The organism is Rhodococcus sp. 14C212, from assembly GCF_011058195.1.
GTDB lineage: Bacteria > Actinomycetota > Actinomycetes > Mycobacteriales > Mycobacteriaceae > Rhodococcus > Rhodococcus aetherivorans.
Window position 1 is genome coordinate 1 of record NZ_JAALEH010000018.1, and the last position, 56,084, is coordinate 56,084.

Annotated in this window: 56 protein-coding genes and 3 pseudogenes (1 of these 59 running past the window's edge); 30 read left to right on the forward strand and 29 right to left on the reverse strand. The window is 70.0% G+C overall.

The annotated features are described in order from the left end of the window. A partial coding sequence (locus G6038_RS10860; protein ID WP_240918425.1) for a VanW family protein occupies positions 1-2,207 on the forward strand: 2,207 nt, incomplete at its 5' end. Between the two features lie 162 nt (positions 2,208-2,369). Here the strand turns inward: G6038_RS10860 and G6038_RS10865 are convergent. The 3 genes from G6038_RS10865 to G6038_RS10875 form a co-directional block, all read right to left on the reverse strand. After that, positions 2,370-4,205, reverse strand: coding sequence for an acyl-CoA dehydrogenase (locus G6038_RS10865; protein WP_165037665.1), 1,836 nt, complete (start codon positions 4,203-4,205; stop codon positions 2,370-2,372). Positions 4,206-4,306: 101 nt separating this feature from the next. Beyond that, positions 4,307-4,915, reverse strand: a complete 609-nt coding sequence (locus G6038_RS10870; RefSeq protein WP_165037666.1) for a class I SAM-dependent methyltransferase — start codon at positions 4,913-4,915, stop codon at positions 4,307-4,309. Between the two features lie 30 nt (positions 4,916-4,945). Further along, positions 4,946-6,004 (reverse strand): DUF4185 domain-containing protein, encoded by a 1,059-nt coding sequence (locus tag G6038_RS10875; RefSeq protein WP_206024568.1) that lies wholly within the window; start codon positions 6,002-6,004, stop codon positions 4,946-4,948. Positions 6,005-6,266: 262 nt separating this feature from the next. On the opposite strand from G6038_RS10875, the gene G6038_RS10880 reads away from it, so the two are divergent. Beyond that, the gene (locus tag G6038_RS10880) at positions 6,267-7,286 is read left to right on the forward strand and encodes a beta-ketoacyl-ACP synthase III (protein WP_165037668.1); all 1,020 of its coding nucleotides are present in this window, start codon (positions 6,267-6,269) and stop codon (positions 7,284-7,286) included. Next, a complete protein-coding gene (locus tag G6038_RS10885; protein WP_165037669.1) occupies positions 7,286-8,017 on the forward strand; it encodes an HNH endonuclease family protein in 732 nt (243 codons plus the stop codon). Before G6038_RS10880 ends, G6038_RS10885 begins: the two co-directional genes overlap by 1 nt. Positions 8,018-8,027: 10 nt before the next feature. On the opposite strand, the gene G6038_RS10890 is transcribed toward G6038_RS10885, so the two are convergent. After that, positions 8,028-9,002, reverse strand: coding sequence for a hypothetical protein (locus tag G6038_RS10890; RefSeq protein WP_165037670.1), 975 nt, complete (start codon positions 9,000-9,002; stop codon positions 8,028-8,030). Between the two features lie 133 nt (positions 9,003-9,135). Between G6038_RS10890 and G6038_RS10895 the strand changes: the two genes are divergently transcribed. Together G6038_RS10895 and G6038_RS10900 are read left to right on the forward strand one after the other, a co-directional pair. Next, on the forward strand, positions 9,136-11,253 hold the full coding sequence (locus tag G6038_RS10895; protein WP_206024557.1) for a thiamine pyrophosphate-dependent enzyme: 2,118 nt from the start codon (positions 9,136-9,138) through the stop codon (positions 11,251-11,253). Positions 11,254-11,495: 242 nt separating this feature from the next. Then, on the forward strand, positions 11,496-12,713 hold the full coding sequence (locus tag G6038_RS10900) for an FAD/NAD(P)-binding oxidoreductase (RefSeq protein ID WP_165037672.1): 1,218 nt from the start codon (positions 11,496-11,498) through the stop codon (positions 12,711-12,713). Position 12,714: 1 nt separating this feature from the next. Here G6038_RS10900 and G6038_RS10905 read toward each other — a convergent pair whose 3' ends face one another. Continuing rightward, positions 12,715-14,064 carry a cytochrome P450 gene (locus G6038_RS10905; RefSeq protein ID WP_165037673.1) on the reverse strand — a complete coding sequence of 450 codons (1,350 nt, stop codon included), beginning with the start codon at positions 14,062-14,064 and terminating at the stop codon, positions 12,715-12,717. A 92-nt stretch (positions 14,065-14,156) separates the two neighbouring features. On the opposite strand from G6038_RS10905, the gene G6038_RS10910 reads away from it, so the two are divergent. Beyond that, the gene (locus G6038_RS10910; RefSeq protein WP_165037674.1) at positions 14,157-14,774 is read left to right on the forward strand and encodes a TetR family transcriptional regulator; all 618 of its coding nucleotides are present in this window, start codon (positions 14,157-14,159) and stop codon (positions 14,772-14,774) included. Here G6038_RS10910 and G6038_RS10915 read toward each other — a convergent pair. Together G6038_RS10915 and G6038_RS10920 are read right to left on the reverse strand one after the other, a co-directional pair. Next, positions 14,758-15,822: a TerC family protein gene (locus G6038_RS10915; protein WP_165037675.1), complete on the reverse strand. Its 1,065-nt coding sequence runs from the start codon at positions 15,820-15,822 to the stop codon at positions 14,758-14,760. The two genes, G6038_RS10910 and G6038_RS10915, sit on opposite strands and share 17 nt — an antisense overlap. Before the next feature lie 163 nt (positions 15,823-15,985). After that, positions 15,986-16,369, reverse strand: coding sequence for a VOC family protein (locus tag G6038_RS10920; RefSeq protein WP_165037676.1), 384 nt, complete (start codon positions 16,367-16,369; stop codon positions 15,986-15,988). 265 nt (positions 16,370-16,634) lie between these two features. Here G6038_RS10920 and G6038_RS10925 point away from each other — a divergent pair, with 265 nt between their 5' ends. The 3 genes from G6038_RS10925 (at position 16,635) to G6038_RS10935 (ending at position 18,759) form a co-directional block, all read left to right on the forward strand. After that, positions 16,635-16,955, forward strand: coding sequence for a winged helix-turn-helix domain-containing protein (locus tag G6038_RS10925; RefSeq protein WP_165037677.1), 321 nt, complete (start codon positions 16,635-16,637; stop codon positions 16,953-16,955). 76 nt (positions 16,956-17,031) lie between these two features. After that, positions 17,032-17,952, forward strand: coding sequence for an alpha/beta hydrolase (locus G6038_RS10930; RefSeq protein ID WP_165037678.1), 921 nt, complete (start codon positions 17,032-17,034; stop codon positions 17,950-17,952). A gap of 102 nt (positions 17,953-18,054) precedes the next feature. Further along, a complete protein-coding gene (locus G6038_RS10935; RefSeq protein ID WP_206024558.1) occupies positions 18,055-18,759 on the forward strand; it encodes a hypothetical protein in 705 nt (234 codons plus the stop codon). Between the two features lie 15 nt (positions 18,760-18,774). Here G6038_RS10935 and G6038_RS10940 read toward each other — a convergent pair whose 3' ends face one another. Further along, entirely contained in the window at positions 18,775-19,098 is a 324-nt protein-coding gene (locus G6038_RS10940) for a hypothetical protein (protein WP_165037679.1), read from the reverse strand. Between the two features lie 95 nt (positions 19,099-19,193). Between G6038_RS10940 and G6038_RS10945 the strand changes: the two genes are divergently transcribed. Beyond that, positions 19,194-20,804 (forward strand): hypothetical protein, encoded by a 1,611-nt coding sequence (locus G6038_RS10945; RefSeq protein WP_165037680.1) that lies wholly within the window; start codon positions 19,194-19,196, stop codon positions 20,802-20,804. On the opposite strand, the gene G6038_RS10950 is transcribed toward G6038_RS10945, so the two are convergent. The 5 genes from G6038_RS10950 to G6038_RS10970 all read right to left on the reverse strand — a co-directional run bounded on the left by G6038_RS10950 (position 20,805) and on the right by G6038_RS10970 (position 23,995). Beyond that, the gene (locus G6038_RS10950; RefSeq protein WP_165037681.1) at positions 20,805-21,101 is read right to left on the reverse strand and encodes an ANTAR domain-containing protein; all 297 of its coding nucleotides are present in this window, start codon (positions 21,099-21,101) and stop codon (positions 20,805-20,807) included. 250 nt (positions 21,102-21,351) lie between these two features. Continuing rightward, positions 21,352-22,023: an alpha/beta hydrolase gene (locus G6038_RS10955; protein WP_165037682.1), complete on the reverse strand. Its 672-nt coding sequence runs from the start codon at positions 22,021-22,023 to the stop codon at positions 21,352-21,354. A 10-nt stretch (positions 22,024-22,033) separates the two neighbouring features. Further along, positions 22,034-22,414, reverse strand: a complete 381-nt coding sequence (locus G6038_RS10960) for a hypothetical protein (RefSeq protein WP_206024559.1) — start codon at positions 22,412-22,414, stop codon at positions 22,034-22,036. A 73-nt stretch (positions 22,415-22,487) separates the two neighbouring features. After that, entirely contained in the window at positions 22,488-23,234 is a 747-nt protein-coding gene (locus G6038_RS10965) for a pentapeptide repeat-containing protein (protein ID WP_165037683.1), read from the reverse strand. 125 nt (positions 23,235-23,359) lie between these two features. Beyond that, the gene (locus G6038_RS10970; protein ID WP_165037684.1) at positions 23,360-23,995 is read right to left on the reverse strand and encodes a TIGR03086 family metal-binding protein; all 636 of its coding nucleotides are present in this window, start codon (positions 23,993-23,995) and stop codon (positions 23,360-23,362) included. Between the two features lie 453 nt (positions 23,996-24,448). Between G6038_RS10970 and G6038_RS10975 the strand changes: the two genes are divergently transcribed. Next, entirely contained in the window at positions 24,449-24,763 is a 315-nt protein-coding gene (locus tag G6038_RS10975) for a helix-turn-helix domain-containing protein (RefSeq protein WP_165037685.1), read from the forward strand. 408 nt (positions 24,764-25,171) lie between these two features. Then, positions 25,172-26,110, forward strand: coding sequence for a ScbA/BarX family gamma-butyrolactone biosynthesis protein (locus G6038_RS10980; protein ID WP_165037686.1), 939 nt, complete (start codon positions 25,172-25,174; stop codon positions 26,108-26,110). A 17-nt stretch (positions 26,111-26,127) separates the two neighbouring features. On the opposite strand, the gene G6038_RS10985 is transcribed toward G6038_RS10980, so the two are convergent. After that, positions 26,128-26,769, reverse strand: coding sequence for a ScbR family autoregulator-binding transcription factor (locus tag G6038_RS10985; RefSeq protein ID WP_206024560.1), 642 nt, complete (start codon positions 26,767-26,769; stop codon positions 26,128-26,130). Positions 26,770-26,864: 95 nt separating this feature from the next. Here G6038_RS10985 and G6038_RS10990 point away from each other — a divergent pair, with 95 nt between their 5' ends. From G6038_RS10990 to G6038_RS11000, 3 genes are all read left to right on the forward strand, one after another. Beyond that, positions 26,865-27,782 (forward strand): NAD(P)-dependent oxidoreductase, encoded by a 918-nt coding sequence (locus G6038_RS10990; protein WP_165037687.1) that lies wholly within the window; start codon positions 26,865-26,867, stop codon positions 27,780-27,782. 76 nt (positions 27,783-27,858) lie between these two features. Continuing rightward, positions 27,859-28,680, forward strand: coding sequence for an SDR family NAD(P)-dependent oxidoreductase (locus G6038_RS10995; RefSeq protein WP_165037688.1), 822 nt, complete (start codon positions 27,859-27,861; stop codon positions 28,678-28,680). Positions 28,681-28,710: 30 nt separating this feature from the next. After that, positions 28,711-29,631, forward strand: a complete 921-nt coding sequence (locus tag G6038_RS11000; protein WP_165037689.1) for a TIGR03619 family F420-dependent LLM class oxidoreductase — start codon at positions 28,711-28,713, stop codon at positions 29,629-29,631. Here the strand turns inward: G6038_RS11000 and G6038_RS11005 are convergent. Continuing rightward, positions 29,628-30,467: a class I SAM-dependent methyltransferase gene (locus G6038_RS11005; RefSeq protein ID WP_206024561.1), complete on the reverse strand. Its 840-nt coding sequence runs from the start codon at positions 30,465-30,467 to the stop codon at positions 29,628-29,630. The genes G6038_RS11000 and G6038_RS11005 overlap by 4 nt on opposite strands. 49 nt (positions 30,468-30,516) lie before the next feature. Here G6038_RS11005 and G6038_RS11010 point away from each other — a divergent pair, with 49 nt between their 5' ends. Beyond that, entirely contained in the window at positions 30,517-31,107 is a 591-nt protein-coding gene (locus G6038_RS11010; protein WP_165037691.1) for a helix-turn-helix transcriptional regulator, read from the forward strand. Positions 31,108-31,116: 9 nt separating this feature from the next. Here G6038_RS11010 and G6038_RS11015 read toward each other — a convergent pair whose 3' ends face one another. From G6038_RS11015 to G6038_RS11040, 6 genes are all read right to left on the reverse strand, one after another. Next, positions 31,117-31,641, reverse strand: coding sequence for a nuclear transport factor 2 family protein (locus tag G6038_RS11015; protein ID WP_165037692.1), 525 nt, complete (start codon positions 31,639-31,641; stop codon positions 31,117-31,119). 12 nt (positions 31,642-31,653) lie between these two features. Then, positions 31,654-32,118, reverse strand: coding sequence for a nuclear transport factor 2 family protein (locus G6038_RS11020; protein ID WP_165037693.1), 465 nt, complete (start codon positions 32,116-32,118; stop codon positions 31,654-31,656). Continuing rightward, on the reverse strand, positions 32,115-32,993 hold the full coding sequence (locus tag G6038_RS11025; RefSeq protein WP_010593470.1) for a coniferyl-aldehyde dehydrogenase: 879 nt from the start codon (positions 32,991-32,993) through the stop codon (positions 32,115-32,117). Before G6038_RS11025 ends, G6038_RS11020 begins: the two co-directional genes overlap by 4 nt. A gap of 42 nt (positions 32,994-33,035) precedes the next feature. Then, entirely contained in the window at positions 33,036-34,175 is a 1,140-nt protein-coding gene (locus G6038_RS11030) for a 12-oxophytodienoate reductase (RefSeq protein WP_165037694.1), read from the reverse strand. Positions 34,176-34,389: 214 nt separating this feature from the next. Then, positions 34,390-35,142 carry an SDR family NAD(P)-dependent oxidoreductase gene (locus G6038_RS11035; RefSeq protein ID WP_165037695.1) on the reverse strand — a complete coding sequence of 251 codons (753 nt, stop codon included), beginning with the start codon at positions 35,140-35,142 and terminating at the stop codon, positions 34,390-34,392. Between the two features lie 17 nt (positions 35,143-35,159). Beyond that, positions 35,160-36,098: a 3-oxoacyl-ACP reductase gene (locus G6038_RS11040; RefSeq protein ID WP_165037696.1), complete on the reverse strand. Its 939-nt coding sequence runs from the start codon at positions 36,096-36,098 to the stop codon at positions 35,160-35,162. A 277-nt stretch (positions 36,099-36,375) separates the two neighbouring features. On the opposite strand from G6038_RS11040, the gene G6038_RS11045 reads away from it, so the two are divergent. Beyond that, a complete protein-coding gene (locus G6038_RS11045) occupies positions 36,376-37,998 on the forward strand; it encodes an acyl-CoA synthetase (RefSeq protein ID WP_165037697.1) in 1,623 nt (540 codons plus the stop codon). A 65-nt stretch (positions 37,999-38,063) separates the two neighbouring features. Here G6038_RS11045 and G6038_RS11050 read toward each other — a convergent pair whose 3' ends face one another. Both G6038_RS11050 and G6038_RS11055 read right to left on the reverse strand, forming a co-directional pair. Then, positions 38,064-38,558, reverse strand: a complete 495-nt coding sequence (locus G6038_RS11050; RefSeq protein WP_165037698.1) for a nuclear transport factor 2 family protein — start codon at positions 38,556-38,558, stop codon at positions 38,064-38,066. Continuing rightward, positions 38,555-39,454: an LLM class F420-dependent oxidoreductase gene (locus G6038_RS11055; RefSeq protein WP_165037699.1), complete on the reverse strand. Its 900-nt coding sequence runs from the start codon at positions 39,452-39,454 to the stop codon at positions 38,555-38,557. Before G6038_RS11055 ends, G6038_RS11050 begins: the two co-directional genes overlap by 4 nt. Before the next feature lie 249 nt (positions 39,455-39,703). Between G6038_RS11055 and G6038_RS11060 the strand changes: the two genes are divergently transcribed. The 3 genes from G6038_RS11060 to G6038_RS11070 all read left to right on the forward strand — a co-directional run bounded on the left by G6038_RS11060 (position 39,704) and on the right by G6038_RS11070 (position 41,412). Further along, complete coding sequence (locus tag G6038_RS11060) at positions 39,704-40,597, forward strand: IclR family transcriptional regulator (protein WP_165037700.1); 894 nt, start codon at positions 39,704-39,706, stop codon at positions 40,595-40,597. Positions 40,598-40,826: 229 nt separating this feature from the next. After that, entirely contained in the window at positions 40,827-41,126 is a 300-nt protein-coding gene (locus G6038_RS11065) for a hypothetical protein (RefSeq protein ID WP_165037701.1), read from the forward strand. 76 nt (positions 41,127-41,202) lie between these two features. Next, positions 41,203-41,412, forward strand: a complete 210-nt coding sequence (locus G6038_RS11070; protein ID WP_165037702.1) for a hypothetical protein — start codon at positions 41,203-41,205, stop codon at positions 41,410-41,412. Positions 41,413-42,276: 864 nt separating this feature from the next. On the opposite strand, the gene G6038_RS11075 is transcribed toward G6038_RS11070, so the two are convergent. Genes G6038_RS11075 through G6038_RS11085 form a run of 3 tightly spaced genes read right to left on the reverse strand, consistent with a single transcriptional unit; the run spans position 42,277 to position 45,015 of the window. Then, the gene (locus G6038_RS11075; protein WP_165037703.1) at positions 42,277-43,299 is read right to left on the reverse strand and encodes an NADP-dependent oxidoreductase; all 1,023 of its coding nucleotides are present in this window, start codon (positions 43,297-43,299) and stop codon (positions 42,277-42,279) included. Then, on the reverse strand, positions 43,296-44,156 hold the full coding sequence (locus tag G6038_RS11080) for an alpha/beta hydrolase (RefSeq protein WP_165037704.1): 861 nt from the start codon (positions 44,154-44,156) through the stop codon (positions 43,296-43,298). The genes G6038_RS11075 and G6038_RS11080 overlap by 4 nt, the downstream gene beginning before the upstream one ends. A 16-nt stretch (positions 44,157-44,172) precedes the next feature. Then, positions 44,173-45,015 (reverse strand): alpha/beta hydrolase, encoded by an 843-nt coding sequence (locus G6038_RS11085; protein WP_165037705.1) that lies wholly within the window; start codon positions 45,013-45,015, stop codon positions 44,173-44,175. Positions 45,016-45,178: 163 nt separating this feature from the next. Here G6038_RS11085 and G6038_RS11090 point away from each other — a divergent pair, with 163 nt between their 5' ends. Further along, a complete protein-coding gene (locus tag G6038_RS11090; protein WP_165037706.1) occupies positions 45,179-45,787 on the forward strand; it encodes a TetR/AcrR family transcriptional regulator in 609 nt (202 codons plus the stop codon). 224 nt (positions 45,788-46,011) lie between these two features. Here G6038_RS11090 and G6038_RS31270 read toward each other — a convergent pair. Together G6038_RS31270 and G6038_RS11095 are read right to left on the reverse strand one after the other, a co-directional pair. After that, positions 46,012-46,281, reverse strand: a pseudogene (locus tag G6038_RS31270) (exoribonuclease II); the annotation flags it as partial. Positions 46,282-46,368: 87 nt separating this feature from the next. Further along, on the reverse strand, positions 46,369-46,896 hold the full coding sequence (locus tag G6038_RS11095) for a flavin reductase family protein (RefSeq protein ID WP_165037707.1): 528 nt from the start codon (positions 46,894-46,896) through the stop codon (positions 46,369-46,371). A 247-nt stretch (positions 46,897-47,143) separates the two neighbouring features. On the opposite strand from G6038_RS11095, the gene G6038_RS11100 reads away from it, so the two are divergent. The 7 genes and pseudogenes from G6038_RS11100 to G6038_RS11130 form a co-directional block, all read left to right on the forward strand. Further along, positions 47,144-48,010: an alpha/beta fold hydrolase gene (locus tag G6038_RS11100; RefSeq protein ID WP_165037708.1), complete on the forward strand. Its 867-nt coding sequence runs from the start codon at positions 47,144-47,146 to the stop codon at positions 48,008-48,010. 116 nt (positions 48,011-48,126) lie between these two features. Further along, positions 48,127-48,912 (forward strand): 2-keto-4-pentenoate hydratase, encoded by a 786-nt coding sequence (locus G6038_RS11105; protein ID WP_165037709.1) that lies wholly within the window; start codon positions 48,127-48,129, stop codon positions 48,910-48,912. Between the two features lie 11 nt (positions 48,913-48,923). After that, on the forward strand, positions 48,924-49,826 hold the full coding sequence (locus G6038_RS11110; protein ID WP_165037710.1) for an acetaldehyde dehydrogenase (acetylating): 903 nt from the start codon (positions 48,924-48,926) through the stop codon (positions 49,824-49,826). 39 nt (positions 49,827-49,865) lie between these two features. Then, positions 49,866-50,888 carry a 4-hydroxy-2-oxovalerate aldolase gene (dmpG, locus tag G6038_RS11115; RefSeq protein WP_119700044.1) on the forward strand — a complete coding sequence of 341 codons (1,023 nt, stop codon included), beginning with the start codon at positions 49,866-49,868 and terminating at the stop codon, positions 50,886-50,888. Positions 50,889-50,919: 31 nt separating this feature from the next. After that, on the forward strand, positions 50,920-52,098 hold the full coding sequence (locus G6038_RS11120) for an acyl-CoA dehydrogenase family protein (protein WP_165037711.1): 1,179 nt from the start codon (positions 50,920-50,922) through the stop codon (positions 52,096-52,098). 34 nt (positions 52,099-52,132) lie between these two features. Further along, complete coding sequence (gene bphC / locus G6038_RS11125; RefSeq protein ID WP_165037712.1) at positions 52,133-53,044, forward strand: biphenyl-2,3-diol 1,2-dioxygenase; 912 nt, start codon at positions 52,133-52,135, stop codon at positions 53,042-53,044. Positions 53,045-53,332: 288 nt separating this feature from the next. Next, positions 53,333-53,536: pseudogene (locus G6038_RS11130) on the forward strand (phosphatidylinositol mannoside acyltransferase); the annotation flags it as partial. Here G6038_RS11130 and G6038_RS31275 read toward each other — a convergent pair. Continuing rightward, a pseudogene (locus tag G6038_RS31275) lies at positions 53,536-53,813 on the reverse strand (deaminase); the annotation flags it as partial. The pseudogenes G6038_RS11130 and G6038_RS31275 sit on opposite strands and share 1 nt — an antisense overlap. 324 nt (positions 53,814-54,137) lie before the next feature. Here G6038_RS31275 and G6038_RS11140 point away from each other — a divergent pair. Together G6038_RS11140 and G6038_RS11145 are read left to right on the forward strand one after the other, a co-directional pair. After that, positions 54,138-55,304 carry a tyrosine-type recombinase/integrase gene (locus G6038_RS11140; RefSeq protein WP_165037714.1) on the forward strand — a complete coding sequence of 389 codons (1,167 nt, stop codon included), beginning with the start codon at positions 54,138-54,140 and terminating at the stop codon, positions 55,302-55,304. Positions 55,305-55,309: 5 nt separating this feature from the next. After that, positions 55,310-56,084, forward strand: the 5' portion of a protein-coding gene (locus tag G6038_RS11145) for a hypothetical protein (protein ID WP_165037715.1). 242 nt of this gene lie beyond the right edge of the window; 775 of the gene's 1,017 nt are visible here — the first part of the coding sequence; its start codon is at positions 55,310-55,312; its stop codon lies off the right edge, out of view.

Consider the following 56,084-nt stretch of genomic DNA (forward strand, 5'->3'; position numbering starts at 1 on the left):
CGGCCGGCGCGCCCGAGCAGGCCCCGGACGCCGAGCCGGAACCGCCGGCGGACGCCGACGTGCCGCCCTGGGAGGCGCCCACGGCCGTGCTGCCCGTCGTCGAGCCGGCGTCCGGCCGCACCGACGCCGACGTCGAGACCGAGGTCATCCCCACCCTGTCGGAGGGCGCCTCCCGGGAGCCGGCCGCCGAGCCGGAAGCGGCCCCTCGGCCGGCGACCGCACCCCCCGAGTCCGGCACCCCGGCCGGACCGCCCCCGGCCGAGCCACCACCGCCCGGACCGCCACCGGCCGAGCCGGCACCGGCCGGACCCGGACGCGACGACGGTCCGCCCTGGCGTCGCATCGCACTGATCACCGGCGGGGCAGCCGCCGTGCTCGCCGCCCTCTACGTCGGCGACCTCGCCGTCTCGTCGGGCAACGTGCCGCGCGGCGTCACCGTCGCCGGCATCGAGATCGGCGGACGGTCGGTCCCGGAGGCGGAACAGATCCTGCGGACCGAACTCGGGCCGCGCGTCGAGGAGCCCGTGACCGTCACGGCGGGCGACGTGAGCGCACAGATCGTGCCGGCACAGGCGGGTCTGGACGTCGACTGGGAGCACACCCTCGACCGCATCGGATCGCAGCCGCTCGATCCGATCACCCGCGTGACGTCGTTCTTCGGCGGCGGCAACGAGATCGGCGTCGTGTCGACGCGCGACGACGCCGCGCTGGCGGCGGCGATCGGCGGCGTCCGCGCGGTCGCCGACCGCCCGCCACGGGAGGGCAACCTCGTGTTCGACGGGGCCACCCCGGTGCCCGTGCCGCCGCTACCCGGGCAGACCCTCGATGCGGAGGCCTCCGCAGACCTGTTCGCCGAGCGCTGGGCGTTCGGCGACGTCGCGTTCCCCGTCGAGACGGTCGAGGTGTCGGTCACGCCCGAGGGACTCGAACGCGCGCTGCGAGACGTCGCGGACCCCGCCGTCGCAGCCGACGTGACGGTGCGCGGTCGGGACGGGGTTGTCGCCACCCTGCCCAGCGACCGTGTCGGCGCCGTGCTGACCTTCGTGCCCGACGGCAACGGGGGACTGACCCCGCAGTACGGGATCGAGGCCGCGACCGAGATCCTCCGGCCGCAACTGGCCCCGACCGAGGTGGAGCCGAAGGACGCCCGGATCGTGATCGAGGGCGGCGGCCCGACGGTGATCCCGTCGGTCGACGGCGAGCTCGTCGACTGGGCGGTCAGCCTCGAATCGCTGCCGCAGCTGCTGGCCGCGCCGGGCGAGCGGGTGACCGACGCCGTGTACAAGCCGGCCGATCCCGAGCTGACCACGGAGGCCGCCGAGAAGCTGGGCATCCGTGAGGTGATCGGCGAGTTCACCACCGGGGGCTTCGAGTACGCCTCGGGCGTGAACATCCGCCTCGCGGCCTCGGAGATCAACGGTGCGCTGGTCGAGCCGGGGGAGACGTTCTCGCTCAACGGCTACACCGGCCCGCGCGGCTCGGCACAGGGGTACGTCGAGTCCGGCATCATCAACAACGGGCGGCCGTCCAAGGCGGTGGGCGGCGGCATCAGCCAGCTCGCGACCACCCTGTACAACGCGACGTACTTCGCGGGCATGGAGGACGTCGAGCACACCGAGCACAGCTACTACATCTCGCGGTACCCGGCGGCCCGGGAGGCCACGGTCTTCGAGGGCGCGATCGACGTGAAGTTCCGCAATCCGTTCGACACCGGGGTGCTGATCCAGACGATCGGCACGTCGTCGGACATCACGGTGCGGATCTGGGGCACCAAGACCGTGGACGTCGAATCCGTGACCGGTCCCCGCACCAACTTCACGGCGCCGAACACGATCACGCTGCCGGCCGGGCCGGGGTGCATCCCGTCGAGCGGCGCGCAGGGCTTCACCGTGAGCGATACCCGCATCATCACCGACGCGGCCACCGGCCGGCAGATCTCGCGTACCACCCGCACGGTCCGCTACGACCCGGTGCCCGTGGTGCGCTGCGTCAGCGCGGAGCCGGAGCCCGCGCCGGAGGCGGCACCGGCCGCGCCGACGCCGCCGGCGGCCGGGGAGGCGGAGACGCCCGGCGGTGGCGCGGAGGAACCCGCCGGCGCGCGTCCGGCCGTGACGACGACCCCGCAGCCCGCGCCGAGCGCCCCGGACGAATCCGGGGATGCGCCCGCCGCGGCCCCGGCGGGAACCTCGCAGACCGACACGCCGTAGCGGCGGAACCCGCCTGCACACGACTGTGCCCTCCCGTTGCGAAACGGGAGGGCACAGTCGTTCGTGTGGGGGTCCGGTCCGGGACCGAGCGAATGTATCGTTCAGCTCGTCAGCGGTAGCGGACGATACATTCGCTCACCTGCCACGGCCACCTGCCACGGCTCAGAAGGCCGCTTCGTCGAGCTCCATGATGTCGAGGTCGACGTTGGCGACGATGCCGCGCACGGCGGTCAGCTCGGGCAGGACGTTCTTGGCGAAGAAGCCGGCGATGGCGACCTTGCCTTCGTAGAACGCCTTGTCCTTGACATCCGGGCCGGCGTCGAGGGCCGCGAGGGCGATCTCGGCCTGCTCGAGCAGGCGCCAGCCGATGAGCAGGTCACCGAAGGCGAGCAGGAACCGCACCGAGCCCAGACCCACCTTGTACAGCTCGGTGGGCTGTTCCTGGGCGCCCATGAGGTAGCCGGTCAGGGTGGCGGTCATGGCCTGGACGTCCTCGAGTGCCGTGGCGAGCAGGGCCCGCTCGGGCTTGAGGCGCTCGTCGGCGCGATCGGAGGCGAGGAACTTCTGGATCTGGCCGGCGACGTGGGCGAGGGCGACGCCGCGGTCGCGGGCGATCTTGCGGAAGAAGAAGTCCTGCGCCTGGATGGCGGTGGTGCCCTCGTAGAGGGAGTCGATCTTCGCGTCGCGGATGTACTGCTCGATCGGGTAGTCCTGCAGGAAGCCGGAGCCACCGAGGGTCTGCAGCGAGTCGGTCAGGTACTGGTAGGCGCGCTCGGAGCCGACGCCCTTGACGATGGGCAGCAGCAGGTCGTTGACGCGGTGCGCCAGTTCGTGGTCGGCGCCGGAGACCTGCTCGGCGACGACGTCGTCCTGGTGGGCGGCGGTGTAGAGGTAGACCGCGCGCAGGCCCTCGGCGTAGGCCTTCTGCATGGCCAGGGCGCGCCGCACGTCCGGATGGTGGGTGATGGTGACCCGGGGCGCGGTCTTGTCGGTCATCTGGGTCAGGTCGGCGCCCTGGACGCGTTCCTTGGCGTAGGCCAGGGCGTTGAGGTAGCCGGTGGAGAGGGTTGCGATGGCCTTGGTGCCCACCATCATGCGGGCGTGCTCGATGACGTCGAACATCTGGGCGATGCCGTCGTGGACCTCGCCGACGAGCCAGCCCTGGGCAGGCACGCCGTGGCCGCCGAAGGTGACCTCACAGGTGGCGGACGCCTTCAGGCCCATCTTGTGCTCGACGTTGGTGACGAACACGCCGTTGCGCTCGCCCATCTCGTTCGTCTCGAAGTCGAAGTGGAACTTCGGGACGAAGAACAGCGACAGGCCCTTGGTACCGGGGCCGGCGCCTTCGGGGCGGGCGAGGACGAGGTGGAAGATGTTCTCGAACAGATCGTCGGAGTCGGCGGAGGTGATGAACCGCTTGACGCCCTCGATGTGCCAGGAGCCGTCGTCCTGCTTGATCGCCTTGGTGCGGCCGGCGCCGACGTCGGATCCGGCGTCGGGCTCGGTCAGCACCATGGTGGCGCCCCAGCCGCGTTCGACGATGGTCGCGGCCCACTTCTTCTGCTCGTCGGTGCCGTTGGCGTGGAGCACGCCGGCGAAGGACGGACCGGCGGCGTACATGAAGGCGGCCGGCTGGGCGCCGAGCATCATCTCGTTGACGGCCCAGCTCAGGGCGCGCGGTGCCGGCGTTCCGCCGATCTCCTCCTCGAGGCCCATGGACCAGTAGCCGGCCTCGTACCAGGAGTTGAACGCCTTCTTGAAGCCTTCGGGCAGCGAGACCGAGTGGGTCTCGGGATCGAAGACCGGCGGGGTGCGGTCGGTTTCGGCGAACGACTCCGCCGCGGGGCCCTCGGTGAGGGTCTTCACCTCGGCCAGGATGCCACGAGAGGTCTCCTCGTCGAGGTCACCGAACTTTCCGGCCTCGAGGAGCGTCTGAATCTTCAGCACCTCGAAGAGGTTGAACTCCAGATCCCGGAGGTTGCTCTTGTAATGGCCCATGTCTGCGCTACTCCCAGTGAGATGGTGCGGTCAAGCAGTGTTCGAGTACCGCCCAAGTTATTACTCGTCGGTAACATCCGTCTATGTTACCCGCCGGGCAACTAACTGCCAAGGGTTGGTTTGCGTGCCACGACCAACGCGTCGATCGCCATTCCTGCGTCCGTTTCTCGCATTCTCCGCTCGGCGGTCCGGATATCCAGACGATCACGCATTTCCTCGACGAGATCTGTTGGCGTGTAGAGGATCTCAGGATCGCGCGGACCGCCGACGCCTGCGGTGGGATTGGTCGAATCGTGCCCCAGAAATATGAGGATTCCATCAGGTTTCAGGGCCGCGATCGCATTGTCGATCAATGCTCGTCGCTGTGGCGGAGGGAAATGGAGATAGGCGGAGAGAACGAGATCATATTCGGCGTCGAAAGTGACGCCGGTCACGTCGGCGCACGCGTACGTCAGGCGCTCGCGCACCCGCCTCGGCGCCTGCGCCGCGATCGCCCGTGCCTTGTCCACCGCCACCCGGGAGAAGTCGACGCCGGTCACCTCCCAGCCGCGCGTGGCCAGCCAGAGCGAGTGCCGGCCCTCGCCGCACCCCAGATCCAGTGCCCGGCCGTGCGGCAGCGACGTCGCGAACTCGACGACCACCGGGTTCGGCGGCGATCCCCACACCGTCTCGCTCTCCGCATACCGCGCATCCCACTCCTGTGCGTCCATGGACGCACGGTAGCCCGGACGCCGCGCCGGTCAGGGGTGGAGCGTGGTGCGCAGCAGCAGCACGTTGTAGTTCTGGTGCACGGTCGTGAGGAAGTACAGGTCCGGACCCGACGACCACGGGTGGATGTACGCGCCGTAGGCCGTGGGCAGCTCCCGGGTGTCGACGACGACCTCCGGCGCGCTCCACGGGCCGGTGGGCGACGGGGCGCGGCGGAGCACCACGGAGTTGTGGCCGTCGGTGGTCAGCAGCACGAACTGCCCGAGGTAGTCGTTCCACTGCACCGACAGCTCGGCCGCGCCGCCCGCCATCACCGGGCGGGCCGCGTTCACGTCGCGCACCCACGCGCCGCCGTCCCAGTACTCGTACGCCGCGAGATCGAGCATCTGCGGTTCCGGTACGCGCGCCAGGTGCACCAGGCCGCCGCGACCGGGCGGCGTTCCGTACTGGTAGACGAACCCGCCGTGCCGGACGAAGGCGCCCATCTGGAAGTTCCGGTTCCCGCCGACGTTCGGCCGCTCGGTCTGCGGCGCCACCGTCCAGTTCTCCCCGTTGTCGTGGGAGAAGGCCAGCCCCGAGAAGTTGGTCTCCCACGAGCCGGCCTGCCCCCAGTTCTTCACCGACATCAGGCTCAGGAACTGGGTGTCGCCGACGGCGATCCCCGCGGTGGGGATCCGGCTGATCTCCACGAACGGGATCTTCGGGCTCGGCACGAGTTCCTTCGCCTGACCGAAGAAGTCACGGGCCGCGCTGTCGAACGTCATCCCGTCCGTGAGGTTGCGGTCCGAGCTGCGGAACAGCGAGCTGCTGCGCCAGGCCCAGATGCTGCCCGAGAGAAGGTTGGGCAGCCCGAGGCCCGCCGTGTCGCCGAACGCGGTCAGCACCTGGCCGCGGCCGTTGTCCCACATGACGCCGAGGTCGGTGCCGAGCACGTTCATGTCCTGCGTGCGATTGGTGCTGAGCATCCCGGTCTGCTGCGCCACCACCTGGGTGCGGCCGCGCAACTCCGGCAGGCCGTTGACCCCGTTGAGCCCCGGGATCGGATTGATCGCGTTCGGGTTCGCTGCACCGGTACTCGCAAACGGAACCATCGTCACGGCGGCACAGGTCAGCACAATGACTCCGAGGCGGACGGAAGCACGTCGGTAACCCCCATTACGTGTGTGCACGGCCACAGACGGTAACAGGAGGTGCCAACAGCCACGCGTGGTCCCGCGCCCGTCGGCGTGTCCCGGCGGCCCGTGCCCAAGAGCCGTGGCCGACGGGTCGGCTCCGCTACGATTCGCGCGCGCGTTACCGTGTCAGGAACGCGATGCACTGACCGCCGGTGCACGAAGAAGAGGAGTTCGCCTGATGGGTGCACAGATCGCCGGTCCCGCCCCGTTGCGGAACACCGCACTGCTCGGGCTGGGCGTGCACCGCCCCGAGCGGGTCGTGACCAACCACGAGATCTGTCAGCAGATCGACTCGAGCGACGAGTGGATCCAGTCCCGTTCCGGCATCAAGGAACGGCGATTCGCGGAGGACACCGGCGAGACCGTCCTCGACATGGCGATCTCCGCGGGCCGCAAGGCGCTCGAGGCCGCCGGCATCACCGGCGACCGGCTCGGCGCCGTCATCGTGGCGACCTCGACCTACCCGTACCAGACCCCGCAGTCCGCTGCGCTGGTCGCCGACACCCTCGGCACCGGCGGCGCCGCCGCCCTCGACATCTCCGCCGGCTGCGCCGGGTTCTGCTATGCCCTCGGCGTCGCTTCCGACCTGGTGCGCGCGGGTACCGAGGACTACGCGCTCGTCATCGGCGTCGAGCGGATGAGCGACACCACTGAGCCCACCGATCGCTCGGTGCGGTTCATCTTCGGCGACGGCGCCGGCGCGGTGGTCGTCGGCCCGTCCGACGAGGTGGGCATCGGCCCCACGGTGTGGGGATCGGACGGCTCGCAGGCCGACGCCATCCGCCAGGAGCCCGACTGGGTGAACTTCGCGAACAACCCCGATCAGAAGCGGCCCTGGATCATCATGGAGGGCACCGCGGTGTTCCGCTGGGCGGCCTTCGAGATGGGCAAGATCGCCCGGCAGATCGCCGACAAGGCCGGCGTCGAACTCGCCGCCCTCGACGCGTTCGTCCCGCACCAGGCCAACCTGCGCATCAACGACGTCATCGTCCGCCAGCTCGACCTGCCGGAGACGGTCGCCGTCGCCGACGACATCATCGAGACGGGCAACACCTCCGCCGCCTCCATCCCCCTCGCGATGGAGAAGATGCTGCGCACCGGTCAGGTCCAGCCGGGCGGGCTCGCCCTGCTGCTCGCCTTCGGCGCCGGCCTGTCCTACGCGGGGCAGGTCGTGAAGATGCCGCCGCTCGCACAGTAGTGGCCGCGGCGAACTCGACCGGTCGTCGTCGCTGGTTGTGGTTGCTCGCCTACGTGCTCGCCTTCGTCGCCTTCGTCGTCCTCCAGCAGACGTACGGCGGCGACGAGGCGGGTCCCGGCGGGTCCGCGTCGGCGCCCGTCCCGGCCCCGTCGTCGGCCGCCGCCGCCGAGGCGGTCGAACTGCTGAAGAGCCTCGCCGTGCGGGAACCGGACCCGTCCGGCGGTTACGACCGCGCCCTGTTCGGGCCGGCGTGGACCGACGACGTGACCGTCGCGGGTGGGCGCAACGGCTGCGACACGCGCAACGACGTCCTGAAGCGGGATCTCGTGAACATCAAGCTGGCGCCGGTGACGAAGGAGTGCACCGTCGAGGCGGGGACCCTGTACGACCCGTACACGGGGCGGGAGATCTACTTCCGGCGCGGTGTCGACACGTCGTCGGCGGTGCAGATCGATCACGTCGTCGCCCTGTCGGACGCGTGGCAGAAGGGCGCGCGGCTGCTCGACGCGCAGGCCCGCAAGAACCTCGCGAACGATCCCCGGAACCTGCAGGCCGTCGACGGACCCACGAACCAGGGCAAGGGCGACAAGGACGCGGCGCAGTGGCTGCCCCCGAACTCGGAGTACCGCTGCACCTACGTCTCCCGGCAGATCGAGGTGAAGGCGGAGTACGGGCTGTGGATCACGCCGGACGAGAAGGACGCGATGGCCGGCGTCCTGGCCACCTGCTGACCGCCGGGCCTCAGGCGCGGCGGTGCGCGAGATGCTTGCGGACCGCCGTCACCACCCCGACCGCCGAGGCGACGATCACCACGATGCACACGATGCCGACGGCCAGGTTCAGCTGAGCCGTCAGGTCGGAGCCCGCGCGCTCGCGCAGGTCGGAAAGGAACTGCGGCGAGAAGTACGGCCGGTGCACGAGCACGGCCGTGGCCACCGCGACGGCGAGCAGATCGGAGACCACCGACAGCGCGGTGACGACCGTCGTCCAACTGCGCACGACCAGCGCCACGCTCGCCGCGACCACCCACAGCGCCGCGACGGCCACCATCGCCGGCACCAGCCGGTCGGTGAAGCTGGGATCGAGGGCCTCGTACCCGGCACCGAAGAACGACGGCGCGAGCGACGGGGACAGGCCGGCCACCCCGATCAGGACGACCACCGCGAACACCAGTTCCGCAACCGCCTCGCCGACGGGGATCTCCCGCCCGTGCGGCACCGCCGGCAGGTCGTCGGGATCCCACCGGCCGAGGTCCGTGCCGGCGGGCGCGGTGCGCTCGAGCACCGCGAAGACGACGGTCACCCAGAACGCGGCGTACACACCGCCGGTCAGGGCCGCGTCGACCGCGTCCCACACGACGTCGGCGGTGTCGAGGGGCGCGGCCGCGGGATCGGTGGCCTCGGTCAGGGCGCCGAGCAGGGTCAGTCCGCCGAGCACCGCCGCCACCACCCCGACGACGGGCCACAGCACCCGCAGATAGGTGGCGTAGAGCCGGGGACCGATCAGGTGCCGCGGGGCGCCCCGGTAGGTGCGGGCGAGATCCGCCGGGGAGCCGAGGCCGGCGAGCACCTCGCGCACGTCGCGGTCGTCGGCGGCGTCGTCGATGCGCCGGCGCAGTTCGGCGCCCACGTCGTCGCGCCGGGACCGCGGCAGGTGGACGAGGACGGCGTGCAGGTACCGGTCGACGAGTTCCCCGTCGGTGAGGCGGGTGGACATCTCGGTGTTCCTTCCGTTTCGGCCCCCGACCTGCAGGTGCGGCCGGGCGCGACGGCCCGCGCCGACCGGGACCGGGCGGTACTGTGCCGGTACACAGTATTGGGCAGGACCTGCGAGGGTGTGGGGAAGCGCGATGACGGCCGAGCCGCTCGACGAGTACTTCACCGCCACCGTCCGCGGCTGGAGCGCCGGCCGTGCCGTGGCCGGACGGATACCGGACGAGCTGGTGCTGCGCTGTTTCGACGCTCAACTGCAGTCCCGTCACCTCGACTTCGCAGCCCGTGAGATGCAGCGGCGGGGTGCCGGGTTCTACACCATCGGCTCGGCCGGGCACGAGGCGAATGCCGCCCTGGGCCTGCTGTCCCGGGTCACCGATCCGGCACTGCTGCACTACCGGTCGGGGGCCTTCTACGCCGCACGGGCGGCCCGGGTGCCGGGCACGACGCCGGTGCGGGACGTGCTCGCCGGCTGCACCGCCTCGACGCTGGACCCGATCTCCGGCGGCCGGCACAAGGTATTCGGCAACGCGGAGTTGAACATTCTCCCGCAGACCTCGACGATCGCCTCCCACCTGCCGCGCGCGGTGGGGACGGCGTTCGCCCTCGCCCGCGGGTCCCGGCTCGGCCTGCAGTGCCCGTGGCCCGCGGACTCGGTGGTGCTGTGCAGCTTCGGGGACGCCTCGGCGAACCATTCCACCGCGGTCGGTGCGCTCAACGCGGCCGCCTACTGCGCGTACCGGGGGCTGCCGCTGCCGCTGCTGTTCGTGTGCGAGGACAACGGGCTCGGCATCAGCGTCCGGACGCCGGAGGGCTGGGTGGAACGCACCCTCTCGTCGTATCCGGGGGTGAGCTACCGCGCGGCCGACGGCGCGGACCCGGTCGGCGTGCTCACCGCCGTCGCGGACCTGCTCGTCGCCGTACGGACCTCCCGCGCACCGGCCGTGCTGCACCTGAAGACGGTGCGGTTCCTCGGCCACGCCGGCTCCGACGCCGAGGCCGCGTACCGCACCCGCGAGGAGATCGCCGCCGACTATGTCCGGGATCCGTTGCTGGCCACCGCACGTACCCTGGTCGACGGCGGAGTACTTTCCCCCGCAGGGATTCTCGAACGATACGAGGGGATGCGTTCCGTCGTTGCCGCCGAGGCGGAGGCGCTCGCGACCGCCCCGCGGCTGGTGTCGGCCGCCGAGGTGATGCGGCCGCTGCACGCGCACGGTCGCCGGCGGGTCCCGGACGAGCCGGAGCCCCCGTCGTCGGAGCCCCGCACGCTCGCTCGAGCGGTGAACGACGCGCTCACCGGGATTCTCGAGGCGATACCGGAGTCGTTCGTGTTCGGTGAGGACGTCGCAGACAAGGGCGGGGTGTACGGGCTCACGCGTGGTCTGCTCCGCCGCTTCGGGCCGCACCGCGTCTTCGACACGATCCTCGACGAGCAGACGATCCTCGGTACGGCACTGGGTTTCGCGGTGGCGGGACTGCTGCCGATTCCGGAGATCCAATACCTGGCCTACCTGCACAACGCCGAGGACCAGTTGCGAGGAGAGGCGGCGAGCCTGATGTTCTTCTCCGACGGCCGCTTCCGCAACCCGATGGTGGTGCGCATCGCCGGCCTCGCCTACCAGCGCGGGTTCGGTGGGCACTTCCACAACGACAACTCCGTCGCGGTGCTGCGCGACATTCCCGGTCTGGTGCTCGCGGTGCCGAGCCGCCCGTCGGTGGCCGGGGCACTGCTGCGCAGCTGCGTGCACCTCGCGCGCAGCGAGGGCCGGGTGTGCGTGTATCTCGAGCCGATCGCGCTCTACCACGAGCGCGACCTGTACGACGAGGGCGACGGACTGTGGCAGGAGCCGCCCGATTCCGTTGCGGTACAGCCGGGCTCGGTGCGGATGTACGGTACGGGCGACGACGTGCTCATCGTGACGTTCGGCAACGGCGTCCGGATGAGCCTGCGCGCGGCCCGTCGGCTGTCGGCGCGCGGCGTGGAGGCCGCCGTGCTGGACCTGCGGTGGCTGGCGCCGCTGCCGCTGGCCGAACTGCTGGCGTGTGCGCAGTCCTTCCCGCGCGTGCTGGTGGTGGACGAGACACGGCGCAGCGGCGGGGTGTCGGAAGCGGTGGTCACCGCACTGGTGGACGCGGGCTACCGCGGCCGGATCTCGCGGGTCACCAGCCGCGACAGTTTCGTGCCGCTCGGGCCGGCGGCGGCCGAGGTGCTCCTGTCCGAGGACGACGTCGTCAGCGCGGCCACGGAGTAACGGCGCGTCATCGCGGTCGTGTCCGGCTCGCCGCCGTCGCGCAGCTCGACGACGTCCTGCCCCCGGCAGGGACGAAGGTCCCGGGAAGCGAGGACCTTCGCCGGGCGGAAATACCCGGAGGGGTACTTGAAGAGTCCCGAGTGCGGGTCTACAGTCGTCGTTGAATACCCCACCGGGTATCAAGGGGCGTGGAGGCCCAGCCCGCGTCCGCGCCTGCGTCACGGACGGAAAGGACTGTTCACATGTCGCTCCATTCAGGCAACGGTGCCGCGCGACATCGAGTACTCGTCGTCGGAGGTGGCACGGCCGGAATCGCGACCGCTGCGCGCCTGCGCCGGGCCGGCGTCACCGACATCGCGGTGATCGAGCCCTCCGACGAGCACTGGTACCAGCCCCTGTGGACCCTCGTCGGCGGAGGACAGGCCTCGCTGGACGAGACCCGCCGAGCCGAGGAGAAGCTGATCCCCAAGGGCGTCCGGTGGATCCGGGCCGCCGCGACCGCCGTCGACCCCGACGCGCAGACCGTCACGACCGACCGCGGGACCGTCGTCGGCTACGACTACCTTGTGCTGGCCACCGGCCTGCAACTCGACTGGGACGGGGTGCCGGGCCTCGCCGAGGCCGTCGGGCACGGTGCCGTCTCGAGCAACTACTCCTCGCAGTACGCCCCCTACACGTGGGAGCTGATCCGGAACATGCGCTCCGGCACGGCGATCTTCACCCAGCCCGCCGGCCCCATCAAGTGTGCCGGCGCGCCGCAGAAGATCGCCTACATCGCCTCCGACTACTGGCGGCGGCAGGGCCTGCTGGACGGGATCCGCGTCATGCTCGTCCTGCCCGGCGACTCGATGTTCGGCATCCCGTCCTGGCGGCAGACCCTCGAGGGGGTCGCCGCGAAGTACGGCATCGAGGTGCGACTGAGCTCGGAGATGACCGCGCTCGACGGATCGTCGCGCAAGGCGACGATCGTGAACAGCGCCACCGGCACCGAGGAGGTCGTCGGGTTCGACATGCTCCACGCCGTGCCCCCGCAGCGCGCGCCCGGTTGGGTCGCGGCGAGCCCGCTCGCCAACCCGGCGAGCCCCTTCGGCTACGTCGAGGTCGACGAGCACACGCTTCAGCACCGCCGGTATCCCAACGTGTTCGCGCTCGGTGACGTCGCGGACCTGCCGACGTCGAAGACCGGCGCGGCGGTCCGCAAGCAGGCGCCCGTCCTCGTCGCCAACCTGGTTGCCGAGATGCGTGGCGTCGGCAAGCGCAAGAGCTACGACGGGTACTCGTCCTGCCCGTTCGTCACCGCCCGGGACAAGATGATGCTCGCGGAGTTCGACTACGACCTCAACCCGTCCCCGAGCATCCCGGTCATCGACACCACCAAGGATCGCCGCGACATGTGGCTGCTCAAGCGCTACGGCCTGCCGGCCATGTACTGGCACGGGATGGTCAAGGGCCGCGTCTGAGTCACCGGAGGCGGCGCAGCGCGATCGGTTGCCCGTCCGACGGGTACGGAAGTGACGTGAAGTTCAGCGGCGCAACGTAATCGGACGGAACGTGCCACCGGTACCCGAGCAGCAGGTGGTGCAGCACCGTCTTGATCTCGGCGCCGGAGAAGTACATGCCCAGGCAGCGGTGCTCTCCGGCGCCGAACGGCGTCCACGCGAACTTGTGCACGCGATCCTCGCGGCGTTCCGGTGCGAAGCGACCGGGATCGAACTTCTCCGGTTCCGGCCACAACTCGGGCATATGGTGGCTGTAGTGCAGCCCGACGTTGATCAGGGTGCCGCGCGGCACGAAGTGGCCCAGGATGTCGGTGTCGGCGGTGGTGTACCGGACGATGCCCGGCACCGGCGTCACGAGCCGCTGGCACTCCTTGATCACCAGGTCCAGGCTCGTGAGCGATTCGAGGTCCGCCAGGGTCGGGGTCGTCGTACCGAGCGCCTCCGACTCCTCCCGGCACAGTTGCTGCCACTCGGGGAACTGGCCGAGGTACTGCAGCACGGTGGACAGCGTGATGGTCGAGGTGTCGTGCGCGGCCATCATCAGGAAGATCATGTGGTTGACGACGTCCTCGTCCGAGAATCGCTCGCCGTCTTCGGATTCCACGTGACACAGCGCGGTGAACAAGTCGTCGCCGTCGCCGGCGCGACGGGCCGGCAGGTAACGCCGGAAGAACTCCTCGAGCCGGCGGCGGCCCACCACGCCACGGCGCCAGCGGGTTCCGGGCAGGGGATAGCGCACGATCGCCGTGGCCGCCTGTACGCACCCGATGAACGCCTTGTTCACCTCGGCCATCTCGGTGGCCGACGATCCCTCGGCGCCGCCCATGAAGATCGATGTGGCGAGCCCGAGGGTGAGTTCTTTCAGTGCCGGGTAGGCGCGGAAGTCCTCGCTCGGTGCCCACGAGTCGAGGGCCTGCGCGATCGCGGGCTGCATCGAGTCCGTGTAGCGGGCCAGGCGGTCCCGGGTGAAGGCCTGCTGCATGATCCGTCGGTGCGTGCGGTGCTCGTCGCCGTCGAGCAGCATCAGGCCGCGGTCGAAGAACGGGCCGATGAGGGTCCGCCAGCCCGGGCCGTTCGCGAGTGCCCGGTCGCGGTTCTGCAGCGCGGCGCCACAGGCGTCGGGTCCGAGCAGCACCACCCAGGGCCGGCCCGCGAACCGGAACCAGGACACCTCGCCGTGTTCGCGGTATCGCCGGTCGTAGGCCTTCAGCGGATTGCGCATGTAGTCGAGGGCGTACCCGACGTAGGGCAGTCCGGCGTCCCCGGGTACCGCGGTCAGGCCGGGTGGGGAGGGCGCGAGCACTTTCGTCATGAGGTCTCCGATTCGTCGGACCGTATCTGACATGAAGCTCTGTCAATTGACAGTAGCGTGGATCACAGGCGGCGATCTGTCAAGATTCGACTATGGGCAGGCCCAGTCGTCAGTACCGCGGAAAGAGTGCCGAGCAGCGCGCCGCCGACCGCCGTGAGCAGTTGCTCGCGGCCGGTCTGACGGTGTTCGGCCGCGAGGGCGGTGACCGTGCCACCATGACCGCGATCTGCCAGGAGGCCGGGCTCACCGAGCGGTACTTCTACGAGAGCTTCTCCGGCCGGGACGAGCTGCTCGTGTGCGTCGTCGAGCGGATCGCCGACGAGATCCGCGAGCGCGCGCTGGCGGCACTCGCCGAATCCGAGCGCGGCCCCGAGGAGCGGGCCCGCGCCGCCATCGCCGCGTTCGTCGCGGTCCTCACCGACGATCCGCGCAAGGGCCGGGTCGCCGTCGTCGAGTCCGCGGCTGCCGAGCCCTTGCGCACCCGTCGCCGGGAGTTGCTGCGCCAGTTCGCCGACCTCGTCGCAATCGAATCTCGCGAGCTGTGGGGCGACCGCGCGCTGCAGCCGCCCCACGACCAGATCGCCGCGCTGCTGTTCGTCGGGGGTCTCGCCGAGCTCATGACCGCGTGGCTCGGCGGCGAGATCGACGTGACCCCCGATCAGATCGTCGAGGCAGCGACCCGCCAGTACGCGTTCATCGCCCACCGTTGAGGCTGTCGTCGTGCTCGGGCCGCGCCGCGCGGCGCCGGCTGCCGGGCCGCCGCCACACGGGTTCGAGGGCCGCGGTCTCCTCGGCCGTGGCCATCCGGAACGGCGGGGCCGCGGGTGCCGCGAGGCTGCGACGGCCCTGGCCGCGCGTGGCGCGCAGGCTGGCGACGATCGACACGGTCAGGATCGTGGCGACGACGGCGAGCGAGATCGGCGTCGGCACGTAGAACACGTCGATCTTCAGCAGCATCTTGATGCCGACCCACACCAGCACCAGGGCCAGCCCGATCTTCAAGTACACGAAGCGGTGGATCAGGTCGGCGAGCAGGAAGTACATCGCCCGCAGGCCCAGCACCGCGAACGCGTTGGCGGTGAAGACGAGGAACGGTTCGTCGGTGACGGCGAAGATCGCGGGGATCGAGTCGACCGCGAAGACGATATCGGTGATCTCGATGAGCACCAGCACCGCAAGCAGTGGGGTGGCCAGCAGCGCACCCCCGCGACGGACGAGGAACTTCTGACCGTGGTAGGCGTCGGTCATCGGCACGTGGCGGCGGAACAGCCGCAGCGCACGGGACTTCTCGGGGTCGAGGTGCTCGTCGCGCTGCCGGATCATCCGGTAGCCGGTGTAGAGCAGGAACGCCGCGAACAGGTAGAGGATCCAGCCGAAGCTCGCGATGAGCACCGAGCCTGCCGCGATGAACAGACCCCGGAACACCAGGGCGCCGAGCACGCCGAGGAACAGGACCCGGTGCTGGTACTCACGCGGCACGGCGAAGTAGGTCAGGATGATCGCCCAGACGAAGACGTTGTCGACGGCGAGCGACTTCTCGATCAGGTAGCCGGAGAAGTACTGCTGGCCGAACTCCGAGCCGTACTGCCACCAGATCAGCGCGCCGAATCCGACGCCGGTACCGACCCAGAACAACGACCAGCCTGCGGCCTCGCGCACACCGATCACGTGCGCGCGGCGGTGCGCGAACAGATCCACCGCCAGCATCGCCACGATCGCGGCGAGTACCGCCGCCCACAACCACAACGGAACGGTCATCGGGACCACCTCTCAGCCTCGAAACGGCCGAAAGTCTTTCCCGGCTCGAACCCGAGCCCGCTCCGCCGGGGGGCCGGCGGACGGCCTCCGAGTTGACGACGAAACGCGGAGGGATACTCCCTTTCGCGAACTGCAATTAGTGAATAGTATTTCCGGTTAATTGTCAAGGGAACGGGAGATAGGGGCGCGTGAGCAGCTCGATCGCGTGACCGGCCGGGTCCTTGAAATAGACTCCGCGCCCGCCGTGCTCCGTGTTCGTTTCGCCGGGACGGCGCATCTGCGGATCGGCCCAGTGCTCGATGCCGGCGTCGCACAGCCGCCGATACGCCCTGTCGAAGAGGTCGTCGTCGACCATGAACGCGTAGTGCTGCATCTGGATCTCCACCGGGGGCTCGGCGAACTGCAGCAGTACGCCGTCGTCGAGCTGGATGTTGGTGAACGAGCCCCAGGACGGTGCTTCCGAAAGTTCCAGCAGTTCACGGAAGAACCGCGCCGACTCGTTGCGGTCCGCGGCGGCGATGATCGTGTGGTTGAAAGTGACGGCCATGGGAGTTCCTCGCTGTAGTTCGATCCGGGGACGGGACGGCGGTACGCACGAGCCCGGCGGTCCCCGTATCGAATGCGGGCGGCGACCCTGCGCCGCCCGTACCACGCTCAGACCTCCACCGGATCGCCGATCCGTGAGTGGCGTAGTGCCGGCCCGGTGTTCACCCGACGAACGCTACCCGGGGCCGCCCGGGCGCACCAGGGATGCGGCCACGGCCCGAGTGCGAAGCGCGATACCGGAAACCGCGCTGCCCTATGGTGTGCGGGTGACCTCCTCCGCCCGCCCCGGAACGCCGCCCGCCGGTGACGAGGACCGTGCCCGGGGCTGGACGTTCCTGACCAACCACGCGCACGTACTGCTGTGTGTCGCCGGTGGCGGTCAGCCCACCGTCCGCGAACTCGCGCAGCGGATCGGGATCACCGAGCGGTCCGTGCAGACGATCGTTGCCGACCTGGTCGACGGCGGTTACCTGACCCGCACCCGGGTGGGGCGCCGCAACCTCTACTCGGTGAATCCGGCCGGGCGGCTCCGTCATCCGCTCGAATCCGCGCACACCGTCGGCGAGCTGATCGACGCGCTGCGCTGAGGGCAGGGCTCGTCGCCGGGGATGTCCGGCTCGCCCCGTCACGGACACCTGCGTCGTGTGACCGCAGTCACGTGGCATGCTGGCGCCCATGATCGACGTCGAACGTCCCAAGCTGGAAGGCACCGTCGCGGTCGGGGGCGGCCGCCGGATCGGCTTCGCCGAGTTCGGATCGGCCCAGGGCCGGGCGGTGTTCTGGCTGCACGGCACCCCCGGGGCGCGCCGGCAGATCCCCGTCGAGGCACGAAGCTACGCCGAGCGTGAGCACGTCCGGCTCATCGGCCTCGACCGCCCCGGCATCGGCTCGTCGAGTCCGCACCGCTACGAGAACGTCCTCGCCTTCGCAGACGACCTGCGCATCGTCGCGGACACCCTCGGCGTGGACCGGATGGCGGTCGTCGGACTCTCCGGCGGCGGCCCCTACACCCTCGCCGCGGCGCATGCGATGCCCGAGCGGGTCATGGCCGCCGCGGTACTCGGGGGTGTCGCGCCCGTCGTCGGTCCCGACGCGATCAGCGGCGGCCTGATGCGGTTGGGCACGATGGTCGCGCCGCTGCTCACCGTCTGGGGCGTCCCCATCGGCATGGGCGTGACGTCGATGATCCGGGTCGTGCGGCCGTTCGCGTCGCCGCTCATCGACATGTACGGGTGGCTCTCGCCCGAGGCCGACCGGCAGTTGCTGGCCCGCCCCGAGTTCAAGGCGATGTTCCTCGACGATCTGCTCAACGGCAGCCGCAAGCAGATGGCCGCGCCCTTCGCCGATATCGTGGTGTTCGCCCGGGACTGGGGTTTCCGCCTCGAGGACGTCAAGGTGCCGGTCCGGTGGTGGCACGGCGACACCGATCACATCGTCCCCATGGAACACGGCCTGCACGTGGTGGGCCGCCTGCCCGACGCCGAGTTCCACCACCTGCCCGGCGAGAGCCACCTGGGCGGCCTGGGCGTGTCCGAGGACATCCTCTCGACCGTCCTGCGGATCTGGAACGACGCCGACCGCTGACTCCGCGGTGGCCGAATGTCACACCGATTCGATCACATCGAACGCGTGTCACATTCGGTCGCGACGGGGCCGACACGGCGCCGGAGAGGGCATGATGTCCGGATGGACACCGGCGTCGGAGGGGACGGGTGGGCCACCCGCTGGGTGGACCCGCTCGCCGACCTTGCCGCCGGCACGACGACCGCCCTGGTCCCCGACGTGATCGTCACCGCGCTCGCTCTGGGTCTGACGTACCGATACGTCGGACGCACTGTCGCCACGGACGTGCACGGCGTGCCGGTGCGGGCGACGGTGCGGTCGGTGCAGGTGCGACGTCGCCGCGCGCACCTGCAGTCCCGGGTCGAGCTCGCGGCAGTCGACTGGGGCGGGCGCCGGGTGGACGAGGTGACCGTGGTGGCGCACGGTGTGCGTGTCGTCCCCGGGATCCGCACCCGGCTCAGCGCACACCGTCTCGACGTCCACGGCACCAGCGGCGTCGGCGCCGTGCTGGACTGGCTCAACTCCCTCGGCCACGACTGGGTTCTCGCCCTCGATCGCGACGGATCGATCCGCGCGACGCATCGCCGCCGTCGGCTCACCGCGCTCGTCGACGTCACCGTCACGGACGGCGTGGCCCGGATCGAGATGTGCGACGCCCGCTGCTACGGCGTGCCGGTGCCGGGACGGCTGCTCCCACCACGCGACGTCGCGCTGCCACCCCTGCTCGGCGGTGCCGGGAGCGTCTGCGCCGCGCGCGAGGGCCACCTCGTCCGGTTCGCGATGCAGGTGCCGGCCGTGTCGTACGCGTTCGACCCGCTGGGCGCGTGAGGGGCCGGGTGAGGCTCACAGCCACCGGCGCGGCGGCTTCTTCACCCACATGATCTTCTCGTCCGCGGCGGTGGGGGTGGCTGCGGGATGGCCGGGATGCTGCGCGGCCCACTCCGACTTCTCGGTGAGCAGCCGAGCGACGAGCGCCCACGTCTCCATCGTGCGCGGCGGGTGTGCTCCGGCGGCCCGGGCCAGCTTCCGGCGCATGTCGTCGGCCAGGGCCAGCAGCTCGTCCGCGGTGATGCCGCGGTTCCAAGCGAACCGGGCGAGGACGATCGCCTTCTCCCGCCGATTGCGGGCTGCCTCGTCGGTGTGCGCGAAGTCCTCGTCGGTGGCCATGCCCTACAGAATTCGTCGCCGGCCGTGTCGTTGACAACCCACCGCGCGCGGCTCACGCTCGGAGCAGGCGCACGCGCGGCCCGGGGGAGGACGAAATGCCGGTGACTCCGATGGATCTCCCGGACGGCACACCCGAGGACGTGCGGGTGCGCGCGGCGTCCGCTCCCCGGGTGCCGGTGTCGGATCCGGCGCTCGGCCGCGACGTGCGGGCCGACACCCGGGGAATGCCCCCGCACCGGCTCGTCGCGATCGGCGACTCCGTGCTGCAGGGCTTCCAGAGCGGCGCCGTCTTCCACACCGACGTCTCGGTCCCCGCGATCGTTGCCCACGAACTCGGCTGGCTCCACCGGTTCCGCTACCCGCGCTACGGCGGTCCGGGCGGGTTGCCGCTCAACATCGAACTGCTCCTGCGCGACCTCGAGCGACGCTTCGGGCCGGCGGTGAACGTGTGGGAGACGCCGCTCGCGCTGTTCGCTGTGCGCGCGCTCATGGACCGGGTGGAGGACTACTGGGAGCGCGGGCCCGGTCGGGAGCCGCCGCTGCTGGCGGCACACCAGCACAACCTGTCCTGTTTCGGCTGGGACCTGCGCGACGCCCTGAGCAAGACCGCCGCGACGTGCGAGGCGGCGATCTCCGCACCGAACGACGACCTGCTCGACCAGATTGTGCAGAACAACGGGGAACGCGCCGCGTTGCGGGTCTATCCGCGCTGGAGCGACGAGGCGAAGGCGATGACGGTGTTCGACGCGGCCGCAGCGCTCGGCGACGACCACGACGACACAACCGAGTCCGGAATCGAGACACTGGTGGTGTTCCTCGGCTCCAACAACGCGCTCGGCACGGTCACGGACCTGCGCATCGCGTGGAGCGGTCCGGACTTTCGCGACCTCACTGCGAAGGACGCCTATACCATCTGGCGACCCGAGCACTTCGCGGCCGAGTTCGCCGAGGTGGTCGAGCGGGTGGCGGCAATCCGGGCGCGGCACGTCGTGTGGTGCACGATCCCCCACGTCACCATCGCGCCGATCGCGAAGGGTCTCGGACGCAAGATGGAACCGGGGTCGCCCTATTTCCCGTACTACACCCGGCCGTGGATCGAGGAGGCGCGGTTCGATCCGGCTCAGGACGAGCACATCACGGGTGCCGGCGCGTACGCGGTGGACCTCGCGATCGACCTGTACAACGAGCGCATCGAGCAGGCGGTCGCCGATGCCCGTTCCGGTGGGCACGGCCGGGCACGGGACTGGTATCTGCTGGACGTGGCCGGTCTGCTCGAGCGCCTCGCGTCGCGGCGCTTCGTCACCGATGTCGGTGCCCGCCCGGCATGGTGGACCCCGTACCCGCTCCCGTCCGCACTCGCCGCGCTCGACCCCGTGCCGGATTCGCGGTTCCTGACGGCCGACGGTCGTGGGGGCCGGGCCGCGGGTGGGCTGTTCTCCCTCGACGGAGTGCATCCGACGACGGTGGCGAACGGGATCCTCGCGCAGGAACTGATCAACGTGATGCGCCGCGCCGGGGTGCAGTTCCACCACGGCAACGGCGGTGTGCGCCCGGATCCGGTGACCGTGGACTTCGAGCGGTTGATCCGCAGGGACACCCTGGTGCGGACGCCGCCCGGGAACATCGACTCGACCCTTGGCATCCTCGCGTGGGCGGACGAGGTCGGTGACCTCGTCCGGCGCACGCTGAGCATCCGCTTCCGGTGATCAGTTCTCGGCGGGTGCCGTCCTCCGGTCGATCAGCCGGCCCCACAGTTCGGTCGCGACGGTGTGGGCGCGCCGGTGTCCCTGGACGGTGGTGCCGGGACCGGAGGTCAGGTCGGTGAGGGCTTCGCACAGGTCGACGATGTCGACGTGGAAGCGCATCGAGGCGTCGAGCAGTTCGTCGAACGCCTGGTCCTCGGTGTAGGAACGGCCCCTTGCGGAGCGGAGAAGAGCCTGCGCGGTGTCGAGTGCCGTCAGGCGTCGTACCGCGGGGTTGTCACGGTGTGCTTCGATCGTCAATTGTCCGCCTCTGAGGTGTCGCCACTGGGCGTGTGTCAACTCGTTGTAGTGCGGGTACCCCACCGGTTCGGCGGCTACCCGGGTTTGTGTCCCCCGTCACAGTACGAGGACTCTGCCGTCGTGTCCACCGTACCCGAGTTTGCCCTGCGCAGGCCGGTGAGTCGGCGCCGTGCCCCCGGGCGTTCCGTCTTCGATGTCCGAATTCCCCGGAGCGGCAGAGAGATCCGACGCCGTGTATGTTGCGCGCCGGTCACGCCGGAGGCGGCGGGCGGTGATCGAGGAACCAGTCCCGCGCTTGCTGTGCCACGACCTCGAGCGTGCCGGGTTCCTCGAACAGGTGCGTCGCCCCGCGCACGATCCGCAGTTCGTGTTCGCACCGCATGGCCGCGGCGGCCTGCCGGTTCAGTTCGATCACCATGCGATCCAGGCCGCCGACCAGCATGAGCGTGGGGGCGCGGACCCGGCCGAGCCGGGGCATCGCCAGATCGGGTCGCCCGCCGCGGGAGACGACGGCGGCGATCTCCCGGTCCGGATCGGCGGCGGCCCACAGCGCCGCGGCGGCGCCGGTGCTGGCCCCGAAGTAACCGATCCACTCGGCTTCCGCGCGGACGAGATCGGTCACCTCACCGAGCCGGCTCGCGAGCAGTTCGATGTCGAAGACGAGGGCGCGGTCGCCCTCCTCGCCGGCGGTCAGCAGGTCGAACAGCAACGTGCCCAGGCCGGCGGCGTTCAGTTCCCCGGCGACGTACCGGTTGCGCGGGCTGAACCGGCTGCTGCCGCTGCCGTGCACGAAGATCACCAGGCCGTCCGATCCGGCGGGGACGGTCAGGGTGCCGGCCAGGCTCACGTCGCGAAGCTCGAGCTCGACGTCCCGGCCGCCGGAATCGACGCCGCGGTCGCGCCGGCTGTCGGCGGTGCTCATCGGGTCCGGCTCAGGCCAGGGTGACCGTGCGGGTGTGCGAGCGGACCGCGTCCTGCAGGTCCTGGCGCGAGAGTGTGTGCGGACCGCACGCGCAGCGCGCGGGCACGTCGTCGTCCTCGAACTGGGTCGCCTCGAGGGTGTCGACGAACTCGGACCCGAGGGATCCGCCGTGGTGCGCGGTCTCGGACCGGTCGCGATTGCCGTGCGCCGTCGGCCCACCGCCGGCGACGAGCACCGGCCCCTCCGGGGTGCGGTAGACGGTGGCGACGTTGTGGCTGGCGGGGCACTTCACGCGCACGAGGGCGTGGTCGCTGCGCTGGCTGCCCAACGAATCCACGGCAGCACGAGCCATCCGGCGGCGGTCTGTGGGAAGGAGGTCGGGGATGTTCATGGGACCTATTGCACACCCGATCGCGGCCGAATCGAGGGCTTTCGAGAGCAACGGGCCCGATTCGCCCGTTGCGCTACCAGTGCCCGGGTGTGGCCACTGTGGCGGGCAGCCGGGTACGTGCGTCGCCCCGGGCGGAATCGACCTGTGACTGGACGAGGAACAGGCTGCCGGTGAGGTCGGCGCCGCGCAGGTCGGCGTCCCGCAGGTCGGCGCCGATGAGGTCGGCCCGGCGCAGGTCCGCTTCGCGCAGGTCCGCGGCGACGAGGAGGGCGCCGCGCAGGTTCGCGCCGTGCAGGTCGGCGCGCCGGAGCTTCGCGCCGATCAGGTCCGCCCCGCGGCGGTTCTTTCTGCGGCCGCGCACGGAGGCCCGGGCGAGTTCGCTCGCGCGCAGCAGCAGGGTGTTGATCTCCTGCCGGTGCGTCGCGACGTCGAGTCCGGCGAGGGCGTCGGCGTCGCCGCGGGTCAGCCGGTCGGTCGCGGCGCGCGCACCGCGCAGGTCCGCGTGGATCGGCCGGGAGGTGGGCAGGGACGCCGCCTCGTCGAGATACCAGAGCAGCTCGTGCAGTTGACGCACGACGGGGAAGACGTCGAACATCCGCCGGGCGGTCTGCGGCGCGCGGCGCCAGTCCGCTCCGCCGAACGTGATCTGTGAGACCTTCTGGCCGGCGCCGAAGCAGTCGTAGACGGTGCACCCGGTGAACCCCTTGCGCCGCAGGTCCCGGTGGATGCCGCAGCGGAAGTCGTCCCGCAGGTTCGGGCAGGGCCGGCCCGCCTCCTTGTCGATCGCGAAATCGGTCGACACGGCGAAAGGCAGAGCCACACAACACAAACCGAAGCAACTGCCGCAGTCGGCCAGAAGGTCCGGACGGGGAGTGCGGCGGTCCGTCTCGGACAAGGCTCACGTTCCTCTCGGTGGGCGGGGCGCAGCCGGTGGCCCGGCCGAGCCTAGCCCGGGCCGCCATCCGGGGCCCGCGGTGGGTGGTCCGAGGGGCCGGGCGGCGGCCGCCACGACGGGTCACGCCCGCTGAGCCCGATCAGGCGATCGAGGTCCGGGGCGTCGTCGGGAACCGCGACCGCCGGCCCGAAGAGCCCGCCGGCTGCGCGTTCCTCATCGGTGGTCGCGGCGACGAACGACAGGCACGCGGCCAGCGCGACGGGATCGCAGGAGAACCTCCGGCCGCTGGCGGTGGCGATGTCCCAGCCGTGGATCACGAGTTCGTCGAGCGCCACGAGCCCCGCGACGTGACCGGGCAGATCGATGCCGCCGGCCTGGGTCGTTCCGGTCCATGCGCCGGGATCGCGCCACGCCTCGGCGAGGGCGAGGACCTGCCCGGGGATCCTGGTGCGCCAGTCGTCGCCGAGCCGGGACGCGTCGGCGGACGGTCCCTGCCCGGTGTGGTCACCCACAGCCTTCCCGGCGGCGGCGGTGAACGCCAGGGACAGCCCGCCCACGTGATCCACCAGGTCCCCGATGGTGGTGCCGGCGCACGGGGTGGGACGGGCGAGTTGTTCGTGCGTGAGCGCGCCGACGAGCCGTGCCATCTCGTGGGCGGCCGGTGCCAGGTCGAGGATCTCGGTCATGAGCGTTCCTTCCGGCGGCGGTGTGCTCATGGTGCCGCACCGGTCCGACAGGTTCGACCGGGTCGCGCCGGACGGCTCGCCGCGACGAGAACACGCGACGAGAAAATCTGCAGTCGCAACCGTAGACTTTCGGCATCGATGCCGATAACATCGAGGACGACAACGCGAAGGATCCGGAAGAGGGGCAACCGAGGGGTTGCCGGGGAAGTTGCAGAGGGGGCGGAGCCGCACTCGGTTCTGCGGCTCCGCCCCGACGACGCGACGGGCGGACTCTGCGGAGGCCGACCACGTCGCCACCGGAGAGCAGAGCGAGAGGCTGGTGATGCGTATCCATCGGGATAGCGAACTCGTGTATGTCATTTCCTCGTGCCGGTCGAGGCCGGCATTGTCATAACCGTCACGAACCCCGGTGCCCTATGTGCCGGGGTTCCCTCTCGTAGCAACGAAGGGCACGTGGATCCCACCCACGACCGCGCTCCCGCGGTCACCAACGAACTCGACAACGACGACTACCCCGCTTTCAGCATGGGTCGCGCCGCTGCGTCGCTCGGGGTCACTCCTGCCTTCCTTCGCAGTCTGGACGACACGGGCCTCGTGGTGCCGCAGCGTTCCGGGGGCGGTCACCGCCGCTACTCCCGGAACCAGCTTCGTCTCGTCGCGCGGGTGCGGGAACTGGTCGACAGCGGCACCGCGGTGGACGCGGCGTGCCGGATCGTCCACCTCGAGGATCAGCTCGCGGAAGCGCGAAGCCGCATTCCGAGCACGTGAGGCACCGGGCACGTGAGGCACCGGGCACGTGAGGCACCGGGCAAGTGAGGCACCGGGTTTCGGGTGGCGGCGGTGTGAATGCGGACACGCCTCCGCGCCGCTGGGGCTACCCCTCGTATAGTCCCGGCGGCGCGGAGGCGCTGTGACCTCGGGCCTGCCGCGCGAACACCCCTCCGCGTGCTCGACGACCGACCCTGTTCATTTGTTTCCCGACTGCATTACACCTTACCATAAACCGGTCGATCGGTTTGTTGGATTCGAAGAATTCATCCGAGCGACCGACGGGGGACGAAAGCCGTTCTCGACGTTCGATCCAGCCACCGGACACGGGCGTGCTCCGATTCGTCCGGGTCGTCTATTATCCCTCGATAAAAGCAGTCCGGCCGGTTTGCAATGAAAGAAGCGACAATGACCGTGGATGCGGACGCAGTGCCCCGGAACAGTCCCGTCCTCGGTTTCGAGTCGACGGTGCCTAGGCGGTACGTCCACCGGCAATCGGTGTCGGAGGTGTTCCTGACGGACTGCGCGTCCGCCGGTGCCGACCATCGATTCCTGCTGGGCGCGCAGTGGCCACGGCTGCACGGTTTCTACCGGACCGAAACCGGACGGTACGACACCATGCTGATCGCCGAGACCCTGCGCCAGACGGCGATCTACTTGGGGCACAAGCAATATCGCGTTCCCCTCGGTCATCCGTTCGTCATGCAGACCCTGCGGGTGGATGCGGCGGTGCACGCGCTCGCCATCGGTACCGGCGCCGCGGAGGTCGTCCTCGACGCCTGCCTGGAGGACCCGGTGTACCGCGGCGGGCTGCTGTCCCAGTTCGACCTGACCGTGGTGTTCGTCGTCGGCGGACGACAGGTGGGCACGGGACAGGGGGTGGCGAACGTCCTCACCCCGGACGCCTACCGGCTGCTGCGCTGGAACGGCACCGGCCCGCGCACGATCGGGGATCCCGTCTGCCCCCCGGCGATTCCCCCCGCCGTCGTCGGGCAGTCCCGGCCCCTGGACGTCGTGCTCGGTCCGCAGTACGCCGAGAACCGCTGGCGCCTGCGGGTCGACGATCGTCATCCGGTCCTGTTCGACCATCCCAGCGATCACGTTCCCGGCATGCTCGTCCTCGAGGCGTTCCGGCAGAGCGCCCGTGCCGCATGCGGCCGCCCGCACGCCGACGTCGACCTCATCGAGGCCGCCTACCACCGGTTCGTCGAACTGGACGAGCGGGCGAACGTGGTGGCGCGGATCGATCCGCACGATCCGTGGACCGTGCGGACCTCCGTCGAGCAGTGGGGCGAGGCTCTGGCGACCGGCACGGTGCGGCTGGCACCGGATCGGTCGCGATGCTGACCGCCGCCGCGTCGCGTTCAGTCGGCGGCCGGCGTCCAGCGGGACCGACGGATCCGCGGGATCTCACCGTGGCGGTCTGCGGGCACGACGGCGGGCAGCAACAGGGTCCACATCTCGTCGAGGCGTTGTTCGAGATCCTGCCGGTGGGTGAGGACGTTGGACACGAGCTGGACGCCGTTGTAGGCGGAGATCACGAACCGGGCCAGCATGGCCGCGTCGATCGTGTCGAGGATGTCGCCCTGGGTGATCGCCTGCTCGGTGAGCTTCTCGCAGGCGGCGATCCAGTCCAGGTACGGGCCGGTGGGACCGTCGGTGGCGCTGAGTTCGAGGGTCAGGCGGATACCGGCCCGCACGATCGGCTCGTCGATCATCTGGCGCGCCATCTCGTGCGAGAGCATCACGATCTGCTCGAGCGCGGGAATGTCGAGGCTCGCGATGGCTTCGACCGCGGCGATCGAGATGCGATGCTGCTCCTCGATGACGACCTGGGCGAGTTCGTCCTTCGAGCGGAAGTGGAAGTAGAGGGCGCCCTTGGTGATGCCGGAACTCTCGACGATCGCGCCGAGGCTCGCGCCTTCGTAGCCCGACCGTTCGAAGTTCTCGGCCGCGCCGAGAACGATCTGCTGCCTGGTCGCCACCGCCCGCGCTTGCTGAGCCATCCGTCCTCACTCCGTTCCCACCCTGTGTTCCGACGAGGTGCATCGTGACGAACCCCATCGGGTTTCCCCCACCCGGCCGAATGGTACCCACAGTAATGGACCGCCGCCGCGACGAAGGTTCGGCGCAACTCCCGCGAATCGCGCTGATCGGCGCCACCGGCTTCGTCGGGGGCGCCGTGTTCGCGGGGCTCACGGCGTCCGACGTGCCCTGCACGGCCGTCGCGCGACGGCCGGACGAGTTGCCCGCCGCCGCGACGCGGACGGCCGCGGCGGACCTGACCGAGCCGTCGTCCCTGGACGCCGTGGTCGCCGCCGCCGACGTGATCGTGCACGCCGCCTCGTACACCGGATCGGACCCGCAGACGTGCGACGAGGTGAACCGTGCCGGGACCGGGAACCTCCTCGCGGCGGCGGCCCGGCAGCACCGGCCGCACGTGATCTACGTCAGCACGATCGGGGTCTACGGTCCCGGCCCGCACCGCGGTGTCGCCGAGGATGCCGTTGTGCCGAATCCGGTCTCGGTGCTCAGCGAGAGCCGGCTCGCGGCCGAACTGGCCGTGCGTGATTACGGCGGCACCGTGGTGCGGGCCGCCTTCGTCTACGGGCCCGGAGACCGCTGGTTCGTGCCCGGCATCGCGCAGATCCTCACTCGCCTCGGCGCCTGGGTCGAGGACGGCCGCCCCCTGCTGTCGGTGATCTCGGTCGGCGATCTCGGCCGCCTGATCGCGGCACTGGCGGTCCGCGGCACCCGGCCCGGACCCGGCGGCGACGTCCTGCACGCCGCCCATCCGGATCCGGTGAGTGTGCGGGCCCTCGCGTCGGCCTTCGCGCGCGACGCCGGATTCGACCTGCCCCGCACCAGCCTCGGGTACGACGAGGCCGTGGCCGTCGCGCCGGAGCGGGGACTGACCGAGCGGCACATCGACCTCGCGGGCCACGACCACTACTACGACGCGACGCGCATCTGGCGTGAGACCGGGCTGCGAGTGCCGCCCCCGGCCTTCGGTCCGTAGGGAGTGGACCCGGCGCCGTTCCCGTCCAGCGGGAACCGCCGGATGCCTTCGGGGCGCGGCCGCTACCGTCGCGGCGGTGACCACCGTGCCGGCTTCGAATACTCCGTCGCAACCCTTGCTGTCCGGGCGGACGGCGATCGTCACGGGAGGGGCGAACGGCATCGGTGCGGCCGTCGTGCGGATGTTCGCCGAGCACGGTGCCGGCGTCGTCCTCGTCGACACCGACCGCGGGGCCGCCGAGCGGCTGGCCGCCGAAATTCCCGGCGTGGTGCCGATCGTCGGCGACGCCGCGGACCCGGCCGTCGCGACGGAGGCCGCGGGCCATGCCCCGGATGTGCTCGTCAACAACGTCGGTGACTTCCTCCGCCCGTCGACGCCCTTCGCGGAGGCCGACGAATCCGAATGGGCGGCACTGGCCCGCGCCAATCTCGACCACGCGCTGCGGATGACCCGTGCCGTCCTTCCCGGCATGATCGACCGCGGCCGGGGCGGCTCTGTCGTCAACGTCACCACCGTCGAGGCGCACCGCGGCATTCCCGGGCACGTCGTGTACGGCACGTACAAGGCCGGGCTGCGGCACTTCACCCGCAGTCTCGCAGTCGAGGTCGGCCGGCACGGCATCCGGGTGAACGCGATCGCGCCCGATCTGATCGCAACGCCGCAGGTGCCGTACGAGCGGCTCGTGCCGGAGGCGGACCGGCACCGCTGGCCGGGGTGGGCGCCGCTGGGCGGCCCTGGTCGTCCCGAGGACGTCGCCGGACCGGCCCTGTTCCTCGCCTCCGACCTCTCCCGCTACGTCACGGGGTCCACCGTTCACGTCGACGGTGGCAGCTACGCGGCCGGCGGCTGGTTCCCGCGCGCCGACGGCTCGTGGACCAATCGTCCCCTGGCGCCCTGACCGGATCCCCCACACTAGAAGGACTTTCGCGTGAACGCCTTCCCCCCGACGCTGAGCGTCAACCTCCCCAACTTCGGCGACGCGCTGGCCCGCGACAACTTCGCCCACCTCGTGGACGTCGCGGTCCGGGCCGAGGAATGCGGCGTGGACCGCGTGAACGTCACCGACCACATCGTGATGGGAGCCGACACCTCCGGGTACGCGTGGGGGCCGTTCGCCACCGAACCCGATGCGATGTGGCTCGAACCCATGACCGTGCTCGCGGTGATCGCCGGCCGGACCCGCACTATTCGCCTCGGCACCGGCGTGATCATCGCGGCGCTGCGGGGCGCCGCCGTGCTCGCCAAGACCGCGGCCACCCTGGACCACATGTCGGGCGGACGGCTCGACCTCGGGGTCGGAACAGGCTGGCAGGAAAAGGAATACGAGGCCGCGGGACTGAGCTTCGCCGATCGGGGCCCGCTGCTCGACGACACGCTCGCCGCCTGCCGGGCGCTGTGGGAGCACGCCCCGGCCTCGGTGCAGCGTCCGAGCGTGGCCTTCACCGAGGTGTACTGCTCGCCGCGCCCGGGGGACCGGCGGATCCCGGTGTGGGTCTCGGGGTCGTTGTCGAAACCGGTGATCCGCCGGCTTGCCCGATGGGGCGACGGGTGGATTCCCATCATGGGTGCCGGACCGGACGAGTTGCAGCGGGGCCGTGACCTGCTCCGCGCCGCGCTCGAACGGGAGGAACGCGATCCCGACGACCTGCAGATACGCGGGCGGCTGCAGGTGGTGCACGAGGCGAGCGGCGAGATCGCCGTGCCGGAGACCGCGCGGGCGGTGAAAGAGCTTCTTGCCGTCGGAGTCACCGATGTGATGGTCCCGCTGACCATGGTGCATCCCGATCCGGACCGGGCCGCGGACCGGCTCGCGACGCTCGTCGCGGTGCTGCGGGAGGCGGCCGTCTAGCGGCGGCGGGCCGCCCACGCGGTGCGGCTGCCACGGACCGACAGGTCGCTGCGGTGCAGCAGACCGTCGGGGCTGCCGGGCGTCAGCAGGGCGTCGAGGGTCTCCAGATCGTCGGTGGCCAGCCGGCCGTCGAGCGCGGCACGGATGCGGGACAGGTAGGCGTGTGCGTAGCGGGCCGCGCTCGGCGGCGCCGGTGCCGCCTCCACAGTGAAGCTGCGCTGGTCGACGACCTCGAAACCGGCCCGCTCCAAATGGGTCCGCCAGTCCGGGTGCGCGTTCCAGCCCGCGTGCGCCAGGGCCTCGTGGCAGCGCCGCTCCAGGCCCGGCCTGCCCTGCCCGACGTCGTCGGGCAGGAACCGGGGCAGCTCGTCCATCTCGACGATCACCAGCAGGCCACCGGGATTGAGGGCGGCGTGGAGGTCGCGCAGCACCCTGTCCGGGTCGGCGACCTCGTGCAGCGACGAGGCCGCCCACGCGACGTCGACCGTACCGATCGAGGGCCAGGCGACGTCCAGGTCGGCGAGCACGACCCGGAGCCGCCCGGGCGTGCCGTGCTCGGCCGCGGCGGTGCGGATGCGGTCGAGCATCGACGCCGACCGGTCGACCGCGACGATCTCCGCGGTGGGGAAGCGGCGCCCGAGTGCCGAGCTGCCCGTGCCCGTTCCGGCGCCGACGTCGACGATCGTGCGCGGCCGCTGCGGGGCGTGCTGCTCGGCCCATGCGATCACCTCGTCCAGGTACGCGCCGAGCACCTCGGCATCGAGGTCGAGGAGGTCCGCCAGCCCGGCCTCGTGCTGCGTGTGCGGGTGGCCCGGGGCGTGGGTGTGGTGCGTCATGTCGGTCACGGTAGCGGCCGTAGTGCCGGTAACGCATACCATCTTGCGTATGACGCAAGATCTCGATCTGGACGCCGTGATCCGCCGCCGCATCCGCGGCCTGCGCCTGGCCCGCGGCTGGTCGCTCGATTCGCTGGCGGCTCGCTGCCGGCTCAGCCCGTCGACGCTGAGCCGCATCGAGACCGGTAACCGCCGGATCGCTCTCGATCAACTGGTGCCGATCGCCCGGGCCCTGGGCACCACGCTCGATCAGCTCGTCGAATCCGCTGAGGACGAGGACGTGGTGATCCGGCCGCAACCAGAACACATGCCCGGGGTGACCACGTGGCTGCTGTCCCGGGAACGTGCCCTGCACGGCGTGACGGTGGCGAAGATGCGCATCACCCCCGACCGGCCCACCGGAACCGGTGCGGCGGCGGTGCATCCGGGCCGGGAGTGGTTCACCGTCCTCTCCGGCACGGCCCGGCTGCAATTGGGCGAGCGGACGGTGCTGGTGCGGACCGGCGAGGCCGCCGCGTTCTCGACGATGGTCCCGCACGCCATCGGTGCCTACGAAGGCCCGGTGGAGATCCTCACGATCTTCGACCACGACGGCGAGCGTGCTCACCTCCACGGTGATCACGACACGTCGCGGCCGTGACGTCGGCTGCTACAGCGGTTTCAGAAAGCCGAAGAACCTGGGCGTGTGCACCTGGCGCAGCCGGGTGAGCCTGCGGTAACTGATCAGCCACACGCCGTCGACCCTCCGGTACTCCTCGTGATAGTGGCCCCAGCCGTGCAGGTGTTCCTCGACCGCTCCGTTCGTCCACCACAGTTCGTCCTCCATCGCCCAGATCCCGGTGGCCGTGGTGTCGGAGGTAAGGGTGATCTCGGGGGTGTGACCGTGGTGCGCGCTGGTGACCGGAGTGCCTCCGTCGAGCAGGTTCTCGATCGCGCGCCGCAACGGGTCGCGGCCCACCACCCGGTTGGACCGGTCACCGGTGCGCGGCTGGGTGTCCTCGGGGAGGCCGCCCCACGTCTCGCTCACGACGTCCTCGGTGTGCAGCGTCGGGTACAGGTCCCATTGCTTGGTGTCCATCACCCGTAGCCGTGCGGCGAAGAGCCGCTTGATCTCCTCGACGGCCAGGAGTTGTTCCGCGGCGCTCAGCGTCAGGGCCGCTTCCGTGTGCGTCACGAGGACTTCCCTTCACTCGGTGGTGGATCGAAGCAACCGCACCTCGCGGTCGGCGGTGAGGTCGACGACCAGTTCCCGGCGTGCGATGCGCCAGCCGTCCGGCATGCGGCGGTACTCGTCCCGGTAGCGGACGGACACCGTGTAGTCCCGGTATCCGTCGCCGCTCGGGTACACGTGGTGCGCCTCGCAGTACAGCTCGCCCCGCGCCCGGTCGCCGCCGAGGTCGACGACGTGCTGGCCGAGGACGTGCCGCGTGGAGTGCAGGTGCGCGACCGCGGCGAGCACGCCGTCGCCGATCGGCCCCGCTCCGACGAGCACCGGGTCGTGACCGCGACGGACCAGGCCGGGCGGTTGCACGAACTCGGCGTCGTCGGTGAAGAGCGAACGCAGCACGGCAGGCTCGCGGCGGTCGACGGCACGGGCGTACCGTGCGACGACGTCCGTGAGCGCGAGGCGATCCTCGAGTGGGCTGCTCATGCCGGCATTCTCCATCGCTCGACGTCCGGCGCGCGCTCGTCGTCCCACTGATCGGTCGGCGACGAGGCCGCTCCGGGGCGGGTGAAGCGCAGGACCGGGCAGCTGCCCGGGTGGTCGGCGACGGTCACGACGAGACCGGGGTGATCGGTGACGGCGGGCAGCAGCGCGGCGTACGTCGTCGCAAGCGCGTCGGCGAACGTGCGCCGGTGCGGACTCACCGGTCCCGCAGCGCCGGGGCGCAGCACGGACGTCGTCGCGGTCCCGCCGGGCGGCGACGCGTGGTGCTCGCCGGTGACCACGACGTGGTCGAAGCGGTCGGCGGTGATCTGATCGTCGTGGTTCTCGATCCCGACGAGCACCGCGATGTGGGCGGGGTCGAGGAGGGACTCGGCGGCGTCCGCCAGCACCCGCACCGTGCGCGGCAGCCCGTGGGCCGGCATCAGCACGGCGCGGTGACCGGTGCCGATCGCGCTGACCCACGGTCCCAGGAGCGAGAACAGGGGCGCGGTGCGGCTTCCCACGATGGCCACCGTCCCGGCATCGTGGTGCGGGCCGCAGTGCCACAGCGCCCCCGACGGCCCGGGGATCCGGTAGGTGGGCCGACCGGCGCTACCCCAGCCTTCCAACGACTCCCGCACCCGGTGCAGTGCCGTCAGGGACGTGAGGATGTCGTCCATGACCACGTGCGTCGGCAGTTGTCCGTCGAAGTCCGCGTGGACCGCCTCGGTGAGCGGCTTGTGGTGCTGCACGAGCAGATCGATCATGGCGCGGACGGGCCGGACCCGGTGGCCCGGATCGGTGGCCGACGCCGTGGACGGCGTCCGGCGCTGCCGATCGAGCACAGCGGAAAGTTGCTCGGGGAACGAGGATCCCATGGAGGCCTCCTGTCGTCACCGCCGCGCACCCGCCCGTTCGGGTCAGGTCAGCGACGCTTCGTGGATCGCGCGGTCGAATTCGGGCAGCGGCCCCCCGGCCCGCAAGGTGGTCGCGAGGGCCGGGTCGGCTAGGTGCAGGCGGCCGACGGCGATCAGGTCGAATTCGCCGCTGTCGATCCGTCGTTCCACCTCGTGGACGTTGTCGTCGATCGGTGCCGAGCCGCTGATCCGGCTCTCCCGCAGCGACTTCCCGATGCCGACGCTGCCGACGGCCATGGTGGTCACGCCCGTCAGCTGCTTGGCCCAGCCGGCGAGCGAGAGGTCGCTGCCCTCGAAGGCAGGCGTGTCGAAACGCCGGATGCTCGCGTCGAGGATGTCGACGCCGGCCTCGACGAGGGCACCGAGGATCACCTTCAGCTCGTCGGGCGTCTCGGCGATGCGCGCGGTGTAGTTCTGCTGCTTGTGCTGCGAGAAGCGGAACACGATGGGCAGTGCGTCGCCGAGCTCGGCGCGGATGGCCGCCACGACAGCCGCGGGGAATCGGGTGCGCCGTTCGAGGTCGCCGCCCCACGCGTCGGTACGGGTGTTGGTGCCCTCCCACAGGAACGAGTCCAGCAGGTAGCCGTGCCCGCCGTGCAGGGCGATGCCGTCGAAACCGGCCTCTGCGGCGGCCGCGGCGGCGCGGGCGTAGGCCGAGATCACGTCGGCGATGTCCTGCTCGGTCATCGCCTCCGTCGGCCGGGTGGCCCATGCGACGTAGTCCTCCGGGTACGAGGTGACACCCGGGATGCCCCACGTGCCCGAGGGGCGCATCGGCTTCAGCGCGGGATCGACCGTGCTCATCGCACCCCACAGCGGTCCGACGTGCCACAACTGCGGGACGATCCGGCCACCGGCGTCGTGCACCTCGTCCACGACCCGGCGCCACCCCGCGAGCGCGTCGGCACCGTGCATACGCGGAACGCGCGGATTGTCCACGGCCGTCGGGTGATCGATGGCAACACCCTCGGTGACGATCAGGCCGGTCCCGCCCTCGGCCCGCCGCCGGTAGTAGGCGGCGACGTCCTCACCCGGCACACCGTCGATCGAGTACGACCGTGTCATCGGTGACATCACGATGCGGTTCGCCAGCTCGAGTGAACGCACACGGAGGGGGCGGAAGAGCGGGGAGGAGGAAGCCATGCGGTCGAAACCCTCTCTCGGCGGGACGGTACGGACGTGGCCTGCCGTGCGGCAGGCCGGGTATGGAAGCGGCCCGCCGGCCGGGTACGACACCGGCCGGCGGGCCTGTAGGACGCAGATTTCCACGCGGCGCCGCCGCTGTCGACGGGGTGTCCCACTCAGTGCGATGGAACCCGGCGCGATGGAACTCGGCGCGGTGAAAGTCGACGGCCGCTCAGCGCAGCTTGATGCTGCCGCCGTCGGCCATCAGCGTCTGCCCCGTCATGTACTTCGAGTCGTCGGACGCGAGGAACACCACCACCGGGGCGATGTCCGTCTCCGGGTCGCCGATGCGCTGCAACGGCACCTTCGCCGCCGCGGCGGCCGCCCGGTCGGGGAACGCGTGTTGCCAGGCCTGCACGCCCTCGGTCGCGGCGAACGGGCACACGACGTTGACGCGGATGCCGTCGGCGGCCCATTCGTTCGCGGCCACCCGGCTGACCGCCCGGATCGCCTCCTTCGCCGCCGCGTACGACGTCTGCGTCGGCATACCGTCGAGGGCGGATCCGGAGCCGAAATTGACGACGGACCCGCGAGCCTGCTTGAGCTGCGGGTAGCAGGCCTGCATGAGGTGCACGGTGGGGTAGAAGCCCGTGCCGAACGACAACTCGAACATCTCCGGGGTGTGCTCGAGCAACAATGCCTGGCGGGACGCGTGCGCATTGTTCACCAGGATGTCGACGCCGCCGAACGCCGCGACGGCGGCATCGCGGATCCGTTCCGCGCTTTCGCGCCGGGAGATGTCGGCCTGCAGGAACTTCGCCTCACCACCGGCACCGGTCAGCTCGGACTCGAGCGCACGGCCCCGGTCGTCGTCGACGTCGACGAACAGCACGCGGGCTCCCTCGCGGACGAACACCCGGGTCACCGCACGGCCGATCCCGCCCGCACCGCCGGTGACGACGGCCGTCTTCCCGCTCAGTTTCACGACGGTGTCCCTTCCACTCATGCGTCGACGGGGTCGCCCGTGGCGAGCGCGACCTTCTCCAGCTCGGCCACACTGTAGGCGGCGTAGGTCTCGTACGGGCCGCGACCGGAGAAGTAGGACGAGAGCTGGTCACCGAGCTCATCGACGGTGAACGCCGAGCCCGCGGCGTCGAAGCGGTGCTCGACCTTGGGAGCCTCCATCAGTGCGACCATCTTGCCGTACACGACGAAGACCTGGCCGTTGACCTCGTCGGAGGCGGGCGAGGCGAGGTACCGGACCAGGGTGGCCACCCGCTCGGGAGCGAGCGGGTCCAGGCCCGACGCGCCGGTATTGTTCTCGCCGAACGCGTCCGCCGTCATCGCAGTGCGTGCGCGCGGGCAGATGGCATTGGCCCGGACCCCGTACCGCGACAGGCCCTGGGCGGTGGACAGGGTCAGGGCGGTGATGCCGGCCTTGGCGGCCGAATAGTTGGGCTGTCCGGCCGAGCCGAACAGGAACGCCTCGGAGGAGGTGTTGATCACCCGGCCGTAGACCGGGCCGTTCGCCTCCTTCGAGGCCTGCCGCCAGTGCACGGCCGCGGCCCGGGACGTCGCCGCGTGGCCCTTGAGGTGTACCCGGATCACGTCGTCCCAGTCCGACTCGGACAGGTTGAAGATCATCTTGTCGCGCAGAATGCCGGCGTTGTTGACCAGGATGTCCATCGAGCCGAACTCGGTGACCGCGGTGCGGACGAGTTCCTCGCCGAGCGCCCAGTCGGAGACGTCGCCGGTGACGGCGACGGCGCGGCCTCCGGCGGCGCGGATCTCGTCGACGACGTCGTGGGCGGCGGCCCCCATGTCGTTGACGACGACGGCAGCGCCGGCGTCGGCGAGGGCGAGGGCTTCGGCACGGCCGAGGCCGGCGCCCGCTCCGGTGACGACGGCGGCACGGCCGTCGAGGGTCGGGTTCTGGGTCATGGGGGCTCCTTGTGTCGTGCGGGAGTGCGGAACGATGACAGAAAACTAGTATTCATTCTAGTACTTCCACAAGGGTGTTGTGCCGACCGCAGCGTGCCGGGCTGGAAACGGGCTTCCAAGTCCCCGTCGGCGCTTGCGCCCTCGTACTCGGTTCCGTCCCCGCCCGGCCGTTGATCCCGGAACAGGAATATGTTCTACTGAGCCCGCTGTGATCCGCGGCACACGCGACGATCGCGTGGTGCGCGTCCTCGCCCCACGAACCCCGGAAGGACCCGCGATGTCTTTGAACCTGGCCGATCTCACCGAGGCCGTCGTCGATGCGATACCCGACCGGACGGCCCTGATCTGCGGGGACGAGTCCCGGACGTACGCCGAACTCGACGCGCGCGCCAACCGCGCCGCGCACCACCTCGCCCGCATCGGGGTGGCGGCAGGCGACCATGTGGGCCTGCACATGCGCAACAGTCTCCAATTCCTCGAGGTCCTGTTGGGCTGCTTGAAGATTCGCGCGGTACCCGTGAACATCAACTTCCGCTACGTGGGTGCCGAGCTCGTGCACCTCTACACCGATGCGGATCTCGTGGCGCTCGTGATCGACGACGAGTTCGCCGACGTCGCGGCGCAGGCCGTGCCGCACACCTCACGGCTGCGGCACATCGCCGTCGTCGGAAGCGCGGAGACTGCGGCACTCGACCGGGCCGCGGCAGGTGTCGGCGCGACCGTGGCGCGGTACGCGGAGGCGGTGGAAAGCGCCTCGGCCGAACGGGATTTCGGTGCCCGCAGCGGTGACGACCGGTACATCCTCTACACCGGCGGCACGACGGGCATGCCCAAGGGCGTGATGTGGCGGCACGAGGACTTCTACTTCGCGGCGCTGGCCGGCGGCAACCCCTACGGCGAACCGCACCGCAGCGCTGCCGATCTCGCCGCGACCGCCGCGGCCAACGAGCACCCGATGTCCTATCTGGTCACGGCGCCGCTCATGCACGGGGCCGCGATGTACTCGGTGCTGATGGGGCTGTTCACGGGTGCGAAGCAGGTGCTGAGGCGCTCGTTCGAGCCGGTGGAGGCGCTGCGCCTGATCGACCGGCACCGGATCGCGATCGTGATGGTGGTCGGCGACGCCATCAGCCGGCCGCTGGCCGACGCGGTCGCCGCACGCGGCAAGGAGTTCGACCTGAGTTCCCTGCTGGTCATCGGCTCCGGCGGGGCACTGTGGTCGGCGAGTGTGCGCGCGCAACTGGCGGAACTGCTGCCGAACGTCTACCTGCGCAACTCGTTCGGATCGTCGGAGTCGGGCGCGACCGGCACCCTCGACGTCGGCTCGGACGGCCGTCCCCGGATCTCCCCGTCACCGACGTTGCGGGTGGTCGACACGGATCTGTCCGAGGTCGAGCCCGGCTCGGAGACCGTCGGCTACCTCGCTCGCATCGGCTACGTCCCGCTCGGTTACTACAACGACCCGGACAAGTCCGCGGCGACGTTCCCCGAGCGCGACGGCGTGCGCATGTGCCTGCTCGGTGACCTGGCCACCGTGGACCCGGACGGCTCGATCGTGGTGCTCGGCCGCGGCTCGGCGTGCATCAACACCGGCGGGGAGAAGGTGTACGCGGAGGAGGTCGAGGAGGCAGTCAAGAGTCATCCGTCCGTCCTCGACGCGGTGGTGGCGGGAATCCCGGATCCGCTCCTGGGCGAGCGGGTCTCGGTGGCGGTCCAGTTCCGGCCCGGCGTGGAAGCGCCCTCGGCTGTGGAACTGGCCGATCACTGCCGGACCCTGATCGCCGGGTACAAGATCCCGAAGACGATCGTGCCGGTTCCCGAGGTGCTGCGTTCGCCCGCAGGGAAGGCGGACTACCGGTGGGCGAAGGCGACGCTGGAGAACGCGACCGTCGACGTCTGACGCCGTCGGACACGGAACGGCCCGCCCCACGTCCGGGGCGGGCCGTTCGCGGTGTTCGGGGCCGGTCAGCGACCGGCGCGGGCGAGCAGCTCGCGCGACTCGTCGCGGCCGTCGAGCACCCGGGCGGTGCGCCTGCTGATCCGCCACCGGCCGTCGTTCTTGACGAGTTCGAAGCGGTTGGCGGTCACGCGCCAGACCCGGAAGCCGTTCTCGTCGTGACGCAGGAGCTGCGAATGGCAGGTGGCCACGGCCGTGTCACCCTCGACCCGGATGTGCACGGGATCGAGGAGGTGGCCGCATCCTTCGTGGATGTAGTCCTGGTGCGGCCGGGTGCGTACCATCTCCATGATCTCCTTGCGGCCGTTCATGGTGCGCATGTCGACGTCGTATACGGCGTCCTCGGTCCACAGTTCGCCCACCGCGTCGGCGTCGCCGGCGTCGACGGCCGGGCCGTAGGCGGTGACCACCTCCTGGACGGCGATCTTGTCCTCGAGGAGCTGCACGCGGACGAGGAGGGACTGGACGAGTTCTGCGGTGTCGGTCTCTGCGGTGTCGGTCATGGGGTCTCCTGTTCGGATGGTTCGGCCGGGGCGAAGTCCAGCCCCAGGTCGGTGCCGAGTGCCCGCAGGCACTCGAGTTGCTCGCAGTAGTGCTCGACGCCCGTCGCGGCGACGGTCGCCCCCACCACGGTGGCGCCGGCGTCGCGACGTCGTTCCAGGGACCGGACGGTGCGCTCGGGCGCGCCCAGCGGGTCGAGGGGCGCACCGGTGTCGAGGACGACGTCGAAGCCCTCCGGGAGGTCCACCCGGCCCAGCATCGCGGTCAGGTCCGGCAGGGGCAGTCCGAACGGCACCCAGCCGTCGCCGTGGGTGGCGGCGCGGCGCAGCGAACGCAGCGTGCGGCCGCCGATCCACAGCGGGACGCGGGGTTGGACGGCGTGCGGCTCGATGAGCAGGTTCTGGAATTCGTAATAGGACCCGTGGTACTCCGGCAGGCGTTGCGACAGCGCGGCGCGCAATGCGGCCAGGGCGTCGTCGGCGCGGGCGCCCCGGTCGTCGAAGGGGGCGCCGAGGAGGTCGAACTCTTCGCGCAGGCTGCCCACCCCGAGGCCGAGGACCAGCCGGCCACCGCTGAGGACGTCGAGGGTGCCGTAGCGCTTGGCGATCTCGAGCGGGTGGTGGTAGCCCAGGACGAGCACCTGGGTGGCGAGCCGGATGCGCTGCGTCCGGGCGGCGAGATAACTCAGCGTGGCCAGGGGATCCCAGTAGGTGCCGCCGCGGGTGGCCGCGACGTCCACCGGGACGGCCACGTGTTCACTGCAGGTCAGATGGTGGAAGCCCAGCCGATCGGCGGTCCGGGCCACCCGGACGAGGTCGCCGGCGCCGGCGGTGCGTTCCCACGGTGAGTGCACGCCGGGGTGCTGGACCACGACGGGGCTGACGATTCCGATGCGCATGCGAGCCTCTCCGCTGCCGGGACTGGGAGGGTGTCGGTTCGTTGTACCGGAGGGCATCGGTCCGCCGCGGCCGAAGTTCCGATCAGCGGGATCCGGGTCGATCGCGGCCGCGAGGCGCGTCAGGGTTGCAGGATGGGAATTTCGAGCCGCCGATCACTACAGGTGGCGAGAGTGAGCTGATACACTTTCAGAATTCATTTCAGTTTTACCGCTCCCGACCCTGGGAGCAGAAGTATCGGGAGGCCGCAGATGGCAGTCGTCGAAGCAACGGAACCGACAGCTACCTCCACCCCGCGGCGCGATGTGCCGCCGTCGATGGTCGAACGGATGACACTCATCCTCGACGCGTTCGAGGGTCGGTCCTCGCGTCTGACGCTGGAGGAGGTGGCCTGCCGCACCCGGCTGCCCCGCTCGACCGTGCACCGCATCCTCGATCAGCTCGTCAAGCTGAACTGGGTCGACCACGCCTCCTTCGGCTACTGCCTGGGCCGGCGGGCGCTCGGTCTCGGGGGCGGGGACGGTGGCCACGGGGAGATCCGGGCGTCGGCGGCGCCGCTCCTGCACGAGCTGCACATGCAGACCGGCATGGTCGTCCACCTCGCCGTCCTCGACGGCGGCGAGAGCGTCTACCTCGACAAGGTCGGCGGCCGGTTCGCCGCGGCGCTGCCCTCGCGGGTCGGGGGCCGGGCACCGGCGTACACCACCGCCGGCGGCAAGGCGATGCTCGCCTGGCTCGAGCCCGAGCACGTGGACGACCTGTACGAGCGGCGCCTGACCCGCCGCACCGAGCACACCATCGGCGATCTCGCGACCCTGCACCAGGAACTCAGCCGGATCCGGCAGCGGCGCGGTCTGTCGTTCGAGCGCAGCGAGTCCGTACGCGGCGTTGCGTGCGTCGCCGTCGCTGTGCGCGGGCACGACGGCCCGGTCGCCGCGATCTCGCTGTGCGGCGACGCCCGTACCGTGCAGCTCGAGCGGGTCGCGCCCCTCGTGGTGGACGCCGCCCGGGAGGTCTCCCGCAGCCTCTACCCGGAACTCGGTGCCCCGCGCCGGGGCCGCCGGGCACCCGAACCGCCCGAGAGCACGTGGTCCCCGGACGCGATGGACCGGTTGCTGTCGGTCCAGAGCGGTCAGTGGCTCTGAGGGACTTGTTCGAGGTCTCATGCCGCGAGTTGGTTGCGGTGGTGGGCTTCGTGCCGGTCTCGTCCTGAGGGTCCCGCTTCGACGCGTGCCGCGTCGGTGCCCTACGGACCCCTCGGTCCGTCCCGGCCCGAGAACAGTGCCCGAGGTGAGTGCCCGAGTCGGGTGTCCGCCACCGGTTGCGGTGGGATACTGGACGAGGGGTGACGGTTCCCGACGGAGGAGTTCTGCGATGACCGAGGGCGACCACCGTGAGCATGCAGGCCACGACCACACCCACGGCGAAGGCTGCGGGCACGTGGCCGTCCCGCACGGCGACCACATCGACTACGTGCACGACGGGCATCTGCACCGGGCCCACGACGGGCATGTCGACGAGTGCGAGCCCACCGAGCACCACGTCCACGAAGGCCACGACCACACCCACGGCGTGGGTTGCGGGCATGTGGCCGTTCCGCACGGCGACCACATGGACTACATCCACGAGGGGCACCGGCACGCCGCGCACGAGGGGCACTACGACGACCACTGACCGGCAGGACCCGCCCCGGGGCGCAACCGACCCCCGCATCCGGGACTTCTGTGAGCGCAATCTGCGCTGGAGATGGGTGCTGCTGGGCGGGATCTGCAGCATCGGGGCACTGCTGGGGGTCACGCCGATCCGTGTCGCGGTGGTCGGCGCCTGGCTGATCCTGCTGGGTATAGCGGTGTTCTCTTTGCTCCACCGGCCGATCGGAGCGCCGGTGGCCTCGTTCGGCCTCGGAGTGTTGACGCCGGCCGCCGTTCCGACGGGGCTGGATCTGCTCGACTCGCTGTGAGCTCCACCCCAGGGGTCGCGGTACCCGGCCCGATACTCCTGTTCTCCGATACCTTCGGTCGAAACGACTGCCGGCAGTGGGCCTGTCGATCGCCCGCACCGAAGCAGAGCCGAAGGCGCGGCGTGCTGCTGTGGGGTCCGATTCGACAGTACGAGCTACCGGGACCGGTTCGGACTGTGATTGTCCGTCCGGACTCGAGTCGGACGACGTGGTCGGCCGCTGTAACGACTCCTCGGCAGCGTGCCACACCGGTGACAGCGGTATCCCGTTGAGCTGTTTGTTCGTCGAGAATCTCGCGGGTCCGTCGTCGACCTGCCGAATCCAGTCCTGCGGTCGGTTCGTCACGAAGCAGGATATTTGTGTCCTGCTGTGGATTCGACAGTCGCACCCGTTCTGACACCGACTTCCCGCCGGGTGGGTCCGGGCGGGAAGGCAGTCCCCACTCCAACTTCGTGCCCTTCTCGGCCGAGGATCCTGGACAAGTCGGTGAGAATCCATCACCGACACCATCGCGAGAATCCGCAGGTCCCAGTCATCTCGGAGTGACAGATCGAGCGAGAACCTACACCTGTCTTCGGTAGAGCTCCGTTCCCGGTCGGCTTCCGGATTTCATGTCGTATGCAGAGTCTTCGGCATCGATCACGGCTTGTCCGGAATGTTGGTGGTCTGATTCGAGGGATGGAAGCGCCCATCAGCGACGGCGTCAGGGCGACGTGCACAGTCCGAGTCCCCGACAGACGACATTGCGACCCGGCCTCGGTGTCGATCAGGGTCTCGGACCAACAGGTGAGCGGGCAGAACTGTTGGTGTTCAGCATCCAGATCATGAACATGCACGCCTCCGTACCGAAGTTCCCATGGCAAGTCATTCGGAGATCCGTTCCGCTTCCTCGCGCCTGACGGCGATGACTGTTTTGCCGCGGGTGCCGCCTGAACCCAGGGATGCGAGGGCTTCAGCGGTGTCGACGAACGGGAAGACACGGTCCACGATCGGACGAAGCGCTCCACTGTCGAAGAGTCGTGCCAGTTCGGTGAGTTGTTCGCCGTCCGCACGGACGAACAGGAACTCATAGTGAACGCCTGCGCGTCGAGCATGGCGGCGGACCTTCGCGCTCAGCGTGGTAATCGCGATCCGTACGAGTGGATTTGCCCGGATCTCGCGCGCAAACGCCGGGTCTGGAGGTCCCGCGATACCGATCACTTTTCCGCCTGGTTTGAGAACCGCCATCGATTTCTCGAGATTCTCGCCCCCGAGGCTGTCCAGCACCAGATCGTAGCCGCCGAGCACGTCGGCGAAGTTCTCACTGCGGTAGTCGATGACGGTGTCGGCTCCCAGTGCGCGGACGAACTCGGCGTTGGGGCCGCTGACTGTGGTGGCAACAGTTGCGCCTAGATGTTTGGCGAGCTGGATGGCGATCGATCCGACGCCCCCGGAGCCGGCGTGGATCAACACCTTGTGGCCGGGCGCGACGTGCCCTCGTTCGACGAGTGCCTGCCACGCGGTCAGCGCGACCAGCGGAACTGCTCCTGCTTCGTTCATAGTCAACGACTTCGGCCGCAAAGCCACGTTGTCTTCGGCGATCGCAATCCGCTCGGCAAAGGCACCGATTCGTTCCTTGCCGGGGTGGGCAAAGATCTCGTCGCCGGGCCGGAACTTCGTGACGTGTGCGCCGACGGCGATGACGATGCCGGCGACATCGCTGCCCAGGGTCAGTGGCAGCTCCTGGGGGAGTAGCAATTTGAACTCACCTAGCCGGACCCTTTCGTCGATCGGGTTGACACCGGCAGCGTGCACCTGCACCAAGACCTCATGCGGTCCGATCTCGGGTTCGGCGACGTCGGTTTGCCGTAGTGGGCTCTTGTACCTGTCGATGACGAATGCCTTCATCGGTCACCTTCCGTTGTGATCGAGGCCTCGGCGAGAAACGCGAGCGCTTCGGGGACGAACGTGCGGTATTGCTGGAATACGCCTCCGTGACCGGAGTCGGGATAGATGGTGAGTTTCGAGTTGGGCAGTCTTTCGGCCAGATCTGCAGAGTGCTCACTGGCCACCATCAGATCGTTGTCACCGTTGGCCACGAACACCGGTTGGGAGATGACCGACAGGTCATCAGGTGCGTGTTTGCCCGACTGGACAATGGCTTTGAGTTGTGCGCGTCGGGCCTGCAGCGAAATCTTCTTGTCTCGGTTGCTCGTGCGCTCACCGAGGCGGGTCAGATACTCCGCTGCGGCCCGCCTACCTTCAGCGGTGCGCGGGAAGAACAGAAAGTTGCGGGCATCGCTGCGGGTCAGCGCGGCTTTGGCGTAGGCGAGGCCGACGATTCTGGTCATTCGGTCGATACCACCGCCACCGCGGGGGCCGGTCCCGGTCAAGATCATGCGCCGCACCAGTTCTGGTTCCTGTAAGGCCACCATCTGTGCCACACCGCCGCCCAGGGAGAAGCCGAAGAGGTCGACCTTCGCCAGGCCCAACGCTCGGATGAAGGCGATGGCGTCCTGGGCCATCCGCTCGATATCGGCAGGCACCTTCGATCCGGTGCCTCCGACTCCCCGGTTGTCGAAGGCGATCACCCGGTGCTGTGCGGCGATGCCTTCGACAACCCGAGGATCCCAGTCGTCGAGCACCGCGGTGAAGTGGTGCAGAAACACCACAGGAATGCCGTCTTCCGGGCCGATTTCGCGATAGACGAACTCGACCCCGTCGACGTCGACGCTCTTGGTCGGCGCGTCTTTCCATGTAGTCATCGTGTTGTTGCCGTCCTCATCCTTCGATTGAAAAGCGTGATCGTCGGTTCGACAGGAACTCCAACGCCTCGGGTACGAACCGTTCGTGGGCTTGGAAGATCCCGCCGTGCCCGGCGTCGGAGTAGATCCGCAGCGTCGCATCGGGCATCCGACGCGCAAGGTCATAGGAGTTGGAGGTGGGAACCATCCGGTCATCCTCGCCGTTGGCGACAAACACCGGCCGACCGATCCGTCCCAGATCGGTCGGTGCCTGAGCGCCCCAGGCATGGATCGCACGTAGCTGCGTGCGCAACGCGGTCAACGACACCGGCTTGTCACGATCCGCGGTGCGCTCGTTGATCCGGTTGATGAACGCTCGGCCCTGAGCCTTGCCGTGGGGGGTGCGCGTGAAGAAGAGGTTCTGCTTGGGATCTTTGCGCGTAAGGATCGCGGTCAACGTGTCGATGTAGGTCACCCTGGCCACGTGGACGATTCCCTTGCCCCCGGCCGGACCGGTGCCGGCGAGGACGAGTTTTCCGACCAGCTCGGGATGTTCCTCGGCAATGACCTGCGCGAGGAACCCGCCCAGCGAGAATCCGAACAGGTCGACCTTCGTCAGGCCCAGCGCCACGATGAAAGCAACCGCATCGCGCGCCATCTCCTGCACCGTCTCCGGAACCCTGCCTCCCGACGCGCCAATCCCTTTGTTGTCAAAGACAATAACTCGATGCGCGGCGGCGAACCCGTCGACGATACGCGGGTCCCAGTTGTCGAGGTTGGCACCCAGATGATTCAAGAAGACCACCGGTACGCCGGCCGCCGGCCCGTAGGCACGATAGGCGAAGCTGACCCCGCCCACCGTGACGGACTCCGTTGGCACCGTCGCCCACGACAACGGTTTACCGCCGCTCGTCCGTTCTGCGCGGCCGCCGCGGTGTGGGCCCGAGTCAGACAATGGTCCTCCAAACCTACGTACACCGATCGGTGTACTCCAAGCGTAGGCGACCGCTGCGCAGATGTAAACCGATCGGTATACTGAGGGTGTGACGACCAGATCCGCAGCAGACACCGGCAGTCACCGTCGACGCGGTGGCCGTGGTGCGCGCGAACGCATCCTTGCCGCGGCCGCCGAGCTGTTCTACGTCGAAGGCATCAACGCGACCGGCGTCGAACTGATCGCAACGAAGGCAGAAGTCTCGAAACGGACCCTGTACAAGCATTTTCCCAGCAAGACCGTGTTGGTGGAGCGATACCTCGAGCAGGCCGGGCTCTTCCTTCCCGACCCTGCAAACAGCGGCAAGGACACCGACGGTCCCCGCGCGCGCCTGATCGCCCTGTTCGAGATCCCCGAATACGGCGGCAGCCACATGCGTGGATGTCCATTTCACAACGCGGCAGTCGAGGCGGCCGGGACGATGCCCGAGGTCGAGAACATGGTCCACGAACACAAGCGGACGTTCATCGCAGCGATCACCGAGCTGTGCCGCGAATTCGGAGCCGCAGAACCGGCTCTGCTCGGCAATCAGCTCGCTCTGCTCTACGAGGGTGCGGCAGCACTGTCCACATCACTCGACGACCCAACGCCGTGGACATACGCAAGAGAAACCGCACAAATACTGCTGGACCACCCACCGACAACCGTCGCACCGTAATCGGACGCCGGCCCGCAACCGGCCCGGTCCTCGCCGCTCCTATGGATCGGAATCCCACGTGACCACAAGTCACGAAGGCGACCGCGTCGACTCATGGTGAAGCGTCGACGAAGAACCGCCTGTACCGGAAGTTCTGGGAGACGCTCCTGGAGCGGATCAAGGTCGACCATCCCGACTGGACACAGGCTCGAACCAGCGGGGCACCAAGATGCAACACATCCCTGGGACTCAGCGGCGTGGCGCTCTCCATGGCCTGATCGCAGCGGATGCCCCGGGTCGGACAGGATGCCGGGCACCTCCGTGTGATCGACCGCCACGCACCGGCCCGCCGGGATCTCTCCACGACCGACGACCGCATCAACGAGATCACCGCCGGCGGTGAGGGTGCCGGTGACCCGCAGGCTCGTGCGCCGGGACTCGGAGGCCAGGGTGGCAGCCTACTCGGCGGACTCGCCAAGCATTGGAATCGTGCGGCTGCGTGCGTGCCGGGTGGCCGTGCCGCCGGAGTGGACTTGCCGAACCGACACATCATGAACAACGTGATGCGGATCCGCGGCAGCGACCGTTGTCGCGGGGCGCGGTCAGACCACCGGCGCCGGGCTGTCGATCCCGAACCGGCCCCGGAAGAACAGCATCGGCCGCTCCTCGCACACGGTGTCCAGCTCGAGCACCCGGCCGATGATCACGTCATGGTCGCCGGCGACGTGGACGTCGTGCACCTGAGCGTGCACGCGCATCAGCACGTCCGGCAGTGTCGGCGTCCCCCACCGGGAGACCTCCCAGTCGAGTCCCTCGTACCTGCGGCCCCGGCTCGAGCCGAATCGCGCGCACAGGTCGGACTGGTCCTCGCGGAGTACGTTGACGCAGAACCGCCCTGTCGCACGGATCCGGGGCCAGGCACGGCCGCGGTGGTCGGCGCAGAACAGGATCAGCGGCGGCTCGAGCGACACCGAGGCGAACGACTGGCACGCGAACCCGACGGGTCCCTCGTCGTCCAGTCCCGTCACCACGGTCACGCCGGTGGCGAACTGTCCCATCACCCGGCGCATCTCTTCCGGGCTGGGCGCGTCGGCTGTCGATGGTGCGAGGGTCGTCGTCTCGAGGGGCATGAGTCCACCTCCGGGTTGTGGGGACGGATCGGCGTGATCACGCCGTGGTCGATGGGCTCGACGCTAGGACAGGGCCGGTGCGGTCCGAACCGGCATCCCGCTGAGCGGACGCGGCCGGCAGCGCCCCCGGCGCCGGATCGGCGATCTCGCTGAACGGGATGGTGTATGGCCGTGGTCGACCTGGGCTGGCAGCCTGCGGTTCGAATGGGCGGTGCGCCCGGCACCACGGCGACGAACAGGGACGACGATGACGGATGTGAGCTACGAGGGGACCCTGAAGGAACTCTCCACCGATCAGGGCGTGCTGCGCTACCACGAGGCCGGCGACGGCCCGCCGCTGCTCCTGCTGCACGGCTCCGGCCCGGGGGTGACCGGCTGGCGCAACTACCGCGGTGTCCTCGCCGACTTCGCGCGGCACTTCCGCTGCCTCGTGCTCGAGTTCCCCGGTTTCGGCGTGAGCGACCCCGGCGACGGGCACCCGATGATGATGGCGCAGGGCGCCGTCGGCACCTTCCTCGACGGTCTCGGGCTCGGCGCCGTGGACATGATCGGCAACTCCATGGGCGGGATCGTCGCCACCAAGGTCGCCATCGACGAGCCGCACCGGGTGCGCAGGCTCGTCACCATCGGCGGCATGGGCAAGAACGTCTTCGCGCCGGGCCCGGGCGAGGGCATCAAGCTGCTGATGGAGTTCACCGACAACCCTACCCGCGAGGGGCTCGTCCGCTGGCTCCACTCCATGGTCTACGACCCGGCCGTCGTCACCGATCAGCTCGTCGAGGAGCGCTGGGCGCTCGCCACCGAACCGAAGACCCTCGAGATCGCCCGCCGGATGTACAGCTCCCAGGCGTTCGCGGCCGGCGCCGCGGCCGCGGCGGCGTCGAACGCGACCCCGTACTGGGCGCAGCTGCACAAGATCAAGGCGCCCACCCTGTTGACGTGGGGCCGCGACGACCGGGTCAGCCCCGTCGACATGGCGATGCTGCCCATGCGCGACATCCCGAACAGCGAGCTGCACACGTTCCCGAAGTGCGGGCACTGGACGATGATCGAAGCCCGCGACGCGTGGCTGTCGGCGGTCCTCGCGTTCCTGCTGCGCGACGACCGCAGCTAGTCCACGATCCCGCTGAGCGGGAGGGCTTTCCTCGTCCCACCTGCGCATATGCCACCTTCGAGACAACCGATCGGCGCGACGACGCGCGGATCATCGACCAGTTCCAGGAGTGCACGATGCTCGACGGTTCCCGGCGACTCGCCGCCGCCGATCTTCTGTGGGCCGCCGAGCGCGACCGCGCCGCGATCGCCCCGCTGACGGAGACCTTTCCCGACATCGACGTGGTGGATTCGTACGAGATCCAGTTGATCAACATCCGCCGCCGGCTCGAGGCGGGCGCCACGGTGTACGGCCACAAGGTCGGCCTGTCGTCCGAGGTCATGCAGAAGATGATGGGCGTGGACGAGCCCGACTACGGGCATCTGCTCTCGACGATGGTGTACGCCGAGGACGAGCCGATCGACACGGCCCAGTTCTGCTACCCGCGCATCGAGGTCGAGATCGGCTACGTCCTCGGCGAGACCCTGCCCGGTGCGAACTGCACCGAGGAGGACGTGCTTCGGGCGACCGAGTACATCGTCCCGAGCATCGAACTCATCGACTCGCGCATCGTGGACTGGCGGATCGGGTTGGCGGACACGATCGCCGACAACGCCTCGTCCGCGGGAGTGATCCTCGGGGCGGGCCGCATCGAACCGGACCAGGTCGACATCGGTGCGATCTCGGCGGTGCTGTACCGGGGCGACGAGGAGATCGCGCGCGGCGAGGCGGCGGCGGTGCTCGGCGACCCGACCCGCGCCGTGGCGTGGCTGGCCCGCAAGGTCGCCGGTTTCGGGGTGCGGCTCGAGGCCGGGCACGTGATCCTGCCCGGCTCGTGCACCCGCGCGATTGACGCCCGGCCGGGCGACACCTTCCGGGCCGAATTCAGCGACATCGGCTCCGTCTCAGTCGAATTCAAGTGAGGAACAGACCTGTGACCAAGGCTACCGCCGCGATCGTCGGGCCCGGCAACATCGGCACCGACCTGATGTACAAACTGCTGCGCTCGGACGTCATCGAGCCGCGCTGGATGATCGGCGTCGACCCCGCCAGCGAGGGTCTGACCCGGGCGGCCGCCGAGGGCCTGGTCGCGAGCCACGAAGGCGTGGACTGGCTGCTCGCCCAGGACGAGCGCCCCGACGTGATCTTCGAGGCCACTTCGGCCTACGTGCACCGGGCGAATGCGCCCCGCTACGCCGAGCTCGGCATCCAGGTCGTCGACCTCACCCCGGCCGCCCTCGGACCTGCCGTCGTGCCCGCCGTGAACATGGGCGAGCACGAGGACGCACCGAACGTCAACCTCATCACCTGCGGTGGTCAGGCCACGATCCCGATGGTGCACGCCGTCTCCCGCGTCACCGAGGTGGAGTACGCCGAGATTGTCGCGAGCGTCGCCTCCCCGTCGGCCGGTCCCGGCACCCGCGCCAACATCGACGAGTTCACCATCACCACCAGCCGCGGCATCGAGACGATCGGCGGTGCCCGCACGGGCAAGGCCATCATCATCCTCAACCCCGCCGAACCGCCGATGCTCATGCGCGACACCGTGTTCTGCTCGATCCCCGAGGACGCCGACCGGGACGCGATCGCCGCGTCGATCCACGACGTGGCCGCCACCGTGCAGGGCTACGTCCCCGGCTACCGCCTGCGCGCCGAGCCGCAGTTCGACGACCCCACCCCGATGAGCGGTGGACGTGCCCGCGTGGCGATCTTCCTCGAGGTCGAGGGCGCCGGCGACTTCCTGCCGCCGTACTCGGGCAATCTCGACATCATGACCGCGGCCGCCACGAAGGTCGGCGAGAGCTTCGCGGCCAAGCTGCTCGCCGCCCGCGTGTAGACCCCCACCGCCGACCGTACTTTCGAAGGAACACAGTCGATGCCCTACAGCGCAGATCTCGACATCCGGATCACGGACTCGTCGTTGCGTGACGGCTCCCATGCCAAGCGTCACCAGTTCACCGTCGAGGACGTGCGCTCGATCGTCGGTGCACTCGACGCCGCCGGTGTGCCCGTCATCGAGGTCACCCACGGCGACGGCCTCGGCGGCTCGTCGTTCAACTACGGCTTCAGCCGCACCCCCGAGCAGGAGCTCATCAAGGCGGCCGTCGAGACCGCGACGCAGGCGAAGATCGCGTTCCTGATGCTGCCGGGGCTCGGCGTCCGCTCGGACATCCGCGAGGCCGCCGACAACGGCGCGTCGATCTGCCGGATCGCCACGCACTGCACCGAGGCCGACATCTCCGCCCAGCACTTCGGGCTGGCCCGCGAGCTCGGTCTCGAGACCGTCGGATTCCTGATGATGTCGCACAGCCAGCCGCCCGAGGTGCTCGCGAAGCAGGCGCGCATCATGGCCGACGCCGGCTGCCAGTGCGTGTACGTCGTCGACTCGGCCGGCGCCCTCGTCCTCGAGGGAGTCTCCGACCGGGTCGCGGCTCTCGTCGCCGAGCTCGGCGACGACGCGCAGGTCGGTTTCCACGGGCACGAGAACATGGGGCTCGGCGTGGCCAACTCGGTGCTCGCGGTGCGTGCCGGCGCACTACAGATCGACGGCTCCACCCGCCGGTTCGGTGCCGGCGCGGGCAACACCCCCGTCGAGGCGTTCGTCGCCGTCGCCGAGAAGCTCGGTATCCGAACGGGTATCGACACCCTGAAGATCATCGACGCCGCCGAGGACGTGGTGCGGCCGATCATGGACGGTGAGTGCCTCCTGGACCGGATGTCGCTGACAATGGGGTACGCCGGTGTGTACTCGAGTTTCCTCAAGCACGCCGCCACGCACGCCGAGCGGTACGGGGTCTCCGGTGCGGAGATCCTCATCGAGGCCGGACGACGCAACCTCGTCGGCGGCCAGGAAGACCAGCTGATCGAGATCGCCGTCGGTCTCGCCGCCCAGAAGTAGACCTCCGGGTCTTGAGAGAGAGCTGACAGTCATGGGCCAGGTTTTGGACAACATCATCCAGTACGCGGACGAGATCCGCGCCGAGGGCGCCGAGGGCGACAAGCTCATGCGCCTGACGGACAACAACGCCAAGCGGTTGCGCGACGCCGGTGTCATCCGCATGCTGCAGCCGAAGGAGCACGGCGGCCTCGAGGTCCACCCGCGCGAGTTCGCCGAGACCGCGATGGCGATCGGCGCGATGGACGGCGCCACCGGATGGGTCGCCGGCATCGTCGGCGTGCATCCGTGGGAACTCACGTTCTTCGATCCGAAGGCTCAGCAAGAGATCTGGGGCGAGGATCCCGACATGTGGATGGCCTCCCCGTACGCCCCGATGGGCGTCGCGGTTCCGGTCGACGGTGGCTACATCCTCAACGGCCGCTGGTCGTTCTCCTCCGGCACCGACCACTGCGGCTGGATCATGATCGGCGCTGCGGTGGGCGACAAGGACGGCAACCGGCTGAACCCGCCGCAGGTCCTGCACGTGCTGCTGCCGCGCTCGGACTACGACATCGACCAGGACAGCTGGAACGTCGTGGGCCTGCGCGGCACCGGCTCGAAGGACCTGATCGTCGAGGACGCCTTCATCCCCACCTACCGCACCCTCGACGCCGACATCGTCCTCAGCGGCAACGGGTGGCGGCACGCGGGTCGCGACGAGACCCTCTACAAGTTCCCGTTCTCGTGCATCTTCCCGCTGGGCATCACCTCGTCGCTGATCGGCATGGCCGAGGGCGCGCTCGCGTGCTACATCGCGGCCCAGAAGGAGCGCGTCGCGGTCACCGGTATTCCGATCAAGGAGGACCCGTACGTCCTCTATGCCCTCGGTGAGGCGGCCGCCGAGATCGCCGCGTCGCGCGCCGCGATCCTCGAGACCGTCGATCGCTTCTGGGACAAGACCGACAAGGGCGAGGAGGTCACATTCGAGGAGCGCGCGATCGGCCGCCGCACCCAGACCGCCGCCGCGTGGCGGGCCGTGCGCGCTGTCGACGAGATCTTCGCCCGCGCCGGTGGTGGCGCGATGCACCTGAAGTTCCCGATGCAGCGTTTCTGGCGCGACGCGCACGTCGGTCTGTCGCACGCGATCCACGTCCCCGGCTCGATCTTCCATGCGTCGTCGCTGACCCAGCTCGGCGGCGAGCCGCAGGGCGTCCACCGCTCGATGATCTAGCCTGCCCCGCCGAACTTTTCAGGATGGAAGAGAAATGACGGACATTCGAGCACTCGGATACCTCCGGATCCAGACCACCGACGTCGCGCGCTGGCGCGAGCTCGTCGTCGACGGACTCGGCATGGCCGTGGGTTCCGGCCCGGAGGCGGACGGCCTCTACCTGCGAGTGGACGAGCGGCGCGCACGCCTGATCGTCCTGCCCGGCAAATCGGACAAGGCGCTCGCCGTCGGCTGGGAGGTGCGCGATCAGTTCGCCCTCCAGCGTGTCCGCGAGACCGTGGAGAAGGCGGGGGTCACCGTCGACGTCCTTTCGCAGGAGGAGTGCGACTACCGCGATGCCGAGCAGGTCATCGCGTTCGACGACCCGATCGGCACCCGCGTCGAGGTGTTCTTCGGTCCGGTGCTCGATCACAGCCCGGTGGTCACTCCGCACGCCGGCCGGTGGGTCACCGGCGAGCAGGGCCTCGGCCACGTCGTGCTGCCCGCCACCGACTTCGACGCGGCCTACGCCTTCTACACCGAGGTGCTCGGCTTCCTGCCGCGTGGCGCGATCCGCCTCCAGGCGCCCGGCCCGGCGCGGCGCGTGCGCTTCCTCGGGGTGAACCAGCGCCACCACAGCCTGGCGCTGTGCCCGGCGCCGCCGACCGAGGAACCCGGCCTCGTGCACCTGATGACGGAGGTCGACACCCTCGACGCCGTCGGGCAGGCACTCGACCGGGTGCGCAAGCTCGGCTTCTCCATCTCCTCGACGCTGGGCCGGCACACGAACGACAAGATGGTCTCGTTCTACGTGCGCGCCCCCGGCGGCTGGGACCTCGAGTTCGGCACCGAGGGCATGCTCGTGGACGAAACCTATTACACGGCCGAGGAGATCACCGCCGACAGCTACTGGGGCCACGACTGGTCCGGGTCCGAGCCGTTGGCGGCGTTCAGCCCGAAGTCCTAGCTCGCAGAGGGAACACGACGAAGGCCCGGCCGGGGATCACCCCCGGCCGGGTCTTCGTGCTTCTCGCCCAGGGAGTTGTGCTCCGTGGTCCGCTGGCGCGTGGATCAGGAGGGGCGCGGGCGGTCATGTCCGGTGGAGAAGAGAGCCCCGGAGCGCACACGGAAGGGGCTGGATCGGAGGCCGGGTTCTGCGTCTCGCTGGTCGGACACGTCGAAGAGCGTGTTGTCTACTCACGTGGGGATCTGTGCGGGACAGCGTGCGAGATTCGGCGGCGGCCGGAGGTGGGCGATGAATCCGACGGTGCGAGCACTCGATCTCGGTGACGCGGCGGGGTGGCGGGTGGTGCGCGCACTGCCGCAGCGGTCGGTGAAGCGCATGTTCGAGGTCGCCGCCGACGGCGCGGGCCGCCGTGGTGGGCCGATTCAGTTGCGGCGCAACCTGGCCCGGGTGCTGTCCACGACCGCCGCGCAGGTGCCCGACGAGCTGGTGCGCACGTACTTGGGGGCGCGGTTGAAGAGCGTGGCGATCGCGTTGTCCGCGCCGCCGTCCTGGTGCGGCCAAAAGGCGGCGAAGATGTCGTAGGTCCGGCGGCCGGGCAACGGGGCGTCGGTGCCTTCGTAGGCGGCCCCGATCTGCTCGCCGGTGACGTCGTCGAGGAGGGGTGCCTGCCATCCGCCGAAGTCGAATCCTTCCGGGTCTTCGTCGGGGCCGCGGGTGCCTGTCCAACAAGGTCGAGGGTGGCGAACAGTTCGATATGGATCAGTCCCATGCCGTAGCTTCCGGTCGAGTGGTGTCGCGGCCGTAGGGGGTAGACCTGCTGGCGTCGGTGGACTCACCGCTGCCACGACATCGAGTTTCGTGGGTGTTGACCGGTCTTACGACAGCGACTCGCTCGTACGGAACCGCCCGTCACCCGAACGCGTTGGAATCCTGTCGGGCAGAAGGGGGTGCGGCCGTCGGTCCGACGCTTCGATCGCAGAACATCATAGGGCGTGCAAATTCCCATTTACGCAGCGATCTGCGCGAACCCCGAGGTGAGCACACTTTCGGGTTGCGGGGACGGTGTCGGGGCCGTCCGGTACCGTGCCCACCCGTGGACGATGAGACGGACGACGCGGAGAACGGGCAGATCGTGGTGCCCGGGACCCCTTCCGGGCCCGCAGTGCCGGGTCTGGCGCCGGGCGCGGCGGCGCGGATCGCGGAGTCGGTGGCGTCGGCGCGGGCGGCCGGGACCCGCCGCACCTACGCCTCGGCGTGGCGGGCCTTCACCACCTGGTGCACCAATGAGGGCCACACCGCGCTGCCGGCGCATCCGGTCACCGTCGCCGCCTACCTGGTCGCCTGCGCCGACACCGTCACCGAGGCGGGGGAGCGGGCCTACGCCCTGGCCACCCTGGCGCACCGCCTGGCCGCGATCGCCCACCACCACCGCCAGACTGGGCACCCCAGTCCGACCGGGGACGATCTGGTCCGCCAGGCGATGTCCGGGATTCGCCGGGGCTACGCCACCACGGGCGAGCGGCCCCGCAGCCCGCGGGCGCCGCTGCTCACCGCCGACATCGTCGCGATCGTCGACAAGGCCCGCGCCGACTGCGAGAACTGGGCCGACGAAGTGGTGGAACGCCGCGACACCGCCCTCCTCCTGTTGGGGTTCGCCGGGGCGTTCCGCCGCAGCGAACTCGTCGCCCTCACCTGCAGCGACGTCGCGCTGCACCGGCTCGACGGCCTGCACATCAAACTCCGGAAATCGAAGACCGACCAGGAGGGCCGCGGCACCGTCCGCGCCCTGCCGTTCACCGCGTCGCACACCAGTTGTCCGCCGTGCGCGTGGATGCGGTGGGCCCAGATCGTCGCCGCCCACGACACCGGCGGCCGCCCCGCCGTCATCCGGCTGCTCCGCATTGCCGAGCCGTTCGCGGCGCACGTGTGCCGCGGCCCCCGCCCCCGCACCACCTCGGGGGCGCCGTTGCTGCGCGCGATCCGCCGCAACGGCAACCTCTCGACCACTGCGCTCTCGGGGGCGGCAGTCCATGCGGCGATCCGCCGCCGCGCCGCACTCGCCGGCTACGACTCCGAGATCGTGGCGCAGTTGGGTGGGCATTCGCTGCGCGCCGGGTTCGTCACCCAGGCCTTCCGCAACGGCGCGAGCGCGCACGCCATCATGCGCCAGACCGGACACACCACCCCCGCCATGCTCGAGGTCTACGCCCGCGAACACGCCCCGCTGCTCGGGAACGCTGTCACCAACCTGGGTCTCTGAACGCCATGAGCACCTCGACCGAGCGACTCGGTGATTCTTCGGGAACGACAGCGGGCCTGCGGATCCCGCCGCGGTATCGGCACGACTGGGCCCTGTTCACCGACTGGTGCACCGCCACCGACCACCTCGCGCTCCCCACGACCCCGGAGGCACTCGCGCTGTTCCTGCACGAGCACCCCGCCGCCCCCGCCACGCAGCGCCGCCGGGTCTCGGCGATCAACACCGTCCACACCGGTCGCGGCCACCCGCCGCCCGGCCGCAGCGAAACCGTCCGCCGCCGCCTCGATGCCGCCCGCGCCGCCCGCCTCGACCGCCTCGCCCCGCTCCTACTGCGCAGGGCAACGGAGCTGCCGGCCACCGGCTGGCCGAGCGGGCTGTTCGGCCGCCGCGACGCCCTCCTGCTGACCCTGGCCGCCACCGGGATGCCGTTCGCCCAGCTGGCCCGGCTGCGCCGCGGCGACATCCACCTCGATGCCGGCACCCTCGTTGCCACCACGACCGACGGGGAAGGGTTCTGCCTGGCAGCGGAGTCCGCCGGTGAGAGCGCGGCGGTGGCGGTGTATGGCAGGTGGGCGGAGGTCCAGGCGTTCCTCGATCGGTACCCGAACACCGACCTGCTCGCCCAGCACCTGACCGATCCGGTCGACGTGGACCAGGGCGTGCTCACCGACCGGCAGGCCCGGCAACCCCTGCTGACCCCGATCGACCGCTGGGGACACCTGCCGCTGATGCCGCAACCGATGACCGCGCAATCCGTCGCTGCGATCGTGCGAGACCATC

Coding starts and splice junctions, on each gene's coding strand:
- G6038_RS10865 (WP_165037665.1), bottom strand. CDS start 4,205: ATGGGCCATTACAAGAGCAACCTCCGGGATCTGGAGTTCAACCTCTTC.
- G6038_RS10870 (WP_165037666.1), bottom strand. CDS start 4,915: ATGGACGCACAGGAGTGGGATGCGCGGTATGCGGAGAGCGAGACGGTG.
- G6038_RS10875 (WP_206024568.1), bottom strand. CDS start 6,004: ATGGTTCCGTTTGCGAGTACCGGTGCAGCGAACCCGAACGCGATCAAT.
- G6038_RS10880 (WP_165037668.1), top strand. CDS start 6,267: ATGGGTGCACAGATCGCCGGTCCCGCCCCGTTGCGGAACACCGCACTG.
- G6038_RS10890 (WP_165037670.1), bottom strand. CDS start 9,002: ATGTCCACCCGCCTCACCGACGGGGAACTCGTCGACCGGTACCTGCAC.
- G6038_RS10895 (WP_206024557.1), top strand. CDS start 9,136: ATGACGGCCGAGCCGCTCGACGAGTACTTCACCGCCACCGTCCGCGGC.
- G6038_RS10900 (WP_165037672.1), top strand. CDS start 11,496: ATGTCGCTCCATTCAGGCAACGGTGCCGCGCGACATCGAGTACTCGTC.
- G6038_RS10905 (WP_165037673.1), bottom strand. CDS start 14,064: ATGACGAAAGTGCTCGCGCCCTCCCCACCCGGCCTGACCGCGGTACCC.
- G6038_RS10910 (WP_165037674.1), top strand. CDS start 14,157: ATGGGCAGGCCCAGTCGTCAGTACCGCGGAAAGAGTGCCGAGCAGCGC.
- G6038_RS10915 (WP_165037675.1), bottom strand. CDS start 15,822: ATGACCGTTCCGTTGTGGTTGTGGGCGGCGGTACTCGCCGCGATCGTG.
- G6038_RS10920 (WP_165037676.1), bottom strand. CDS start 16,369: ATGGCCGTCACTTTCAACCACACGATCATCGCCGCCGCGGACCGCAAC.
- G6038_RS10930 (WP_165037678.1), top strand. CDS start 17,032: ATGCTGGCGCCCATGATCGACGTCGAACGTCCCAAGCTGGAAGGCACC.
- G6038_RS10935 (WP_206024558.1), top strand. CDS start 18,055: ATGGACACCGGCGTCGGAGGGGACGGGTGGGCCACCCGCTGGGTGGAC.
- G6038_RS10940 (WP_165037679.1), bottom strand. CDS start 19,098: ATGGCCACCGACGAGGACTTCGCGCACACCGACGAGGCAGCCCGCAAT.
- G6038_RS10945 (WP_165037680.1), top strand. CDS start 19,194: ATGCCGGTGACTCCGATGGATCTCCCGGACGGCACACCCGAGGACGTG.
- G6038_RS10955 (WP_165037682.1), bottom strand. CDS start 22,023: ATGAGCACCGCCGACAGCCGGCGCGACCGCGGCGTCGATTCCGGCGGC.
- G6038_RS10960 (WP_206024559.1), bottom strand. CDS start 22,414: ATGAACATCCCCGACCTCCTTCCCACAGACCGCCGCCGGATGGCTCGT.
- G6038_RS10970 (WP_165037684.1), bottom strand. CDS start 23,995: ATGACCGAGATCCTCGACCTGGCACCGGCCGCCCACGAGATGGCACGG.
- G6038_RS10980 (WP_165037686.1), top strand. CDS start 25,172: ATGACCGTGGATGCGGACGCAGTGCCCCGGAACAGTCCCGTCCTCGGT.
- G6038_RS10985 (WP_206024560.1), bottom strand. CDS start 26,769: ATGGCTCAGCAAGCGCGGGCGGTGGCGACCAGGCAGCAGATCGTTCTC.
- G6038_RS10990 (WP_165037687.1), top strand. CDS start 26,865: ATGGACCGCCGCCGCGACGAAGGTTCGGCGCAACTCCCGCGAATCGCG.
- G6038_RS11005 (WP_206024561.1), bottom strand. CDS start 30,467: ATGACGCACCACACCCACGCCCCGGGCCACCCGCACACGCAGCACGAG.
- G6038_RS11010 (WP_165037691.1), top strand. CDS start 30,517: ATGACGCAAGATCTCGATCTGGACGCCGTGATCCGCCGCCGCATCCGC.
- G6038_RS11020 (WP_165037693.1), bottom strand. CDS start 32,118: ATGAGCAGCCCACTCGAGGATCGCCTCGCGCTCACGGACGTCGTCGCA.
- G6038_RS11025 (WP_010593470.1), bottom strand. CDS start 32,993: ATGGGATCCTCGTTCCCCGAGCAACTTTCCGCTGTGCTCGATCGGCAG.
- G6038_RS11030 (WP_165037694.1), bottom strand. CDS start 34,175: ATGGCTTCCTCCTCCCCGCTCTTCCGCCCCCTCCGTGTGCGTTCACTC.
- G6038_RS11040 (WP_165037696.1), bottom strand. CDS start 36,098: ATGACCCAGAACCCGACCCTCGACGGCCGTGCCGCCGTCGTCACCGGA.
- G6038_RS11045 (WP_165037697.1), top strand. CDS start 36,376: ATGTCTTTGAACCTGGCCGATCTCACCGAGGCCGTCGTCGATGCGATA.
- G6038_RS11050 (WP_165037698.1), bottom strand. CDS start 38,558: ATGACCGACACCGCAGAGACCGACACCGCAGAACTCGTCCAGTCCCTC.
- G6038_RS11055 (WP_165037699.1), bottom strand. CDS start 39,454: ATGCGCATCGGAATCGTCAGCCCCGTCGTGGTCCAGCACCCCGGCGTG.
- G6038_RS11060 (WP_165037700.1), top strand. CDS start 39,704: ATGGCAGTCGTCGAAGCAACGGAACCGACAGCTACCTCCACCCCGCGG.
- G6038_RS11065 (WP_165037701.1), top strand. CDS start 40,827: ATGACCGAGGGCGACCACCGTGAGCATGCAGGCCACGACCACACCCAC.
- G6038_RS11075 (WP_165037703.1), bottom strand. CDS start 43,299: ATGAAGGCATTCGTCATCGACAGGTACAAGAGCCCACTACGGCAAACC.
- G6038_RS11080 (WP_165037704.1), bottom strand. CDS start 44,156: ATGACTACATGGAAAGACGCGCCGACCAAGAGCGTCGACGTCGACGGG.
- G6038_RS11095 (WP_165037707.1), bottom strand. CDS start 46,896: ATGCCCCTCGAGACGACGACCCTCGCACCATCGACAGCCGACGCGCCC.
- G6038_RS11100 (WP_165037708.1), top strand. CDS start 47,144: ATGACGGATGTGAGCTACGAGGGGACCCTGAAGGAACTCTCCACCGAT.
- G6038_RS11105 (WP_165037709.1), top strand. CDS start 48,127: ATGCTCGACGGTTCCCGGCGACTCGCCGCCGCCGATCTTCTGTGGGCC.
- dmpG (WP_119700044.1), top strand. CDS start 49,866: ATGCCCTACAGCGCAGATCTCGACATCCGGATCACGGACTCGTCGTTG.
- G6038_RS11120 (WP_165037711.1), top strand. CDS start 50,920: ATGGGCCAGGTTTTGGACAACATCATCCAGTACGCGGACGAGATCCGC.
- bphC (WP_165037712.1), top strand. CDS start 52,133: ATGACGGACATTCGAGCACTCGGATACCTCCGGATCCAGACCACCGAC.